This window comes from Pseudonocardia oroxyli, assembly GCF_900102195.1.
GTDB classification, from domain to species: Bacteria; Actinomycetota; Actinomycetes; order Mycobacteriales; family Pseudonocardiaceae; genus Pseudonocardia; species Pseudonocardia oroxyli.
On record NZ_FNBE01000001.1, the window covers coordinates 168,936 to 225,168 of the forward strand.

At 74.3% G+C, this 56,233-nt stretch carries 55 protein-coding genes (2 of these 55 only partly in view); 26 read left to right on the top strand and 29 right to left on the bottom strand.

The window, feature by feature from the left end; genetic code table 11:
* From BLS43_RS00815 to BLS43_RS00835, 5 genes are all read left to right on the top strand, one after another.
* Window positions 1–359: the 3' end of an MBL fold metallo-hydrolase gene (locus BLS43_RS00815; protein WP_245707226.1), read on the top strand. 748 nt of this gene lie to the left of the window's left edge; the window shows 359 of its 1,107 coding nt (coding positions 749–1,107); its start codon lies beyond the left edge, outside the window; its stop codon occupies window positions 357–359.
* 219 nt (window positions 360–578) lie between these two features.
* On the top strand, window positions 579–917 hold the full coding sequence (locus BLS43_RS00820; RefSeq protein WP_093074992.1) for a histone-like nucleoid-structuring protein Lsr2: 339 nt from the start codon (window positions 579–581) through the stop codon (window positions 915–917).
* Between the two features lie 237 nt (window positions 918–1,154).
* Window positions 1,155–2,696 (top strand): acyl-CoA synthetase, encoded by a 1,542-nt coding sequence (locus BLS43_RS00825; protein ID WP_093074995.1) that lies wholly within the window; start codon window positions 1,155–1,157, stop codon window positions 2,694–2,696.
* A 72-nt stretch (window positions 2,697–2,768) separates the two neighbouring features.
* Complete coding sequence (locus BLS43_RS00830; protein WP_093074998.1) at window positions 2,769–4,307, top strand: long-chain-fatty-acid--CoA ligase; 1,539 nt, start codon at window positions 2,769–2,771, stop codon at window positions 4,305–4,307.
* 65 nt (window positions 4,308–4,372) lie between these two features.
* A complete protein-coding gene (locus BLS43_RS00835; protein ID WP_218129683.1) occupies window positions 4,373–5,743 on the top strand; it encodes a pyridoxal phosphate-dependent decarboxylase family protein in 1,371 nt (456 codons plus the stop codon).
* Between the two features lie 101 nt (window positions 5,744–5,844).
* On the opposite strand, the gene BLS43_RS00840 is transcribed toward BLS43_RS00835, so the two are convergent.
* The 5 genes from BLS43_RS00840 to BLS43_RS00860 form a co-directional block, all read right to left on the bottom strand.
* Window positions 5,845–6,261: a hypothetical protein gene (locus BLS43_RS00840; protein WP_143029906.1), complete on the bottom strand. Its 417-nt coding sequence runs from the start codon at window positions 6,259–6,261 to the stop codon at window positions 5,845–5,847.
* A 350-nt stretch (window positions 6,262–6,611) separates the two neighbouring features.
* Window positions 6,612–7,763, bottom strand: a complete 1,152-nt coding sequence (locus tag BLS43_RS00845; RefSeq protein WP_093075007.1) for an acyl-CoA dehydrogenase family protein — start codon at window positions 7,761–7,763, stop codon at window positions 6,612–6,614.
* 19 nt (window positions 7,764–7,782) lie between these two features.
* Window positions 7,783–8,544, bottom strand: a complete 762-nt coding sequence (locus BLS43_RS00850; RefSeq protein WP_093075011.1) for a 3-hydroxyacyl-CoA dehydrogenase — start codon at window positions 8,542–8,544, stop codon at window positions 7,783–7,785.
* Window positions 8,541–9,671, bottom strand: coding sequence for a thiolase family protein (locus tag BLS43_RS00855; protein ID WP_093075014.1), 1,131 nt, complete (start codon window positions 9,669–9,671; stop codon window positions 8,541–8,543). Before BLS43_RS00855 ends, BLS43_RS00850 begins: the two co-directional genes overlap by 4 nt.
* Before the next feature lie 137 nt (window positions 9,672–9,808).
* Window positions 9,809–10,387 carry a TetR/AcrR family transcriptional regulator gene (locus tag BLS43_RS00860; RefSeq protein ID WP_176921115.1) on the bottom strand — a complete coding sequence of 193 codons (579 nt, stop codon included), beginning with the start codon at window positions 10,385–10,387 and terminating at the stop codon, window positions 9,809–9,811.
* 81 nt (window positions 10,388–10,468) lie between these two features.
* Here BLS43_RS00860 and BLS43_RS00865 point away from each other — a divergent pair, with 81 nt between their 5' ends.
* Window positions 10,469–10,924: a hypothetical protein gene (locus BLS43_RS00865; protein ID WP_342741077.1), complete on the top strand. Its 456-nt coding sequence runs from the start codon at window positions 10,469–10,471 to the stop codon at window positions 10,922–10,924.
* 16 nt (window positions 10,925–10,940) lie between these two features.
* Here BLS43_RS00865 and BLS43_RS00870 read toward each other — a convergent pair whose 3' ends face one another.
* The 3 genes from BLS43_RS00870 to BLS43_RS00880 all read right to left on the bottom strand — a co-directional run bounded on the left by BLS43_RS00870 (window position 10,941) and on the right by BLS43_RS00880 (window position 13,886).
* Window positions 10,941–11,429: a DUF1059 domain-containing protein gene (locus tag BLS43_RS00870; protein ID WP_093075017.1), complete on the bottom strand. Its 489-nt coding sequence runs from the start codon at window positions 11,427–11,429 to the stop codon at window positions 10,941–10,943.
* A 113-nt stretch (window positions 11,430–11,542) separates the two neighbouring features.
* Window positions 11,543–12,700 (bottom strand): acyl-CoA dehydrogenase family protein, encoded by a 1,158-nt coding sequence (locus BLS43_RS00875; RefSeq protein WP_093075020.1) that lies wholly within the window; start codon window positions 12,698–12,700, stop codon window positions 11,543–11,545.
* Window positions 12,693–13,886 carry an acyl-CoA dehydrogenase family protein gene (locus tag BLS43_RS00880; protein WP_093075023.1) on the bottom strand — a complete coding sequence of 398 codons (1,194 nt, stop codon included), beginning with the start codon at window positions 13,884–13,886 and terminating at the stop codon, window positions 12,693–12,695. The genes BLS43_RS00875 and BLS43_RS00880 overlap by 8 nt, the downstream gene beginning before the upstream one ends.
* Before the next feature lie 138 nt (window positions 13,887–14,024).
* On the opposite strand from BLS43_RS00880, the gene BLS43_RS00885 reads away from it, so the two are divergent.
* Complete coding sequence (locus tag BLS43_RS00885) at window positions 14,025–14,390, top strand: DUF3040 domain-containing protein (RefSeq protein WP_176921116.1); 366 nt, start codon at window positions 14,025–14,027, stop codon at window positions 14,388–14,390.
* A 55-nt stretch (window positions 14,391–14,445) separates the two neighbouring features.
* Window positions 14,446–17,064, top strand: coding sequence for an ATP-dependent RNA helicase (locus BLS43_RS00890; protein WP_093075029.1), 2,619 nt, complete (start codon window positions 14,446–14,448; stop codon window positions 17,062–17,064).
* A gap of 4 nt (window positions 17,065–17,068) precedes the next feature.
* Here BLS43_RS00890 and BLS43_RS00895 read toward each other — a convergent pair whose 3' ends face one another.
* The gene (locus BLS43_RS00895; RefSeq protein ID WP_093076037.1) at window positions 17,069–17,314 is read right to left on the bottom strand and encodes a DUF3039 domain-containing protein; all 246 of its coding nucleotides are present in this window, start codon (window positions 17,312–17,314) and stop codon (window positions 17,069–17,071) included.
* A 10-nt stretch (window positions 17,315–17,324) separates the two neighbouring features.
* Here BLS43_RS00895 and BLS43_RS00900 point away from each other — a divergent pair, with 10 nt between their 5' ends.
* Window positions 17,325–18,251 (top strand): pseudouridine-5'-phosphate glycosidase, encoded by a 927-nt coding sequence (locus BLS43_RS00900; RefSeq protein WP_245707253.1) that lies wholly within the window; start codon window positions 17,325–17,327, stop codon window positions 18,249–18,251.
* Here BLS43_RS00900 and BLS43_RS00905 read toward each other — a convergent pair.
* Genes BLS43_RS00905 through BLS43_RS00915 form a run of 3 tightly spaced genes read right to left on the bottom strand, consistent with a single transcriptional unit; the run spans window position 18,229 to window position 19,615 of the window.
* Window positions 18,229–18,555 (bottom strand): DUF3099 domain-containing protein, encoded by a 327-nt coding sequence (locus BLS43_RS00905; protein ID WP_093076039.1) that lies wholly within the window; start codon window positions 18,553–18,555, stop codon window positions 18,229–18,231. The genes BLS43_RS00900 and BLS43_RS00905 overlap by 23 nt on opposite strands.
* A 46-nt stretch (window positions 18,556–18,601) precedes the next feature.
* Window positions 18,602–19,012 carry an ArsR/SmtB family transcription factor gene (locus BLS43_RS00910; RefSeq protein ID WP_093075035.1) on the bottom strand — a complete coding sequence of 137 codons (411 nt, stop codon included), beginning with the start codon at window positions 19,010–19,012 and terminating at the stop codon, window positions 18,602–18,604.
* 18 nt (window positions 19,013–19,030) lie between these two features.
* The gene (locus tag BLS43_RS00915; RefSeq protein WP_093075038.1) at window positions 19,031–19,615 is read right to left on the bottom strand and encodes an HhH-GPD-type base excision DNA repair protein; all 585 of its coding nucleotides are present in this window, start codon (window positions 19,613–19,615) and stop codon (window positions 19,031–19,033) included.
* A gap of 23 nt (window positions 19,616–19,638) precedes the next feature.
* On the opposite strand from BLS43_RS00915, the gene BLS43_RS00920 reads away from it, so the two are divergent.
* Together BLS43_RS00920 and dtd are read left to right on the top strand one after the other, a co-directional pair.
* Complete coding sequence (locus BLS43_RS00920; RefSeq protein WP_093075041.1) at window positions 19,639–21,099, top strand: DUF7782 domain-containing protein; 1,461 nt, start codon at window positions 19,639–19,641, stop codon at window positions 21,097–21,099.
* Window positions 21,096–21,521 (top strand): D-aminoacyl-tRNA deacylase, encoded by a 426-nt coding sequence (dtd, locus tag BLS43_RS00925; RefSeq protein ID WP_093075044.1) that lies wholly within the window; start codon window positions 21,096–21,098, stop codon window positions 21,519–21,521. Before BLS43_RS00920 ends, dtd begins: the two co-directional genes overlap by 4 nt.
* Here dtd and BLS43_RS00930 read toward each other — a convergent pair whose 3' ends face one another.
* From BLS43_RS00930 to BLS43_RS00940, 3 genes are all read right to left on the bottom strand, one after another.
* Window positions 21,522–21,749 (bottom strand): hypothetical protein, encoded by a 228-nt coding sequence (locus BLS43_RS00930; RefSeq protein ID WP_093075047.1) that lies wholly within the window; start codon window positions 21,747–21,749, stop codon window positions 21,522–21,524.
* A gap of 73 nt (window positions 21,750–21,822) precedes the next feature.
* Complete coding sequence (locus BLS43_RS00935; RefSeq protein WP_093075049.1) at window positions 21,823–22,221, bottom strand: helix-turn-helix domain-containing protein; 399 nt, start codon at window positions 22,219–22,221, stop codon at window positions 21,823–21,825.
* Window positions 22,222–22,233: 12 nt separating this feature from the next.
* Window positions 22,234–23,985, bottom strand: coding sequence for a PHA/PHB synthase family protein (locus BLS43_RS00940; protein ID WP_093075054.1), 1,752 nt, complete (start codon window positions 23,983–23,985; stop codon window positions 22,234–22,236).
* Window positions 23,986–24,266: 281 nt separating this feature from the next.
* On the opposite strand from BLS43_RS00940, the gene BLS43_RS00945 reads away from it, so the two are divergent.
* The 3 genes from BLS43_RS00945 (at window position 24,267) to BLS43_RS00955 (ending at window position 27,624) form a co-directional block, all read left to right on the top strand.
* Window positions 24,267–25,529, top strand: a complete 1,263-nt coding sequence (locus tag BLS43_RS00945) for an alpha/beta fold hydrolase (RefSeq protein ID WP_093075057.1) — start codon at window positions 24,267–24,269, stop codon at window positions 25,527–25,529.
* 143 nt (window positions 25,530–25,672) lie between these two features.
* A complete protein-coding gene (locus BLS43_RS00950) occupies window positions 25,673–26,854 on the top strand; it encodes a sigma-70 family RNA polymerase sigma factor (protein ID WP_218129664.1) in 1,182 nt (393 codons plus the stop codon).
* A 239-nt stretch (window positions 26,855–27,093) separates the two neighbouring features.
* Window positions 27,094–27,624 carry a flavin reductase family protein gene (locus BLS43_RS00955; RefSeq protein WP_218129665.1) on the top strand — a complete coding sequence of 177 codons (531 nt, stop codon included), beginning with the start codon at window positions 27,094–27,096 and terminating at the stop codon, window positions 27,622–27,624.
* On the opposite strand, the gene BLS43_RS00960 is transcribed toward BLS43_RS00955, so the two are convergent.
* The 4 genes from BLS43_RS00960 to BLS43_RS00975 all read right to left on the bottom strand — a co-directional run bounded on the left by BLS43_RS00960 (window position 27,576) and on the right by BLS43_RS00975 (window position 31,139).
* The gene (locus tag BLS43_RS00960) at window positions 27,576–28,304 is read right to left on the bottom strand and encodes an HAD family hydrolase (protein WP_093075063.1); all 729 of its coding nucleotides are present in this window, start codon (window positions 28,302–28,304) and stop codon (window positions 27,576–27,578) included. The two genes, BLS43_RS00955 and BLS43_RS00960, sit on opposite strands and share 49 nt — an antisense overlap.
* 79 nt (window positions 28,305–28,383) lie before the next feature.
* On the bottom strand, window positions 28,384–29,109 hold the full coding sequence (locus BLS43_RS00965) for a DUF3152 domain-containing protein (RefSeq protein WP_176921117.1): 726 nt from the start codon (window positions 29,107–29,109) through the stop codon (window positions 28,384–28,386).
* Window positions 29,110–29,174: 65 nt separating this feature from the next.
* Window positions 29,175–29,870: a GntR family transcriptional regulator gene (locus BLS43_RS00970; RefSeq protein WP_218129666.1), complete on the bottom strand. Its 696-nt coding sequence runs from the start codon at window positions 29,868–29,870 to the stop codon at window positions 29,175–29,177.
* A 249-nt stretch (window positions 29,871–30,119) separates the two neighbouring features.
* Complete coding sequence (locus tag BLS43_RS00975) at window positions 30,120–31,139, bottom strand: LacI family DNA-binding transcriptional regulator (RefSeq protein ID WP_093075072.1); 1,020 nt, start codon at window positions 31,137–31,139, stop codon at window positions 30,120–30,122.
* A 108-nt stretch (window positions 31,140–31,247) separates the two neighbouring features.
* Between BLS43_RS00975 and BLS43_RS00980 the strand changes: the two genes are divergently transcribed.
* Window positions 31,248–34,676, top strand: coding sequence for an ATP-binding protein (locus tag BLS43_RS00980; protein WP_093075075.1), 3,429 nt, complete (start codon window positions 31,248–31,250; stop codon window positions 34,674–34,676).
* Between the two features lie 52 nt (window positions 34,677–34,728).
* Entirely contained in the window at window positions 34,729–35,391 is a 663-nt protein-coding gene (locus BLS43_RS00985; protein WP_093075078.1) for a hypothetical protein, read from the top strand.
* Between the two features lie 42 nt (window positions 35,392–35,433).
* Here BLS43_RS00985 and BLS43_RS00990 read toward each other — a convergent pair whose 3' ends face one another.
* On the bottom strand, window positions 35,434–36,456 hold the full coding sequence (locus tag BLS43_RS00990) for a class I SAM-dependent methyltransferase (protein ID WP_176921118.1): 1,023 nt from the start codon (window positions 36,454–36,456) through the stop codon (window positions 35,434–35,436).
* Between the two features lie 166 nt (window positions 36,457–36,622).
* Here BLS43_RS00990 and BLS43_RS00995 point away from each other — a divergent pair, with 166 nt between their 5' ends.
* Entirely contained in the window at window positions 36,623–38,452 is a 1,830-nt protein-coding gene (locus BLS43_RS00995) for an acyltransferase family protein (RefSeq protein WP_176921119.1), read from the top strand.
* A gap of 114 nt (window positions 38,453–38,566) precedes the next feature.
* On the opposite strand, the gene BLS43_RS01000 is transcribed toward BLS43_RS00995, so the two are convergent.
* Window positions 38,567–39,097: a DUF6069 family protein gene (locus BLS43_RS01000; protein ID WP_218129667.1), complete on the bottom strand. Its 531-nt coding sequence runs from the start codon at window positions 39,095–39,097 to the stop codon at window positions 38,567–38,569.
* Between the two features lie 113 nt (window positions 39,098–39,210).
* Between BLS43_RS01000 and BLS43_RS01005 the strand changes: the two genes are divergently transcribed.
* Window positions 39,211–39,588 (top strand): hypothetical protein, encoded by a 378-nt coding sequence (locus BLS43_RS01005; protein WP_093075087.1) that lies wholly within the window; start codon window positions 39,211–39,213, stop codon window positions 39,586–39,588.
* A 1-nt stretch (window position 39,589) separates the two neighbouring features.
* A complete protein-coding gene (locus tag BLS43_RS01010; protein ID WP_093075090.1) occupies window positions 39,590–40,564 on the top strand; it encodes a zinc-dependent alcohol dehydrogenase family protein in 975 nt (324 codons plus the stop codon).
* A 72-nt stretch (window positions 40,565–40,636) separates the two neighbouring features.
* On the opposite strand, the gene BLS43_RS01015 is transcribed toward BLS43_RS01010, so the two are convergent.
* Window positions 40,637–41,593: an aldo/keto reductase gene (locus BLS43_RS01015; protein WP_308116880.1), complete on the bottom strand. Its 957-nt coding sequence runs from the start codon at window positions 41,591–41,593 to the stop codon at window positions 40,637–40,639.
* 115 nt (window positions 41,594–41,708) lie between these two features.
* On the opposite strand from BLS43_RS01015, the gene BLS43_RS01020 reads away from it, so the two are divergent.
* Window positions 41,709–43,526, top strand: coding sequence for a flavin-containing monooxygenase (locus tag BLS43_RS01020; protein ID WP_093075096.1), 1,818 nt, complete (start codon window positions 41,709–41,711; stop codon window positions 43,524–43,526).
* A 158-nt stretch (window positions 43,527–43,684) separates the two neighbouring features.
* Entirely contained in the window at window positions 43,685–44,071 is a 387-nt protein-coding gene (locus tag BLS43_RS01025; RefSeq protein WP_143029907.1) for a hypothetical protein, read from the top strand.
* Here BLS43_RS01025 and zwf read toward each other — a convergent pair whose 3' ends face one another.
* The 3 genes from zwf to BLS43_RS01040 form a co-directional block, all read right to left on the bottom strand.
* Window positions 44,072–45,568, bottom strand: a complete 1,497-nt coding sequence (gene zwf / locus BLS43_RS01030) for a glucose-6-phosphate dehydrogenase (RefSeq protein ID WP_093075102.1) — start codon at window positions 45,566–45,568, stop codon at window positions 44,072–44,074.
* A 104-nt stretch (window positions 45,569–45,672) separates the two neighbouring features.
* The gene (locus tag BLS43_RS01035; protein WP_093075106.1) at window positions 45,673–46,017 is read right to left on the bottom strand and encodes a hypothetical protein; all 345 of its coding nucleotides are present in this window, start codon (window positions 46,015–46,017) and stop codon (window positions 45,673–45,675) included.
* The gene (locus tag BLS43_RS01040; RefSeq protein WP_143029908.1) at window positions 46,014–46,649 is read right to left on the bottom strand and encodes a hypothetical protein; all 636 of its coding nucleotides are present in this window, start codon (window positions 46,647–46,649) and stop codon (window positions 46,014–46,016) included. Before BLS43_RS01040 ends, BLS43_RS01035 begins: the two co-directional genes overlap by 4 nt.
* A gap of 132 nt (window positions 46,650–46,781) precedes the next feature.
* Between BLS43_RS01040 and BLS43_RS01045 the strand changes: the two genes are divergently transcribed.
* Both BLS43_RS01045 and BLS43_RS01050 read left to right on the top strand, forming a co-directional pair.
* Window positions 46,782–48,761 carry a sensor histidine kinase gene (locus tag BLS43_RS01045; RefSeq protein WP_093075112.1) on the top strand — a complete coding sequence of 660 codons (1,980 nt, stop codon included), beginning with the start codon at window positions 46,782–46,784 and terminating at the stop codon, window positions 48,759–48,761.
* Window positions 48,758–49,381, top strand: coding sequence for a response regulator transcription factor (locus BLS43_RS01050; protein ID WP_218129668.1), 624 nt, complete (start codon window positions 48,758–48,760; stop codon window positions 49,379–49,381). Before BLS43_RS01045 ends, BLS43_RS01050 begins: the two co-directional genes overlap by 4 nt.
* 36 nt (window positions 49,382–49,417) lie before the next feature.
* Here the strand turns inward: BLS43_RS01050 and BLS43_RS01055 are convergent, their stop codons facing one another.
* Window positions 49,418–50,536: an LLM class flavin-dependent oxidoreductase gene (locus tag BLS43_RS01055; RefSeq protein WP_093075115.1), complete on the bottom strand. Its 1,119-nt coding sequence runs from the start codon at window positions 50,534–50,536 to the stop codon at window positions 49,418–49,420.
* Window positions 50,537–51,370 (bottom strand): alpha/beta fold hydrolase, encoded by an 834-nt coding sequence (locus BLS43_RS01060; RefSeq protein ID WP_093075119.1) that lies wholly within the window; start codon window positions 51,368–51,370, stop codon window positions 50,537–50,539.
* A gap of 189 nt (window positions 51,371–51,559) precedes the next feature.
* Here BLS43_RS01060 and BLS43_RS01065 point away from each other — a divergent pair, with 189 nt between their 5' ends.
* From BLS43_RS01065 to BLS43_RS01075, 3 genes are read left to right on the top strand one after another with little or no spacing between them, the layout of a single operon-like run.
* Window positions 51,560–52,699, top strand: a complete 1,140-nt coding sequence (locus BLS43_RS01065) for an LLM class flavin-dependent oxidoreductase (protein WP_093076045.1) — start codon at window positions 51,560–51,562, stop codon at window positions 52,697–52,699.
* A 12-nt stretch (window positions 52,700–52,711) separates the two neighbouring features.
* Entirely contained in the window at window positions 52,712–54,070 is a 1,359-nt protein-coding gene (locus BLS43_RS01070) for an NtaA/DmoA family FMN-dependent monooxygenase (RefSeq protein ID WP_093075122.1), read from the top strand.
* 18 nt (window positions 54,071–54,088) lie between these two features.
* A complete protein-coding gene (locus BLS43_RS01075; protein ID WP_093075126.1) occupies window positions 54,089–54,907 on the top strand; it encodes a CBS domain-containing protein in 819 nt (272 codons plus the stop codon).
* Here BLS43_RS01075 and BLS43_RS01080 read toward each other — a convergent pair.
* Together BLS43_RS01080 and deoC are read right to left on the bottom strand one after the other, a co-directional pair.
* Window positions 54,904–55,476, bottom strand: coding sequence for an SDR family oxidoreductase (locus tag BLS43_RS01080; RefSeq protein WP_093075129.1), 573 nt, complete (start codon window positions 55,474–55,476; stop codon window positions 54,904–54,906). The genes BLS43_RS01075 and BLS43_RS01080 overlap by 4 nt on opposite strands.
* 73 nt (window positions 55,477–55,549) lie before the next feature.
* Window positions 55,550–56,233 carry the 3' portion of a deoxyribose-phosphate aldolase gene (gene deoC, locus BLS43_RS01085; RefSeq protein WP_093075132.1) on the bottom strand. The gene runs 6 nt beyond the window's last position, so the window shows 684 of its 690 coding nt (coding positions 7–690); its start codon lies beyond the right edge, outside the window; the stop codon is at window positions 55,550–55,552.

Sequence of the window (56,233 nt, forward strand, 5' to 3'; positions counted from 1 at the left end):
TCTACGTCGGCGGCGACACCGGGTACACCGCCGCATTCGCCCGCGCCGGCGAGCGGCACGGACCCTTCGACCTCACCGTCCTGCCGATCGGCGCCTACGCGGATCTGTGGCCGGACATCCACATGAATCCCGAGGAAAGCGTGCGCGCCCACGGTGATCTGCGCGGCGGTGCGCTCCTGCCCGTGCACTGGGCGACGTTCAATCTGGGCTTCCACCCCTGGTCGGAGCCGATCTCCCGGTTGCGGGCCGCCGCGGAAACCGCCGGAATCCCACTCCTGCTGCCCGTTCCGGGCGGACGAATCGACGTCCTCGACCCGCCCGGCGCGGACGACTGGTGGTCCGCACCGGCCGGGAACTGATTCCTCCGGAAGGGTGACCGCACGCTGCAGCGCGCGTCACACCCGACCCCCTATTCGACATTCTCGACCCCTTCCCCTTATTGTGTCGGTAACGCTTTATCCCGTTCTCGCATCCCTTCCCGGCGACACCCCGCGCGCGGCCGCTCCGCAGGCCGCGCGGCTCGCCGCACGCGGATGCCGGGCGGGCGGCCGACTTTCAGACAAGAGGGGCGAGAGCACGTGGCGAAGCAGACGACGGTCACCCTGATCGACGATCTCGACGGTGGCGAGGCCGCCGAGCAGGTGGAGTTCTCGGTCGACGGGAAGTCCTACGAGATCGACCTGTCGGCGAAGAATTCCGAGAAGCTGCGTGAGGCCCTGGCCCCGTACATCGCGGCCGCCCGGCGCACCGGTGGGCGCCGTTCCTCGGCGGCGGCCGCCACCCCCGCGGCGCGCCCCGTTTCCGACCGCCAGCAGAACCAGGCGATTCGGGAATGGGCCGTCGCCCAGGGCATGAAGATCTCCGAGCGCGGGCGTATCCCGTCCAATGTCCTCGAGGCCTACCACGCCGCGCACTGACCCGCGCCGGCGCCGGCGCAACGGCCGAGGGACCCGCTCCCGGTAACCGTGCGGAAGCGGGTCCCCCACCATTCGTGACCGGTGGGTCCCATTCCGGGTGTCCGTTTCGCTCGGCCTTTCGGTGGAACCCGCCGTCGTCCGCCCCTGGGACCCTCCTCACCCGACCGGACACCGCGAGCCCGATCTCTGCCAGGATCGGGAGCCGGCCACGTCGATCGAGGAAGAGGACGGACGACCATGTACCCCGGCACCCATGCCGCCACCACGCCTGACAAGCCCGCGGTGGTGATGGCCGGCAGCGGGGACGCACTCACCTTCCGCGAGCTCGACGAGGGCTCGGCGCGGCTGGCCCGCTACCTGCACGAGCAGGGACTCCGCCGCGGCGACGTGGTGGCGCTGGTCAGCGAGAACACTCCGCGGGTGTTCGAGGTCTACTGGGCGGCCCGGCGCTCCGGGCTCTACATCACCCTGGTCAACCACCACCTCTCGGCGCCCGAGGCCGCGTACATCGTGACCGACTGCGGGGCGAAGGCGCTGATCGTGTCGGCGGGCGTCGCCGGGCTGGCCGCCGCGATCGGCGACCAGGTGCAGGTCCCGATCACGATCGCCTTCGGCGGGGAGATCCCCGGGTCCACGGCGTACACGGACTACGACACCGAGCTGGCGGGCGTCTCGGCGGAGCCGCTGCCCGAGCAGCCCCGCGGCGCCGACATGCTCTACTCCTCCGGCACCACCGGCCGTCCCAAGGGCATCAAGCCGACCCTGCCGGACTCCGCCGTGGACGAGCCCGGGGACACCTACATCGACATCTTCGGTCCGATGTACGGGTTCGACGCCGACACCGTGTACCTCTCCCCCGCCCCGCTCTACCACGCCGCGCCGCTGCGCTTCTCCGCCACGGTGCAGGCGCTCGGCGGCACCGCGGTGATCCTGGAGCGGTTCGACCCGGAGGGCGCGCTCGCGGCGATCGAGCGGTTCGCCGTCACGCACAGCCAGTGGGTCCCCACCATGTTCGTGCGGATGCTCAAGCTCCCCGACGAGGTCCGGCTCCGCTACGACCACTCATCGCTGCGCGTCGCCATCCACGCGGCGGCCCCGTGCCCGCCCGAGGTCAAGCAGGCGATGATCGACTGGTGGGGCCCGGTGCTCTACGAGTACTACGCCGCCACCGAGGCCAACGGGATCACGTTCGTGAACTCGGCGGAGTGGCTGGAGCGGCGGGGCACGGTCGGCCGGGCCGGGCTGGGCGTGGTGCGGATCGTCGGCGAGGGCGGCGAGGTCCTCGCACCCTTCGAGGTCGGCACCATCTACTTCGAGCGGGACGAGCGACCCTTCGAGTACCACAACGACCCGGAGAAGACCGCGGCGGCGACGCACCCGGACCACCCGACCTGGACCACCACCGGGGACCTCGGCTTCCTCGACGACGACGGCTACCTGTTCCTCACCGACCGCAAGGCCTTCATGATCATCTCGGGTGGGGTGAACATCTACCCCCGCGAGATCGAGGACGTGCTGGTCACCCACCCCGCGGTGCTCGACGTCGCGGTCATCGGCGTGCCGGACGAGGAGATGGGCGAGTCGGTCAAGGCGGTCGTGCAGCCCGCCCCGGGGGTGACGGGGGACGCGGCGCTGGAGAAGGACCTCATCGCGTTCGTCCGTGAGCGGATCGCGCACTACAAGGCGCCGCGCACGATCGACTTCACCGACTTCCTCCCCCGCACGCCCACCGGGAAGCTCGTCAAGCAGGAGCTGCGGGACCGCTACCCGCACCACTAGCCGGCCCGTCCGGTCCGGGCCCGGCCCCCGCGGGACTTGCTGAACGGGCGATCAGTTCGGCAGGCTGGCGGCATGACATCGCAGTCGGGCGCCATCGTGGGCCGAGGGATGAGCTTCAGCGACATCGTGGCCCGCTGGGCGCGGGTCACCCCCGAGGTCTCGTTCCTGGTGGACGCGGGCGCCGGGCTCCGCCGCACCTATGCGGAGTCCGACGCCCGGATCACCCGGCTGGCCAACGCGCTGGAGATCGAGCCGGGTGACCGCGTCGCCGTCCTCGGCCTGAACAGTGCGGATCTGTTGGAGACCCACCTCGCCCCGCTGCGGGCGGGCGGGATCTGCGTCCCGATCAACTTCCGGCTGGTGGCGGACGAGATCGCCTACGCGCTCACCGACTCCGGAGCGGTGTCCGTGATCGTCGACGCCGGGCTGCGGCCCACCCTGGACAAGGCCCTCGCGCAGGTGCCCGGGGTGCGGCAGGTGATCACGATCGGCGGCGACCTGGAGGAGGTGCTCGCGGCGGCGTCCGCGGAGTACGTCGAGCTGCCGAACTCCGACGACGACACCGCGTTCGTCATGTACACCTCGGGCACGACCGGCCGCCCCAAGGGCGCCATGCTCAGCCACCGCAACCTCTACCTGCACTCGTTCTCCAACATCGCCCACCTCGGTGGCACCGGAGAGCACGTCGTGTCGATGTCCGGCGCTCCCCTGTTCCACATCGCCGGGGTCGCCGGGTCGCACATCGCGATCACCGCGGGCGGCACGGTCGTCATCCCGAGGTCGGGCAGCTTCGACCCGGTCGAGACGCTGGACATCCTGGAGCGCGAGCGGGTCACGACCTGCTTCTGCGTGCCTGCGCAGTGGGCGGCGATCTGCGCGGTGCCCGGCATCGCGGACCGCGACCTGTCCGCGCTCACGCGGATCTCGTGGGGAGCCGCCCCCGCCACGACCTCCCTGCTGCAGACCATGATCGACACGTTCCCGCAGGCCGAGGTCACGACGTCGTTCGGGCAGACCGAGTGCAGCCCGGTCACCACCCTGCTGCGCGGCCAGGACTCGATCCGCAAGATCGGGTCGGTGGGCACGCCGATGGCGAACGTCGAGGTCCGGGTCGTGGACGACGAGATGCACGACGTCGCCCGGGGCGAGGTCGGCGAGATCGTCTACCGCGGCCCGCTGGTCATGAGCGGGTACTGGAACAAGCCGGAGGAGACGGCGGAGGCCTTCCGCGGCGGATGGTTCCACTCCGGCGACATGGTGCGCCAGGACGAGGACGGCTACTACTACGTCGTCGACCGCAAGAAGGACATGATCATTTCCGGTGGCGAGAACATCTACTGCGCCGAGGTGGAGAACGTCCTCGCGGCGCACCCCGGGATCGGGGACGTGGCGCTGATCGGGGTGCCGGACCCGAAGTGGGGCGAGACGCCGCTGGCCGTCGTCGTGCCCGCGGACCCGGCCGACCCGCCCACGTTGGAGTCCATCGAGGCCTACTGCAAGGAGCACCTCGCGGGCTACAAGCGCCCGCGCCTGATCCAGATCGTGGAGGCGCTGCCGCGCAACCCCTCCGGCAAGGTCCTCAAGACAGCGCTGCGCGCCCGTGCGTGGTAAGTGGTGCTCTGGCACCACTTACCACGCACGACCTCATCGGGGGTTAGGTTTCCGCGGTGAGTGATCTGGATCCGGAGGAGTTCCGGCGGCTGGGGTATCAGCTGGTCGACTGGGTGGCCGGCTATCGGGCGGGGCTGCGCGAGCTGCCCGTCCGGCCGGCGGTCGAGCCCGGCCAGATCCGGGCGGCGCTGCCGCTGGACCTCCCCGAAGACCCCGCACCCGACCTGGGGGCCGCCCTCACCGGCCTGCTCGACGACGTCGTCGTGCCGGGGTCGCTGCACTGGCAGCACCCGCGGTACTTCGGCTACTTCCCCGCCCAGGCCTCGCTGTTCTCGCTGCTCGGCGACCTCGCGTCCGGCGGGCTCGGCGCGCAGGGGATGCTCTGGTCCACCGGCCCCGCGGCCACGGAGGTGGAGCAGGTCGTCGTGGACGGCGTCGCCCGCGCGCTGGGGCTGGACGCGGCGTTCACCTTCGACGGGGGCGGGGGCGGGTCGCTGCAGGACTCGGCCTCCTCCGCCGCCCTCGTGGCCCTGCTCGCCGCGCTGCACCGGGCCGACCCGCGCTGGCGGGAGGACGGGGTCCGCGGCGACGAACGGGTCTACGTCACCGCCGAGACCCACTCGTCGCTGGCCAAGGCCGTGCGGATCGCCGGGCTGGGCGCCGGGGCGCTGCGGATCGTCCCGTCCTGGGCGGTGTTCGCGGACATGGTGGCCGCGGACCGGGCCGCCGGCCTGCGGCCGATCCTGGTGTGCCCCACCGTCGGGACCACCGGCACGGGCACGGTCGATCCCGTGGCCGCGGTGTGTGCCGCCGCGGACGGGATGTGGGTGCACGTCGACGCGGCCTGGGCGGGCGTCGCGGCGGTGTGCCCGGAGTTCCGGGACGTCCTCGAGGGGGTCGAGCGGGCGGACTCCCTCTGCACCGACGCGCACAAGTGGTTCGGCACCGCGTTCGACGCCTCGTTCCTCTGGGTCCGGGACGGCGCCGCACTGCCCGCGGCCCTCTCGATCACCCCGGAGTACCTGCGCAACAGCGCGTCGGAGTCCGGCGAGGTCGTGGACTACCGGGACTGGCAGGTCCCGCTCGGCCGCCGCTTCCGCGCGCTCAAGGTGTGGGCCGTGCTCCACGGGATGGGGCTCGCCGGGTTGCGGGCGATGATCCGGGAGCACGTCCGGCTGGCGCAGGACCTGGCCGCGCGCGTTCAGGCGGACCCCCGCTTCGTCCTCGCCGCCCCGCCGTCCCTGGCGCTGGTGTGTCTCCGGGACGCGTCCGGCGACGCCGCGACGAAGGCCCTGCTGGAGCGGGTCAACGCCACCGGCCGCGCCTTCCTGACCCACACCGTGGTGGACGGCCACTACGCGATCCGCGTGGCCGTGGGCTCCCTGACCACCACGCAGGACGATCTGGACGCCCTCTGGCAGATCCTGTCGCGCTGAGAGGTCGTGCGTGGTAAGTGGTGCTCTGGCACCACTTACCACGCACGGGCGCCGTAGGCGCGAGGCCGAGAACCCACCGCCTGAGTCCTCGGACGTCTGCCTCAGCTCTGGACGATCCCGGAGTTCGACGAGTCGAGCGTCGACACCGACTGCTGGGTCGCTCCGCCGAGGAGGCCACCCAGGTTGATCGTCGGGCTGACGTCCAGGGCCACCCCGATCAGGTCGGCCGCCTGGAACGCGGACCCGCAGTCCCCGGACTGCAGGATCCCCGAGTTGGACCGGTCGGCCTTGACGACCTGCTGGCTGGTCGGGCCGCCGAGGATCGAGCCGACGTTCAGCGTCGGGTCGATCGCGGCATCGAGGTCGGCGAGCCCGCCGTCCTGGCTCGCGACCGGTCCGACGCAGTAGCCGCCCCCGTGCCCGCCCTCGCTCGCGGACGCCATTCCGCTCGCCGCGAGCGCGAGCGGCGCCGCCACCAGACCGACCGTCGCCACCCGCGCCATCGTGCGCACCTGCATGGTCACTCCCTGCTCTCAGGTTTCTCATGGACACCCGACCACTTCGCGCCAGAGGCAACTGTGCGTGACTGATCGGGATGGAGAGAACCTAGCGAGGGACAGGGTCGTTGGTCACCGAGGGGTGGGCACTCGGTCACGGAGAAGAACCATAACGGCGTCATACACGAGTTGAACCGTGAAGCACCTCAACACTCGGTGATCAAGTGAGCGCCTGCTGACTACCTTGCGTCATCCTCAGGCGTGTTACGGGTCCCTCACAAAGAGTCGGATTGCCCACGAAAGAGCAACCCGCCCGGGTGACGAGACGTCGTCTCCCGGGCGGGTTGCAGTCGGCACCGAATCTGTGCTGGTCACAGGCCGAGCGAGCGGCCGATGACCTCCTTCATGATCTCGGTCGTGCCGCCGTAGATCCGGGTGATCCGGGCGTCCGCGTACGCCCGGGCGATCGGGTACTCGTTCATGTACCCGTAGCCGCCGTGCAGCTGCAGGCAGCGGTCCACGACCCGGCCCTGCAGCTCCGTGCACCAGTACTTCGCCTTGCTCGCATCGACCGCGTCGAGCTCGCCCGCGTTGAGCGCGCGGATGCAGTCGTCCACGTAGTGCTGGGCGATGTCCACCTCGGTGGAGATCTCGGCGAGGACGAACCTGGAGTTCTGGAACGAGCCGATCGGCTGCCCGAAGGCCTTGCGCTTCTTCACGTACTCCAGGGTCCAGTCCAGTGCTGCCCGCGCGGCCGCCACGCCGGCGACCGCGATGGACAGCCGCTCCTGCGGCAGCTTGGTGACGAGCTGGGTGAACCCATGCCCCTCCGCGGTGCCGAGCAGGTTCGCCACCGGCACCCGAACGTCGGTGAAGCTCAGCTCGGCCGTGTCCTGCGCGTGCTGGCCGAGCTTGTCGAGGTTGCGGCCGCGCTCGAAACCCGCCATCCCACGCTCGAGCACCAGCAGGGACATGCCCTTGTGCTTCTGCGTGGGATCGGTCTTCACCGCCGTGATCACCAGGTCGGAGTTGATCCCGTTGGTGATGAAGGTCTTCGCGCCGTTGACGACGTAGTGGTCACCGTCGCGGCGGGCCGTGGTCGACATCGACGCCAGGTCCGACCCGATGCCCGGCTCGGTCATGGCGATGGCGGTGATCAGCTCGCCCGACACGATGCCCGGCAGCCACCGCGCCTGCTGCTCCTCGTTCGCGAACGAGAGGTAGTAGGGCATGCAGATGTCGTTGTGCAGCGTGATCCCGAGCCCCGCGCCCCCGTTGCCGGTGCGCATCAGCTCTTCGATGATCACCGCGTTGAAGCGGAAGTCCCGCACCCCGCCGCCGCCGAACTCCTCGGGCACGTCCATCCCGAGGAAACCGTTGGCACCGGCCTTGGCGAAGACCTCCCGCGGCACGATGCCCTCCCGGGCCCACGCCTCGTCGTTCGGCGCGATCTCGGTCGCGACGAACTTCCGGAACGACTCCCGGAAGGCCTCGTGGTCGTCGTCGTAGAGCGTGCGCTTCACGGTGTCTCCTCGGGTCTGCTCAGCGGGGCGCCATGCGGATGGCGCCGTCGAGCCGGATGACCTCGCCGTTGAGCATCGGGTTGGCGATGATGTGGGCCGCCAGCGCGCCGTACTCGCTCGGCCTGCCGAGCCGCGCCGGGTGCGGGACCTGCTTGCCCAGCGACTCCTTGGCCTCCTCCGGGAGCCCGCCGAGCAGCGGGGTCTCGAACAGACCGGGCGCGATCGTGACGACCCGGATCTGGGCGCTCGCCAGGTCGCGGGCGATCGGCAGCGTCATGCCCACGACGCCACCCTTCGACGCCGAGTAGGCCGCCTGGCCGATCTGCCCGTCGAACGCCGCCACGGACGCCGTGTTCACGATGACGCCGCGCTCGCCCTCGACCGGGTCGGTGGCCACCATGCGCTCGGCCGCCAGCCGGATCACGTTGAACGTGCCCACGAGGTTGATGTCGATGATCCGCGAGAAGTCGGCCAGCGGGAACGCGCCCTTCTTGCCCACGGTCTTGATCGCGTTGCCGGTGCCCGCGCAGTTGATCGCCGCGCGCAGGGTGCCCAGCTCGGCCGCCTGGTCCAGCGCGGCGGCGACCTCCGCCTCGTTGCGCACGTCCCCCGCCGCGAAGGCGACCTTGTCGCCCAGCTTCTCGGCGATCGCCGCGCCCTGCGAGGTGGGCAGGTCGAGGATCACGACCGACGCACCGGCGTCGAGCAGGGCCTCGGTGGTGGCCAGGCCGAGACCCGACGCCCCGCCGGTGACGAGGGCCACCTGTCCGTCGATGTTCACAGCAGCTCCAGGATGGTCGCGTTGGCCTGCCCGCCGCCCTCGCACATGCTCTGCAGGCCGTAGCGGATGCCGTTGTCCTTCATGTGGTGGATCAGGGTGGTCATGATCCGGGCGCCGGAGCCGCCGAGCGGGTGCCCCAGGGCGATGGCGCCGCCGTTCGGGTTGAGCGCCTCGGCGTCCGCGCCGATGTCCTTCAGCCACGCCATCGGGACGGGGGCGAAGGCCTCGTTGATCTCGAAGGCGCCGATCTCGTCGATCTTCAGGCCGGACTTCGCCAGGGCCTTCTGGGTGGCCGGGATCGGGGCGGTGAGCATGATGATCGGGTCCGCGCCCGCGAGGACGGCGGTGTGCACCCGGGCGATCGGGGTCAGGCCCAGCGCCTTCGCCTTCTCCGAGGTCATCATCAGCAGGGCCGCGGAGCCGTCCGAGATCTGCGAGGCGTTGCCCGCGTGGATGACCCCGTCCTCCTTGAACACGGTCTTGAGCTTCGCGAGGCCCTCCACCGTGCCGCCGGGGCGGATGCCCTCGTCCTGGGCGACGTCACCGACCGGGGTGATCTGGCCGTCGAAGCGGCCCTCGGCGCGGGCGGCGGCGGCCTTCTCGTGCGAGCCGATCGCGAACTCGTCGAGCTCGGTGCGCGAGAAGCCCCACTGCTCGGCGATCATCTCGGCGCCGATCCCCTGGTTGGGGAACACGCCGTCGTAGCGGGCGAGGAACTTCTCGCCGAACGGGTTCTGCCCGTTGCTCGAGGAACCCATGGGGACCCGGCTCATGGACTCGACGCCGCCCGCGACGACCACGTCGTACTGGCCCGCGACCAGGCCTGCGGCGGCGAAGTGCACGGACTGCTGGGAGGACCCGCACTGCCGGTCGATCGTCACGCCGGTGACGGTCTCCGGGAAGCCTGCGGCCAGTGCCGCGGTGCGGCCGATGTCCATCGTCTGCTCGCCGACCTGGGACACACAGCCCCAGATGACGTCCTCGATCTCGGCCGGGTCGACACCCGCCCGCTCGACCAGCGAGGTCAGCACGTGCGCGGAGAGATCGGCCGGGTGCACGCCCGACAGCCCGCCGTTGCGCTTGCCGACCGGTGTCCGGACGGCCTCGACGATCACAGCATCTCGCACGGTGGAGCTCCTTCGGTTCACGGCGGACGGCCTGCCCGAAACGCTAGCAGCGAAACAGTCAGATGTGACCGCGTTGACCCTGTGGCCTACAGAACAATCGTTAAGATCCCCTGGTCGGGAGAGCCGGTGGACGGCGCTCAGCCGACGCCGCTCTCCCGCCGGGCGGGTGCGAGGCCCAGCGCGGGGACGAGTCTGCGGTGCAGGTAGCCACGCAGGGCCTCCTCGTCCGCTCCCGCCGCGCCGTCGAACCAGACCAGGGACAGCAGGAAGCGGATGACGGTCTCGGCGATCTCGTCCATCTCGTCCGCCAGCTCCGGTCGGTGGTCCAGCAGCGGGGCGAGGAAACGCTTGGTCATCGCGATCGCCTCGGTGGACATGCTGGCCCTGGCCAGGGCGAACGTGCTGCGCTCCGGGAACGCGACGGGCGCGAGCGCGGGCTGGGTGCGGAACTCGTAGCGGGCCCGCAGGGTCGCCTCGACGACCACCTCGGCGGGCGAGCCCGCGGCGTTCGCCGTGGCCCAGATCCGTTCCACGACCTCGCCGGAGAGGCGCAGCAGCGCCGCCGAGACCAACTGCTCGCGGGTGCCGAAATGCCGGTAGACGGTCGGCCGGGACACCCCGGCGCGGGCCGCGACCTCGCTCAGCGAGGCCGCCTCGAACCCGGCGGCGGCCAAGACCTCGACCGCCGCGTCGAGGATCCGTCTCCGCACGTCCACGGCGCCACCTTCACAGGTGGGCGGCGCGGCCCACCAGCACGACGGCCGATGCCGTCGGTCCCGCCCGCTAGCGTCTCGGCCATGACCGACACGGCCGACCCGGTGATGGACCGCATCACCGCCCTGATCGCGCTGTCGCACAGCGGCTCCCGGGCCGAGGCGGCCGCCGGGTTCGCCGCGCTGTGGCCCGACCTGTCCGACCCGTTCCATCGGTGCGTCCTGGCGCACTACGCGGCGGACGTCCAGGAGGACCCGGCGGCCGAGCTGGAGTGGGACCGCCGGGCGCTGGCCGCGGCGGACGAGGTGGCGCCGGGCCGGGCGGAGTCGCACCACCCGGCCCTGCGCCTGTCCGGCTTCTACCCGTCCCTGCACCTCAACCTGGCCGAGTCCTACCGCCGGGTCGGCGCGCTCGCCGAGGCCCACGAGCACCTCGCCGCCGCACGGGAGCGGCTCGGTGCGCTGGAGGGTGCGGACGAGGGGTACGCCGCCACGATCCGCGGCGGGCTCGAGCGGCTCGCCGAGCGGCTCGGGGCCTGAGCCGGGGCCGGGCCGCTCAGTACATCCGCACCCGCTGGACGTCGAGGTTGCGGAAGGTGGGCTGCGAGGCGATCTCGGTCATCCGTTCCGCGATGCGGTCGGTGGCCGGGTGCTTGGAGTTGCGCATGGCCGAGTCGTAGTCCGGGAACAGGACGAACTCGGCGAAGCGTCCCGGGTCGTCCCGGTCCGCGGCGACCACGGACCACACGGCCGTCCGGGCGTCCCCGATCGCGGCCAACCACTCCTCCTCGGCCGCCTCGAACTCGGCCATGCGGTCCGTGCGGAACTCGATGACCTGCAGGAACTCCCCCGGGCCGAGGTCGATGGAGGCCGGCTGCATCGCGCCACGCAGCCCGTCCCGCAGCTCCGGGCCGTCGACGTGCCCGTGGGAGGCCACCGCGTGGGCCGCCGCGGCCTCGACGAGGTCGTCCGGCTCGCCGGTCAGGGTCATCGAACAGTTCGCGTCGCTCGGCATGGTGCGACAGTCGATCGTCATCCTGGGCATGGCGGCCTCCTGGAGGTGGGGACCACAGCGCACTCCGCCTGCGCGGAGACCGCCATACGCAGTTCAGGACAGGTCCGTTCGGAGGCCACGCTGCTTCCGAACGGACCTGTGGCTCACTCGGTGCCGGTGGCCACCCAGGGCGCCCCGTCCGCCGAGGCGGTGTCCAGGACCAGCCGCGCGATCCGCCCGCGGTGCTGCTCGGCGCTGCCCAGGAGGGCGGCGTCGGTGACGGCCCGCTTGTAGTACAGCTGCGCCTGGTACTCCCAGGTGAAGCCGATGCCGCCGTGCACCTGGATGGTGTCGGTGGCCACCCCGGCGAAGGCGCGCGAGGCCGTGGCCTGCGCGATGCTCGCCGCGAGGGCCGGGTCGTCCGAGCCGTCGCCCAGCGCCCAGGCCGCGTGGTACGCCGCGGACCGGGCGTGCTCCACCTCGACCAGCATGTCGGCGAGGGTGTGCTTCACGGCCTGGAACGACCCGATGGGGCGGCCGAACTGCAGGCGGCCCTTGGCGTACTCGACGGACAGGTCCAACAGGTGCTGCGCCCCGCCGACCTGCTCGGCGGCGAGCAGCGCCGCCCCGACCTGCAGCGCGTGGGTGATCACGCGCTGCGCGGAGTCCGGTCCCGCGACGGGCCTGCCCACCGCGCCGTCGAGGGCCACGGTGGCCTGTCGGCGGGTGGAGTCCAGTGTGGTCAGTTGGGTGCGCCGGGCCTGCGTGGCGGCGGCCGCCGCGTCCACCGCGTAGAGCCCGACGCCGTCCGGTCCGGTGGCGGCGACGAGCAGGTCGTCCGCCGCCGCGGCGTCGACCACCCGCTCGACGGTGCCCGACAGCACCCCGTCCGCCGTGGCCCGCACGCTGACGTCCGCCGGGTCGAACGCGCCACCCCGGTCCCCCACCGCGAACGCCGCCGTGCGCGTGCCCTCGACGAGGGCGGGCAGCAGCTGCTCGTCGCCCGCCGCGACCAGCGCGGGGATCGCCAGCATGACGGTCCCGAACAGCGGGCCGCAGAACAGCGCCGCGCCGAGCTCCTCGACGGCCACGGCCTGGTCGACCAGCGTGCCGCCGACCCCGCCGAGCTCCTCGGGCACCGAGAGCCCCAGCACGCCGAGCTCGCCGCCGAGGCGGGCCCACGCCTTAGGGTCGAAGCCCGGGTCGGACTCCATCAGCCTGCGGACGACCTGCTCGTCGGACTGGTCGGCCGCGAACCGACGCACCGCCGCGCGCAGCTCGCGCTGCTCGTCGGAGAACACGAACTCCGCAGAGTCAGCCACGGGGGATGTCCTTCCACGCCTTGCCGGAGTCGGCTCGCAGGTCACCGGGCAGACCCAGCACCCGCTCACCCAGGATGTTGCGCAGGACCTCCGAGGTCCCGCCCTCGATGGTGTTCGCCCGCGAGCGCAGGAAGCGCTGCTGCAGCGGGCCGCGGTAGTCCTCGCCGCGCTGGAGGTCTCGCATCGTGTAGTCGTGGTACGTCAGGGCCTCGGGCCCCAGCAGGTCCATGCAGAACTCGTAGACGTGCTGGTTGAGCTCGGCACCGACCAGCTTGCCCACCGAGCCCTCGGGGCCGGGGCCGCCGACGGTGGCCAGGGCGCGCGAGCGCTCCGAGGTCAGCCGCTGCGCCTCGCTGCGCAGCCACAGCCGCGTGAGACGGTCCTCCAGGACGGGGGTGTGCAGCTCCGGGCGGGAGGCCCAGAGCGCGACCGCGTCCGCGATCGTGCCGCTGCCCCGGCGCGAGCCCGACGAGCCGATCGAGCTCCGCTCGTTCATGAGCGTGGTCATCGCGACCCGCCAGCCGTCTCCGACGGCGCCGAGCCGGTGGGCGTCCGGGATCCGGGCGTTCTCCAGGTAGACCTCGTTGAACTCCGCCTGCCCGGTCATCTGGCGCAGCGGGCGCGTCTCGACGCCCGGGCCCGTCATGTCGACGACGAAGTAGGTCAGCCCCTTGTGCTTGGGGGCGTCCGGGTCGGTGCGGGCGAGCAGCAGCGCCCAGCGGGCGCGGTGGGCGAGGCTCGTCCACACCTTCTGCCCGTTGACCACCCACTCGTCGCCGTCCCGGACCGCACTCGTGGCGAGACCCGCGAGATCGGATCCCGCGCCCGGCTCGGAGAACAACTGACACCAGATGTGCTCGGTCGACGCCAGCGGGCGCAGCCACTCCCGCTTGAGCTCGTCGGTCCCGGCGTGCTCGCGCAGCGTCGGCGCGGCCATGCCGTAGCCGATCGGGTTCAGCGAGAACGGCACCGGCCCGCCCGCGTCCTGGATGATCGTGTCCGAGACGGCCTGCAGGCCGCGCGGGACGCCCAGGCCGCCGAGGCCCTCGGGGAAGTGGACCCAGGCGAGTCCCGCGTCGAAGGTGGCGGCGAGGAACTCGTGGACCGGGACCTCGGTCGGGTCGTGGTCCCGGACGACCTGGTGGGCGGCGTCCGCCACCCGCGTCGAGTCGGCAACGGTGCTCATGCGCGGGACAGTACTTGATGAACGATCGTTCAGATAGGGGCGTCCGCTCGTCCCGTGACGCCGGCTGTTCACCGACCGAGCGTCGCCCGGGAGGGCCATCATGTGTCGAGACCCCACGATCGGGGGTATGACGGAGGGGTGAGCGTCCCGGAGTCCCGTCCCCCGCGTCTGACCGATGCCGAGCGCCGTCAGCTCGATGATCTCGAGCAGCGCCTCCTCGGCCAGTTCCCCGACCTCGGCGGGCGCTTCGCCCGCACGGAGGCCGCGGAACCCACCCCGCGCGAAGTCCGCCTGGCCCGCCTGGTGTTCGCCGTCCTCGGCGCCCTGCTCGTGGTGTTCGCGGGCGTGGTCGGCGGGCTCGGCGCCGCCGCCGCGGTCCTCGTCGCCGTCGCGGGCACGTTCGGGCTGCTCGCCGTCGTCGGCCGCAACCTCGCCCGGGCCCGGGCCGCCGTCGAGGCGACCACGGCCCGCCGCACGAGCCCCACCGGGCCCGCCGAAGCCTGACCGACTCGCACCCCGAGTCGTCCACACCCGTTCGCGAGACGTCGATACTGCAGGCGTGCTCGCCGAACGGCTTCCCGACCTCCCCGTCCGCGGGGTGCTCTCGACCGTCACCCACACGCTCACCACTGCGGGTGCCGCGGTCCTCGTCGCACCGCCCGGGACCGGGAAGACCACGCTCGTGCCGCTCGCGCTCGCGGACGCCGTCGAGGGGACCGTGCTGGTCGCCGAACCGCGGCGGGTGGCCGCGCGCGCCGCGGCCGCGCGGATGGCGAGTCTGGTGGGCGAGCGGGTCGGGGAGCGCATCGGTTACGCCGTCCGCGGAGACGCCCGCCCCGGCAGCCGGGTCGAGGTCGTCACCGCCGGGTTGCTGCTGCGCAGGCTGATCGCCGATCCCGACCTCCCGGGCGTCGGCGCCGTGATGCTCGACGAGTGCCACGAACGCCACCTCGACGCCGACCTGCTGCTCAGCCTCCTGCTCGACGCGCGCGCGGGCCTGCGACCCGATCTCCCGGTGCTCGCCGCGTCGGCGACCGTGGCCGCCGAGCGGCTCGCCGAGCTCCTCGGCGGGGCTCCGGTGGTCGAGGTCGAGGCCCGCACCCACCCTGTCGAGGTCCGGTACGCACCCCCACAGCGCGGTGAGCGGATCGAGGCCTGCGTGGCGCGCGGGATGCGGGGCGTGCTGGGCGCCGGGTCGGTCCTCGCCTTCCTGCCGGGAGTCCCGGAGATCCGGCGCACGGCGGCGGCGCTCGGCGGGGTGGGAGTGCCGGTGCTGCCGTTGCACGGGCGGCTGTCCGCCGCCGAGCAGGACGCCGCACTGCGGGACTCGGGGCCGCGCGTCGTGCTGGCGACCGCTGTGGCCGAGTCGAGCCTGACCGTGCCCGGGGTGCGCGCCGTCGTGGACGCCGGGTTGGCGCGCGTGCCGCGCGTCGATCACCGTCGCGGGATGTCCGGGCTGGTCACGGTGCCGGTCTCCGGGGCGGTCGCCGACCAGCGGGCCGGCCGCGCCGGGCGCGAGGCACCGGGGACCGTGGTGCGGTGCTGGCCCGAGGGGCAGCGGTTGGCGCCCTATCCCGAACCGGAGATCCGCACCGCCGACCTCACCCGCCTGGCCCTCGACCTGGCCGTGTGGGGCACCCCGGACGGGGCCGCCCTGAGCTGGTGGGACGCGCCGCCCCCCGGGCCGCTGACCGCCGCCCGCGAGGTGCTGCGCGCGTTGGGCGCCGTGGCCGCGGACGGCGCGATCACGCCCCGCGGCCGCAGGCTCGCCACCCTCGGGCTGCACCCCCGCCTCGCCCGCGCCCTGCTGGACGGCGCGGACGCCCTCGGCGCCCGCACGGCCGCGGAAATCGTCGCGGTGCTCGACGACGACACCCTCACCCAGGGCGCCGACCTCACCGCGGAGCTCGGCCGCCTCCGCGCAGGCGCCCACCCCGCCACGCACCGCTGGCGGGCCGAGGTCGGCCGGCTCGCCGGCCTGGTCGGCCGAGGAGCGGCGGGGGCTCGGGACGACCTCCGCTCCGCCCGCGTGGGGGCGGACGGAGCGCGTGCCGGGCACGCACCCGCTGGCAGCGCATCCGCGGGCAGAGCATCCACGAGTAGCGGATCCGCGGGCAGAGCGTCCATGAGTAGCGCATCCGCAGGCAGAGCAGCGGGCCGAGCAGCTGGTAGCGCAGAGGTGCGCGGACCCGGGCGGGGTGCGGGCGCGGCGACCGCGCTGGTGGTCGGGTTGGCGCAGCCGGAGCGGGTGGCCCGGCGGCGCGCCGGGGCTGCGCCGGTGTTCCTCCTGGCGGGCGGCACCGCGGTGGAGGTCGTCGGGGATCCGGCGCTGGGCGCGCAGGAGTGGCTCGCGGTGGCCGTGGCCGACCGCGTCCCCGGCGCGGTGCACGGGCGGGTCCGGCTCGCGGCCGCGGCGGACCGGGAGACCGCCGAACGCGCCGCCGCCGCGCTGCTCACCGAGACCGACGAGGTGACCTGGACCGACGGGGACGTGCGGGCCGTGCGGCTGCGCAGGCTGGGCGCGATCGTCCTCGACGAGTCCCCGCTGCGCGATCCCGATCCGGAGCTCGTCCGGGCCGCGCTGCGCGCGGGTCTGCACGCCGAGGGCCCGGAGCTGCTGCGCTGGTCACGGGCCGACCGGGCGCTGCGGGAGCGGCTGGACTTCCTGCACCGCGCCGTGGGCGACCCGTGGCCGGACGTCTCCGACGACGCCCTGGTCGCCGCGGCCGAGGACCCCGCGGGCCCGTTGGCCGGCGCCCTCGCCAGCGCCCGCCGACGCGCGGACCTCGCCGCGGTCGATGCGGGCGACGCGTTGCGCGCGCTCGTCGGCTGGCCGCTCGCCGGGCGGATCGACGAGCTCGCCCCGCCGCGGCTGACTGTCCCGACGGGCTCGGCGATCGCCGTCGACTACTCGGGCGAGCGCCCCACGCTCCCGGTCAGGGTCCAGGAGATGTTCGGCGCCACGGCGTCGCCGCGGATCGGCGGGGTGCCGGTGCTGCTGCACCTGCTCTCCCCCGCCGGACGGCCCGCCGCGGTGACCGACGACCTGGAGTCCTTCTGGGACACCGGCTACCCGCAGGTCCGCGCCGAGCTGCGCGGGCGCTACCCCAAGCACCACTGGCCGGAGGACCCGCGCGCCGCCACGCCGACCCGGCGGACCGGGCGCAACCGGCCCTAGCTCCTCAGTCGTCTCCCTTGGGCAGGCCCTCGTAGATCTTCTTGCAGTCCGGGCAGACCGGCGAACCGGGCTTGGGCGACTTGGTGACCGGGAACCGCTCGCCGCAGAGCGCCTCCACCATGTTCCCCAGCACCGCGCTCTCGGCGATCTTCGCCTTCTTCACGTAGTGGAACATCTTCGGCTCGTCGGAGCCGGTGGAGTCGGTCGTCTCCGGCCGAGTCTCGGTGTCGGGCAGAACCTGGGTGGCCATGTGCTCCATGATGCCCCACGTGGCCCCTGTCGACAGCAGCCCCGTGTGTTCCCCCGCCGTGGCCGAGGCGCTCGCGGCGGGCACGGCCGTCGTCGCGTTGGAGAGCACGATCCTCGCGCACGGCCTGCCCGCGCCCCGCAACCGCGCCACCGCGGACGAGCTGGAGGCCGAGGTGCGGGCGCTCGGGGCGGTGCCCGCCACGATCGCGGTGCTCGACGGCCGGGCCCACGTCGGGCTGGACGCGCGTGGACTCGACCGGGTCTGCACCGAGGAAATCGCCAAGCTGTCGGTCCGCGACCTCGGGGTCGCGGCGGGGTTGGGACTCTCCGGTGCCACGACCGTCGCGGCGACCGCGCACCTGGCCGCGGCCGTCGGGATCGCGGTGTTCGCGACGGGCGGGCTCGGCGGGGTGCACCGCGGCGCCCGCGAGACCTGGGATGTCTCGGCCGACCTGGCCGCGCTGGCGACCACACCGGTGCTGACGGTCTGCTCGGGGGTGAAGTCGATCCTGGACGTCGGCGCCACCCTGGAGGTCCTCGAGACGAGCTCGGTGCCGGTGCTCGGCTACCGCACCGACCGGTTCCCCGGCTTCTACCGGCGGGACTCCGGGTTCGCCGTGCCCTGGCGCGTCGAGAGCCCGGACGAGGCCGCCCGCGTGTGGGCGGCGCACACGACCGGATCGGGCATGGTGCTCGCCCGGCCCGTTCCCGACGCCGACGAGCTGGACGCCGCCCTGCACGACCGGCTGCTCGCCGAGGGGCTCGCGCTGGTCGAGGAACGCGGCGTCACGGGCAAGGACGTCACGCCCGCGCTGCTGGAGCACTTCCACACCGCCAGCGGCGGGGCGAGCCTCGCCACGAACGTCTCGCTCGTGCGGGCCAACGCCCGCCTCGCCGCCCGGGTGGCGGTGGCCCTCACCTGTTCGGACCCTCGATGACCGGGTGCTCCCGCGACTCGAGAGCGGGCCGCTCCGGCTGGTAGCGGTTCGGCTTCGACGCCTTGTTCGGCAGCCGGTCGTTCGCGATCAGCACCGCGATCCAGGGCAGTGGGATCGAGATGACCAGCAGCGTCACCGCCAGCCACGGGATCTGGTAGAAGACCGCCGCCAGGATCATGCACGGGATGCGCATGCCCATCGTGATCTTGTAGCGGCGCTTGCGGATCGCCAGCTCCTCCTCGTAGGAGAGCTGCGCGTCCGTGATGAGCACCGGCTCAGCCGGTCGCTCGGGTTGTTCGCTCACGGTCACCTCCGTCTCCTCGTGTGACCGCTGGCAACGGTACGCCGGTTCACCGATCCCGCGACTCGTCGTGCTCCCCGTGGGCGTGCAGCCGGACCGGGCCGACCGCCTCCTCCGACACGACCTCCAGCAACCGCCGCGCCAGCCCGCCCGCGATGCGGTAGCGGACCAGCCTGCCCTCCCGGTGCGCCGTGACCATGCCGTGCGCGCGCAGCAGCCGCAGGGCGTGCGACACCGCGGAGTCGCTCATCCCGACCGCGACGGCCAGGTCCGACACGCACAGGTCCCCCGCGTGCTGCAGCGCCAGCAGGATGGAGAGGCGGTTCACCTCGCCCAGCGCGTCGAGCACGGTGGCGGCCTGCTGGACGCGTTCGCCGTCGGCCAGCACGGCCGTCGCGTCGCACACCTGATCGGGATCGATGACCCGCAGGTCGCGGCGGTCGGTGGGGACCTTGTGCACGGGGTCAGCCTACGCCGATCACCCGGCCGCGTTCGTGCCCGCCTTCGCCGCCGCCTTGGCCGCCTGCTTGAACGCCCGCACCTTCTGCAGCGAGTCCGGGTCCACGACGTCCGCCACGGACCGGAACGCCCCCTCGTCGCCGTAGGCGCCCGCGGCCTCCCGCCAGCCCGCCGGCGTGACGCCGCGCTGCTTGCCCAGCAGCGCCACGAAGATCTGCGCCTTCTGCGTGCCGAACCCGGGCAGCGCCGAGAGCCGCCGCAGCAGCTCCCCGCCGTCCGCCGCGTCCGCCCAGAGGCCGGTGACGTCCCCGTCGTACTGCTCGACGACCGCCCGGTGCAGCGCCTGCACCCGGCCCGCCATGGAGCGCGGGAACCGGTGCACGGCCGGGCGCTCGGCGAACAGGGCGAGGAAGGCCTCGGGGTCGTACTCGGCGATCTGCCGCGCGTCGAGCCGGTCGGTGCCCAACCGCTCGGCGAGCACGGCGGGGCCCGCGAAGGCCTTCTCCATCGGGATCTGCTGGTCGAGCAGCATGCCGGTGAGCAGGGCGAGGGGGTCGCGGTCGAGCAGCGCGTCCGCCGCCGCGTCCTGGGAGAGGCTCAGCACGGGTGCAACGGTAGCGTCCTCCCGTGCTCTCCCCCGCCCTGTGTGCCCGGCTCCGCGACGCCCTCCTGGACCACGGCTTCACGACGACCGGGGTGCGGGACCTGCTCGGCCACGGCGCCCACGCCGCGCTGACCCGCGGTGAGCTGGAGGCACCCGCCCGCGCCACCCGCGAGGCGGGCGAGCTCGGCGCCCTGGTCCGGCTGTTCCTGCTGGGCGCCGCCGAGGAGAAGCCCCCGCTCCCGGCGCTCGACGAGCTCGTCTCCGGCGGTCTGCTCACCGCGGGCCCGGCGGGGTACCGCGCCGCGATGGACCTGCGGCCCTACGGGGAGGAGGAGACGGACTGGTACGTCCTCTCCGACCTCGACACCCCGGCCGCGCGGCAGGACCGCGACCACGTCACCGGGGTCGGCGGCGCGTCCCTCACCCTGGCGTCGTCGCTGGTCCGGACGCCGGTCGTCGACACCCTGGACCTCGGCACCGGCTGCGGGGTCCAGGCCCTGCACGCGAGCCGGTTCTCGGCGCGGGTCGTCGCGTCGGACGTCGCGCCCCGGGCCCTCGCGGTCGCCCGCGCCACGCTCGCGCTGTCCGGCGTCTCCGGCGTCGAGCTCGTCGAGGGGCCGTGGCTCGCGCCGGTGGCCGACCGGGAGTTCGACGCGATCGTCTCCAACCCGCCGTTCGTCCCCGGCCCCGGCCGGGTCGAGTACGTCTACCGCGACTCCGGCCGGGCGGGCGACGCGGCCCTCGCCGGGCTGCTCGCCGACCTGCCCGCCCGGCTGCGTGCGGGCGGTCGCGCCCAGCTGCTCGGTTCCTGGCTGCACGTGCGCGGCGAGGACTGGCCGGACCGGGTGCGGTCCTGGATCCCCGCGGGCTGCGACGCCTGGATCCTGCAGCGCGAGGTGACCGACCCGGCCCTGCACGTGGGCACCTGGCAGCGGGACGCCGGGCTGGACCTGTCCGCGCCCGCCACCCGCGCGGCGGCCTCGGCGTGGCTGGACTGGCTCGAGGCCGAGCGCGTCGAGGGCGTCGGGTTCGGGTTCCTGCTGGTGCGCAAGCGGTCCGACGGCGGCCCCGGCGAGATCGTGGTCGAGGACCTGCAGGGCGAGCTCGCCGACCCGCTGAACCTCGAGATGGCGCAGTGGCTGGACCGCATGGACTGGCTGCGCGCGCACCGCGCGGACGACGCCCTGCTCGGCGCCCGCCTGCGCCTGGCCCCCACCGCCACGCTGGAGACCTACGCGACGGCGAGCGAGGAGGGGTGGCGAGACGCCGGGTCCGCGGTCGTCCTCGCCGACGGGCCCCAGTGGCGCCACGAGGTGGACGCGCCCGCCGCCGCGCTGCTCGCCGGGTGCACCGGCGCCCTGGCGCTGGAGGAGCTGATCGCGCTGCTCGCCTTCGCCCACGACCGGCCGACGGACGCGCTGGTGGCGGCCACGCTGCCCGCCGTGCGCGAGTTCGTGCGCCACGGCGTGCTCGTCCCGGCATGAGGGCGGTCGCGAGCCGGGTCCGCGGCGCGTCGGTCGAGGTGGACGGCCGCACCGTCGGGGCGATCGAGGGCGAGGGGCTGCTGGTGTTGCTCGGCATCACCCACGGAGACGGCCCGGAGTCCGTCGAGCGCATGGCCCGCAAGCTGTGGGAGCTGCGGATCCTCGCCGACGAACGGTCCTGCGCGGACGCGGGCGCCCCGCTGCTGGTCGTCAGCCAGTTCACGCTCTACGGCGACACGCGCAAGGGCCGCCGCCCCAGCTGGACGGCGGCCGCGCGACCCGAGGTCGCCGCACCCCTGGTCGACGCCGTGGTGGCCGCGCTGCGCGAGCGCGGCGCCCACGTGGAGACCGGGGTGTTCGGCGCGGACATGAGGGTGGCGTCGGTGAACGACGGCCCCTTCACGGTCCTCGTCGAGACCTGACTACTTCGTCGTCTGCACCTTCTCGACGACCTGCACGCCGGCGTCGAGCACGCCCTTGGCGAAGTCCCGCTGGACGGCGAGGACCTTCTCGGCCGCGCTGAACCCGGTGTCGAGCAGACCCCGCGCGTCCTCCGAGGACGGCAGCGCGGGACGGAACGCGGACAGCGTGTCGGTCCAGGTGGCGAACGCGCCCTTGGCGAGATCGGTGAGGCGGTCGGTGGCTGCCATGGTGATTCCTCCGTGTGTGGCTGCGGCGCTACCGAAACTACGCACGGGCGTTAAGTATGTCAACCACACCTGGTCAGAGGTCCAGAAAGCTCCGGTAGACCCCGATGATCGCGGCCTTCTGCTCCTCGGTGAGGCGCGTCTCGGCCCGCACCGCCTCCTCGACGGAGCTCGGTGCCGACCGCGGCGGGGACTCGGGCTCGGCCGCCTCGCCGCCCCACCCGGCCTGCCGGAGCAGCTGCTCGGTGTTGAGGTGCAGCGCGTCCGCGATCGACTGCAGCACCTTCAGCGACGGCTGGTGCAGCCCGCGCTCGACCTGGCTGAGGTAGGCGTTGGAGACCCGGGTCATCGAGGCCATCTCGCGCAGCGAGAGCTTCGCCATCTGGCGCTGCGTGCGGATGAACCCGCCGAGCGCGTTGACCTGCTCTCCCCAACCCGTCCGGTCCTGCGTCGGACCGGCCTCACCCGTCGTCATGCGTCCAGTGTGTCAGCTTCCGCGCACGTACTCCCCGGGCGCGTCGCCCAGCACCGGCAGCTCGGCACAGCCGAACGCCGGCGGCGTGCGCTGCTCGCCCCCGCGCTCGGCGATCCACGGCGTCCAGTCCTCCCACCAGCTGGCGCGGCGCTCGGTCGCGTCGTCCCGCCAGTCCGCGGAGCTGCGCGGCAGCTCGGCGGTCTCGGAGAACCAGTGCCGGGACTTGGGCGAGGGCGGGTTCACCACACCCGCGATGTGCCCGGAGTTGGACAGCACGAAGCGGACCGTCCCCCCGAGCTTGCGCGCGCCGGTGTAGACCGACTCCCAGGGTGCGATGTGGTCCCGCTCCGCGGTGATCACGTAGGCGTCCTGGCTGACGTCGCCGAGGTCCAGCCGCTCCCCCGCCAGCTCGAGCTTGCCCTCGGCCAGCTCGTTGCGCAGGTAGTGGGTCCGCAGGTACTCGGTCTGCATCTCGGCGGGCATCCGGGTGGAGTCGCCGTTCCAGGTCAGCATGTCGAAGGGCCGCGGGTCGTCGCCCTGGAACCAGTTCGTGCCGACGTAGTTCCACACGAGGTCGGTGGCGCGCAGCAGGTCGAACGTGCGCTTCATGCTGGCGGCGGGCAGGTACCCGTCCTTGCGCATGGTGCGCTCCAGCCGGTCCACGGTCGGCTCGTCGACGAAGACGCCGAGCATGCCCGGCCGGGTGTAGTCGAGCATCGTGTTCATCAGGGTCAGCGAGTTGACCCGGTCCTCGCCGCGCGCGGACAGCCAGGCCACCATCGAGGTGGCGATCGCGCCGCCGAGGCAGAGTCCGGCCACGTTCACCTTGGGCGCGCCGGTGATCCGCTGCACCGCGTCGAGCGCCGCGACGGGACCCTCGCGCAGGTAGTCGCTCATCGAGAGCTCGCGCAGCGACGAGTCCGGGTTGCGGTAGCTGATCATGAAGACGGTGTGGCCGTGCTGCACCGCCCACTCCACGAGGCTGCGGCCCGGCGCCAGGTCCATGATGTAGTACTTGTTGATCCACGGCGGGCTCATCAGGAGCGGGACGGCGTGCACCTTGGGGGTCTGCGGGGCGTACTGGATCAGCTCGATGAGCCGGTTCCGGAACACGACCTTGCCCGGGGTGGCGCCCAGCTGCTCGCCGACCGTCAGCTCGCCCGGGGTGAACTGGCGCGGCATCCCGCCGTTCTGCACGAGGTCCCGCAGCGCGTTGCGCGCCCCGCGGACCAGGCTCTTCCCGCCCGTCTGGAAGGCCCGCTGCACCAGCGCCGGGCTCGAGATCGGCCAGTTCGGCGGCGCCGCGGCCTCGACGAGTTGCCCCACCAGGAAGTCGATCTTCCGGCGGGACACCGGGTCCACGGTCATCCCCGCCGTCAGCTCGCGCAGCCGGTCCGCGAGCAGCCCGTGCTGCTGACGGCAGAGCCAGTACCAGGCGTTCTCATCCCAGACCGGGTCCGAGTAGCGCGGGTCCCGCTCCGCCAGCACGGCCGGGCCGGAGGCGGTGCTCCCGACCGCCCGCAACGCGGAGACCACACCCGCGCGGCCCGCGTCGGCCCCCCAGCCGAGCCCGGTGCGCGCCGCCGCGACGGGGCGCGTCAGCACCGAGCGGGCCGCCCCGGCGAGCGCGGGCGCGAAACCCACCGGATCGAGCTTCGCCGCGACCGTCCGGGGGTCCAGCGCCTCGCGGACGGTCTCCACGACTCGCTGCGCCTGCTCGCGAACCTCGAGTGTCTCGTGCTCTCGACCCTGCATGGACGTCATCGGCCCTCCCCAGAACCTCACCGCCGACCTACCCCGGACACCCGCGCCGCGGGGCCCTGTCGTTCGGCCGCACCGCGAGCGGTCGCACCATGGTGGGGGGTACCAGCCGGTAGCGGGCGGTCACGGTTCCACGTCACCCTGTATGCCCCGTCACCAGCGCTGTCGCCGTGCTTGGGATAGCAAGCACTACTCGGGGGTAAGTCGGGTGTTGCTAGGGATCCCCACCACGACCTACTCTTCGGTAGTGATCGGTCGGACATCACCGGCGATGGGAGACGACCATGAGTAGCGCGATCAGTGCGGCCGGGGACCCCGGCTCCGTCGCGACGGAGGACACCGCGCCCGAGGCGACGCGGATCGGCGGCCCGGCCGCCGAGCACCCCTACCGCTTCCTGTTGCGGTACGGCGCCCACACGACCCGGCGCACGGTCGAGGCGGCGGCCCGCGCGACCGGGGCGGCCTGGTGGTCGACCGCGCGCAGGCCCTGGGCCGCGCCCGCACGCACCGCGCTCTGGGTGTCGACGATGCTCGACCGTGCGGAGCCGCGCTGGCACCTGCAGAACCGGGTGACCCTGGAGACGGACTTCGCCCGCCTGCGGGACTTCACCCTCGACGAGCACCGCGGCGACGACGTCGTGCCCACCCTGGTCCTGCCCCCGCAGGCGGGACACAGCTCCACCGTCGTGGACTTCGCGCCGGGGCAGAGCCAGCTCACCTCGATCCGTGAGACCGGGCTCACCCGCCTCTACGCGCTGGAGTGGCGCGCCGCCACGTCCGCGACCAAGCGGGTCACCATCACCGACTACCTCGAGGTCGTGGACCGCTCGATCCGCCGCATGGGCGGGCGGGCGAACCTCGTCGGGGACTGCCAGGGCGGCTGGCTCGCCGCGATCTACGCGACCCTGCACCCCGAGCGCGTCCACACCCTCACCCTCGCCGGGGCGCCGATCGACTTCCACGCGGGCGACTCGGTGATCGCCGCGTCCACCGCGGCGCTGTCCGGGCGGCTCGGCATGGCGCCGTACCGCGCGCTCGTGGCGGCCAACGGCGGCAACATGTCCGGCGCGGCGGTGCTGGGCAACTTCCTCATGATCCAGCCGCAGGCCGAGATCGCCCGCCAGCTGCAGCTGCTGGCGCACGTCGAGGACCCCGAGCACGTCCGGCGCTACCGGGTGTTCGAGGACTGGTTCAAGCACACGCAGGACGTGCCCGGCGCGTTCTACCTGTGGCTGGTGGACAACCTGTTCCGGCGCAACCGGCTGGTGCGCGGCGAGCTGGAGGTGGACGGGCGCCCCGCGCGCCTGTCGGCCATCGACTGCCCGGTGTTCCTGCTCGCGGGTGCCACGGATCACATCACGCCGCCGGAGCAGCTCTTCGCCATCGCCGACCACGTCTCCACACCGGCCGCGCAGATCACCCGGCGGACGGCGGCGGGCGGTCACCTGGGCCTGTTCACCGGGCACAAGGCGCTGCACGAGGACTGGCCCGCGCTCATGGCCCAGGTGTACCGACACTCCACCCGCGGGATCGTCGGCGTGGCCTGAGCGGACCCGGGGGGGGTTCACCCGCACGGCGGATGCGCTTTGGCCGGGAACGTTTATTCGACGCCCCGCGTTCAACCCTGTAGAACCCCGGCGGACCGCCGCTGCCACGGCGTCGCCCGGGTCGCGTTAGGGGAGGAACGTCCATGACACTGGCACCGAGCATGGAAGCCGCCATCGCGCCGGCGACGCGCGTTCCCGGACAGCGTACCGCCTCCGGGCGGCGACGTGCCGCCACGCGGGCGGCACAGGACACGGCACAGGCGACCACGCAGGACACGACCGAGAGCACGGCTGAGGACACCCGGGCCGCCGGATCCTCCGAGCAGTCGGACGACGGCGAGGACTCGGCGACCGAGGGCCGCACCCGGCCCGAGCTCACCGCCGAGGACCTCGACGCGCAGAGCCCGGCGGCGGACCTGGTCCGCGTGTACCTGAACGGGATCGGCAAGACCGCGCTGCTCACCGCGGCGCAGGAGGTCGACCTGGCCAAGCGGATCGAGGCGGGCGTCTTCGCCAAGCACGTGCTGGACACCGCTGCGGCGGAGGGCACGCAGCTGGACGTCGACTACGCGCGGGACCTGCGCGCCGTCGTCCGCGACGGGGAGCGGGCGCGCAACCACCTGCTGGAGGCCAACCTCCGGCTCGTGGTGAGCCTCGCGAAGCGCTACACCGGGCGCGGCATGCCGCTGCTCGACCTGATCCAGGAGGGGAACCTGGGCCTGATCCGCGCGGTCGAGAAGTTCGACTACGCGAAGGGCTTCAAGTTCTCGACCTACGCCACCTGGTGGATCCGGCAGGCGATCACCCGCGGGATGGCCGACCAGGCGCGCACGATCCGGCTGCCGGTCCACCTCGTGGAACAGGTCAACAAGCTGGCGCGGATCAAGCGTGACCTGCACCAGAAGCTCGGCCGCGAGGCCACCCACGAGGAGCTTGCGGCGGAGTCCGGCATCGCCGAGGAGAAGATCGCCGACCTGCTCGACCACGCGCGGGACCCGGTGAGCCTCGACATGCCCGTCGGGTCGGACGAGGAGGCCCCGCTCGGGGACTTCATCGAGGACGACCAGGCGGCGGACGCCGAGAACACGGTGATCTCCCACCTGCTGCACGACGATCTCCGGCGGGTTCTCGGAACCCTCGAGGAACGCGAGCAGCTGGTGATCCGGATGCGCTATGGCCTCGACGACGGCCAGCCCCGCACCCTGGACCAGATCGGCCGCCGGTTCGGGCTGTCCCGCGAGCGGGTCCGCCAGATCGAGCGCGAGGTCATGGCCAAGCTGCGGGTCGGCGAGCGCGCCGACCGGCTGCGGGCCTACGCAAGCTAGGGCGTCCGGACCCGAACGCGGGAGAGGCGCGACACCGTCGGTGCCGCGCCGCTCCCGTGGTGCGTGGAAGCCGACGCCGTCCACCGGGCTCCCCACGAGACGGGACGACGCCGACCACTGCACATTGTGTGGGCGGCCCCGGGGGAACGTCGCGCGACAGCCCGGCCCCGATCGGTGGACGGGGAGCGGGCCATGTCACAACCCGCGACAACGCGAGCCGCGTTGCCTAGGCTTCCCCCATGTCGTCGAGCGCCACGGAGACACCGCAGCCCGTGACCCCGCAAGCGATGCGCGAGGTGCTCGGGCACTTCGTGTCCGGGGTCGTCGTCATCACCTCCGTGGGGCCGGACGGCCCGGTCGGCTTCACCTGTCAGTCGTTCTCCTCGCTGTCGCTGGACCCGCCGCTGATCTCCTTCTCCCCGGCCCGCACGTCGAGCACGTGGCCGAAGATCCGGGAGATCGGCCGGTTCTGTGTGAACGTCCTCGCTTCCGACCACAGCCAGTACAGCAACGGGTTCGCCCGCTCCGGCACGGACAAGTTCGCGGGGGTCAGCTGGACCCCGGCGCCCAGCGGCGCCCCGATCCTCGACGGGGTCAGCGCCTGGATCGACTGCACGCTCTGGAACGAGTACGACGGCGGCGACCACACGATCGTCGTCGGGCGGGTCGCGGACCTCGGCGCGGACGCCGAGCGCCTCCCGCTGCTGTTCTACCGGGGCGGCTACGGGATCACCGCTCCCCTCCCCCCGAGCGGCGCCGAGGAGTCCTGAGCCGGGATCCGCGGCTGCGGCAGGCCGAGTCGGGCCGGTAGCTCGCCGACGGCCGTGAGGACGTCGTGTGCGCCCGCCGCCCGCAGTGTGGGTGCGGGGTGGGCGCCGCCGAGCACACCCAGCGCCAGGCCGGCGCCCGCCCGCGCGGCGGCCACCATGGCCGAGGTCGTGTCGGCGGCGACCACCACGTCGGCGGGGTCGACGTCCGCGCCCCGGGCGGCCGCCAGGACCAGATCGGGCTCGGGGAGCCCGCGGCCCGCCACGTCGTCCGGCCCGAGCAGGACGTCCACGGGCAGCCCCGCCGCGGTGACCAGCCGGTCGCAGGCGTCCGCGCTCAGGTTCCCGACCACCGCCACCGCCACGTCCGCCTCCCGCAGGGCGACGAGCGCCGCCGCCGCGCCCGGGGCGGCCCGCACCCGACCCGCGGCCGCCTCGGCGCAGAGCCACGCCTCGTAGACCTCCGCGGCCAGCCGCGCCCGCCGCTGGTCGCCGTCGAGCAGGTCGGCGAAGATCCGCGGGACCGGACGGTCCATCGCCGCGCGCGCCTGCCGTTCGAGCGCCGGGACGCGGGGGCCCGCCACCGGGACGCCCACGCTCACCAGGCCGCGCCGCACGGCGTCGAGGGCCAGGCCGCCGTCGGAGACGACGGTTCCCACCAGGTCGATCACCGCCAGCCGCACCGACCCACCCCAGCGGGTGCGGATGGCGGGCGGACCTACGGCGGGCGACCGCCGGGTGAACGGATGCCGACTCCGGATCTCAGGGATACGGCCAGCCGTTCGGGGCGCAGCCGTCGAGGCCCAGGGTCTGCTGCTGCATCACGGGCGCGGGCCGCCCCGCACCCGGACACCGCTGGTGGCCGTGGCCGAGCGCGTGCCCGACCTCGTGGTTGACCACGTACTGCCGGTAGGCCGTGGGATCGCTCGCGTACTCCTCGGTGGCGTTCACCCAGCGGTAGTGGGTGAGCACCACCCGGTCGCCCGTGCGGCACGAGAGCCGTCCGTAGGTCTCCAGCGGGCGACACATCCGCCGCGACGTGTCCGGGGTGGCCAGGATCAGCCGGATCTCGGCGTCCGCGGAGTCGGTGCGCGCGAACGACATCGTGTCGCCCGCGCCCCAGGAGCGGGGGTCGTTCAGGACGGCGAGCACGAAGCCCGCGAACCGTGCGCCGTCGACCGGCACGCCCTCCTCGACCTCCACCCGCACGGTCCGCACCCGTCCCGGTCCCGGCGCCGGGACCGCACCGGGCACCGGCACGAGCGCGCCGGTGCCGCCCTGCGGGACGTCCCGGCTCAGCAGACCGGCCTCGACGTCGGCCCGGGTGAGCCCCGACGGGAGCGTCGGGGTGGGGGTGGGGGTGGACACGGCGGGGGGCGGCGCGGTGAGCGAGCCCTCGCCCACCGGCGGCGCGGGCGGCGGCGCGCCCGCGCACCCCACGGCGAGCCCCGCCACCAGCAGGAACGCCCCCCACACCGACCCGCGCACAGGCGGAATCTGCCACCCCCGGCGGCACCGGTCACACGACCCGCGCCGCCGTCACGAGAACGTCATCACGAGGTCAGGTGGAGCTCGAAGGAGTAGCGGCCCGCGCGGTAGAGGTGCGACCCGTACGCGACGGCCCCGCCCGCGGCGTCCCAGGCGGTGCGGGTCATGGTGAGCAGCGGGGCACCCCGGGTCTCGTGGAGGATCCGGGCCTCCCCCGCCGTGGCCGCGCGGGCCCCGACGACCTGGTCGGCCGTGCGCGGCACGTGCCCCGCCGCCCGCAGCGCCGCGTAGAGCCCGCGGTGCTCCAGGTCCGCGCGGCGGATCCGCAGCAGGTCGACGGGCACCGCGTTGTGCATCAACGCGAGCGGCTCGTCGCCTGCGAAGCGCAGCCGCTCGATCCACAGCACGTCCGACCCGAGAGGCAGCCCCAGCGTCTGCGCCACCTGGTCCGGAGCGGGCCGCACCTCGAACTCCCGGACCTCCGAGCGCGGCGACCGCCCCTCCTTCGCCAGCTCGTCGTGCAGGCTCGCGAGCTCGACGGGCCTGCGGACCTTCGGGTGCACGACCTGCGTGCCCACCCCGCGCCGGCGGACGAGCATGCCGCGCTCGACGAGGTAGGAGATCGCGCGGCGCATCGTCGGCCGGGACACCCCCAGCCGGTCGGCGAGCTCGACCTCGTTCTCCAGCCTGCCCCCGACGGGGATGTCGCCCGCCTCGATCTGCTGCTGCAGCCGGGTCGCGACCTGGAAGTACAGGGGCACGGGGCTGGTCCGGTCCAACACGACGTCGGGGACGAGTACTCCACGACCGTTCCGGCCCACTCGCGCCCCCGTCGTTGTCAGGACGATCGTTGTCAGGACAAACTGTCAACCTGCCCGCAGGACGAACCTACCCGCCGGGCGGCCCGTGCAGACACCGGCTCTCAAGAGTGTGGGACGACTGCGCCTCCCACCACCGTGTACGCACGGTTTCGCCGATCATGCAGCGCCGAGTGCACGAAACGTGCACGATCACGCGCTCGCTCCACGCGGCGCCGCCGTGGTCCGACGGATCGCGAGGTAGGGGTCGAGCAGCACCTCCGGCCCCGGGGCCGCCCCGCGGTCGAGCCGGGCGACCACGGCGTCGAGGGCATGGGCGGACAGGGCCTCGATGTCCTGCCCGACCGTGGTCAGCTCGATGTGGGCCAGCCGGGCGAGGGGCAGGTCGTCGTAGCCCACCACCGACACGTCCCCCGGCACGTCGACGCCGCCGCGGGCCAGGGCGTCCATCAGGCCCACCGCGGTGCGGTCGTTGAACGCGACGACGGCGGTCGGGAGCTCCGCCAGCAGGATCGGCGCGGCCTCGATACCGGTCCGCTCCGTGCCCGTCCGGCCGTCCGAGGGGACCACCCGGGGCGCCAGCCCCCGGGCCCGCATGGCGCGCAGATAGCCGTTGCGCCGGTCCTCGGCGATCCGGCCCACTCCCCCGTCGACGTAGGCGATCGCGGTGTGCCCCAGGCCCCAGAGGTGCTCCACCGCCAGCGCGGTGCCCGCGTCGTCTGCGGTCCGCACGACGTCCGGGCCGCCCCCGACGTCCACCCGGCGGCACAGCACCACCAGCGGCACCGTGGCGGCGAGCGTCGCGAGCTCGGCGGGCGCGGCCTCCGGGCCGACGAGGACGAGCGCCTCGCACCGGGAGTCCAGCAGCGTCTCGACCGCCCGGTCCTGGCCGCGGCGGCGGGTGATCGTGGAGAGCAGGACGTCATAGCCCCGATCCTCCGCGGCGTCCTGCAGCTGCGCGGCCAGCTGGGCGTCGAAGGGATCGCCGACGTCGAGGAGCACACCCACCAGGCGGCTGCGCCGGGAGGCGAGCAGGGAGGCCGCGCGGTCGGGCCGGTAGCCCAGGCGCTGCGCCGCCTCCAACACCCGCGCCCGCGTGTCCGCGCTCGGGCCGGGGGCGCCCCGCAACACCAGCGACACCGACGCGGGCGACACCCCGACCGCCGCGGCCACGTCGTCCAGCCGCACACGCCTGCCCGCCGTCGGAGCCATCCGAGTCCCTTGTGTGGCCGTTCGTCCGCCCGCACCGTATCGCGCGGGAGACCGACGGCGGCGTCTCGCCCGCACGCGACGGTGATCGTCACGTCGTAGGCTGGCCGGGTGTCGACGGTCACGGTCCGGGCGTTCGGACCGCTCGGTGCCCGGGTGGCCGGTGGCGAGGCCGAGCTCGGCGGGCCGCGCCAGCGCGCCGTGCTGGGCATGCTCGTGGCCGCGTCGGGGAGGGTGGTGTCCGTCGACCGCTTCCTCGAGGACCTGTGGTCCGGCGAGCCGCCACCCAAGGCACTCGGCGCGCTGCAGGCCTACGTCTCCCACCTGCGTCGGCTCCTCGAGCCGGACCGGGCACCCCGCACGCCGGCGTCCGTGCTGGTCAGCGCCCCTCCCGGGTACGCGCTCGCCCTACCCGTGCCGCAGGTCGACACCTGGGCGTTCGACGCGCTCGTCCGGGCCGCCGAGCAGGCGGCCGTCCCCGCCGAGGTGTGGGCGGCCTGCACCCGGGCGCTGGCCCTGTGGACGGACGAGCCCTTCACCGGCTACCCCGACCAGGAGTGGGCGGTCGCGGAGGCCGGGCGGCTGCGCGAGCGCCGGGCCACCGCCGTCGAGCTGCGGGCGGGGGCGGCGCTGGCACTCGGCCGCCCGGAGGCCGTGCTGGGCGACCTCGCCGCCCTGCACGCGCGCGACCCGCTGCGCGAGCGGACCGCGGGCCTGCGCGCGCTGGCGCTGTACCGGGTCGGCAGGCAGGGCGAAGCGCTGACGGTGCTGCGGGAGACCCGCACCCGCCTGGTCGACGAGCTCGGTGTGGACCCCGGCCCCGAGCTGCGCGCGCTCGAGTCGGACATCCTGGCCCAGGCCCCGCACCTCCTCCCCGCCGCTGCACCCGCCGCTGCACCCGCCGGTGCACCCGCCGCTGCACCCGCCGGTGCGCATCCGCGGCCAGTGCAGGAGCCGACCGACCCACCGGCCCCCGGCTCCGCGCCACCCGGTCACCCCGGCTCCGCGCCCCCCGGTCGCCCCGGCTCCGCGCCGCCCGGTCGCCCCGGCTCCCAGCCGCCTGATGACCCCGGCTCCGCGTCCCCGGGTCGCCCCGGCTCCGCGCCCCCCGGTCGCCCCGGCTCCGTGCCCCCCGGTCACCCCGGCTCCGTGCTGCTCGGTCGCGCGGCCGAGCTCGCCGCCCTGCACCGCGCCGCCGCCGCGACCGGACCGCGGCCGAGCGTGGCCTGGGTCGAGGGCGAGCCGGGCGTCGGGAAGTCCGCGCTGGTCGAGCGGTTCGCCGCAGGCCTCGACGGCTGGACGGTCGCGCGCGGCCGCTGCCCCGAGGTCAGCGGCGCCCCGCCCGGCTGGGCCTGGTCCGAGATCCACACCGCGCTGACCGGGACCGCCGCCACCGGGCCCGCGTTCGACCTCGCCCGCGCCGTAGCGGGCGCGCTCACCGGGCCGGTCCTGCTGCTGCTGGAGGACCTGCACCGCGCGGACCAGGAGACCCTGCAGATCCTGCGGCAGCTCGCGACCGCCGACGGCCCGGCCGAGGTCCTCGTCGTCGGGACGTTCCGCGGCGACGAGGCGGGACCCGACCTGCGGGCCACGCTCGCGGCCACGGTGGACCGCACCGCGGGCCGGATCGCCCTCACCGGCCTGGACGACGACGCCGCCCGCACCCTGCTGCACGGCGTCGTCGGGCGGGACCTGCCCGAGAGCGCCTGGGGTGCCCTCCTCGCCCGCGCGTCCGGCAACGCCCTATTCCTGCGCCAGCTCGGCGGGCTCGTCGCGGCCGAGGGCGTCGGGGCCGCCGCCACCGGACTGCCCGTGGCGATCCGCGAGCTCATCGGCCGCCGCCTGGACCGGCTCCCGGCCCGGACGGCGACGACGTTGGCCCGCGCCGCCGTACTCGGCCGAGACGTCGACGTCGACCTGCTGCTCGCCGTCACGAACACCCCGGAGGACGACCTCGTCGACGACCTCGACGCGGGCGTCGTCGCAGGCCTGCTCACCGCGCCCGACCCGGCCTCGGTGCGGTTCGTGCACGCCCTGGTCCGGGACACCTGCTACGACCGGATCCCGCCCATCCGCCGCGGCAGGCTGCACCTCGCGGTCGTCGAGGCCCTGGAGGGCAGACCGGACCAGGTCTTCGCCCTGGCCCACCACTCCGCGCAGTCGCTCACCGCGGGATCCGCGGCCCGCGCCCTCCCCCACCTCGTCCGGGGCGCGGAACAGGCCCGCCGGGGCGGTGCGGCGGACGAGGCCGCGGGCTACTGGCGGGCCGCGCTCGCGGCCCACGACCTCGGGGCGGGCGACACCCCGGGACTGCTCCGCGCGCATCGCGGGCTCGTCGAGGCCGTGGCGGCCAGCGGCGACGCGCTGCGCGCCCGGGCCGAGCGCGAGGCCTCCCTCGCCGCGGCCGAGCGGCTCGGCGACACCGCGGACGTCGCCCGGGCGTGGATCATCGACTCGCCGACGCTGTGGACGGCACGACCCTTCGACCTCGCGGACAGCGACGCCGTCGCCGCGCGGATCACCGCCGTGCTCGACCGGCTGGATCCCGCCGACCGTGCGTTGCGGGCGGACCTGCTCGCCACCCGCTCGCAGGAGACGGAGGCCTGGCTGCTCGGGGTCTCGGCACCGAGCTCGGAGGAGGCCCTCGACCTCGCCCGCGAGCTGGACGACCCGCGGCTGCTCTGTCGCGCCCTCAACAGCCGGTTCGCCCACACCTTCGCCTCCGACGACGTCGACGAGCTCGCCGTCGTCGCCGACGCGCTCCTCGCCGCCGCGGACCGGGCCGGAAGGGTGGACTTCGAGGCGCTGGCCCACCTCCTGCACGCCTCGCACGCGATCGGGTGCGCCGACCTCCCCGCCGTCGACCGCCACCTGCACGCCGCCGTCCGGGCGGGCACCACGGGCCAGCTCGCGATGCTGCTGTTCGCGACCCAGGTGTACGGGGCGACGGAGCTGCTCCTCTCCGGCGACCTCGAGCAGGGGCGGGCCCGACACGCGGAGGTCCTCGCCCGCATCATCGAGGGCGGCGAACCCAACGCGGCCATCGTGCGGGTCTGGGCCACGGGGGTCGTCGAGTTCACCGTCGGCTCCCTCGCCGGGATGGTCGACGACATCCGCGCCGTCGCCGCGCGGCACCCCGGCGCCGTCGACGACGTCCTCACCGTGGCCCTGCTCGACGCAGGCCTGGTCGACGAGGCCCGCGCGGGCTGGGACCGGCCGCCGTGGCCGCGGGACGCGACCTGGCTGGTCGCGACCTCGCTGCGCGCCCACTGCGCCGCGCGGCTGGGCGACCTCGCGGAGTGCCGCCGCACCCACGACGCGCTGCTGCCCTGGTCCGGGCGGCTGGCCCGCACGCTGAACGGCCTGGTCGTGCTCGGCCCCGTCGACCTGTTCCTCGCCGAGACCGCCGCCGCGCTCGGCGACACCGACGCCGCAGCCCGGCACGCCGACCGCGCGCTCGCGCTGGGCACCCGGTTCGCCGGGGACCCGTGGCGCCCGCGTGCAACTCGGCTACAAGTCGGGCGCAACACCCCCGGGTGATCGTCACCGGCGACGGCGCACCGTGCGCCGCATCCGGTGAAAGGAACCTCCCGTGACCAGGACGCGCCTGCTGTCCCTCGGCGGGGCCGCGCTCGTCGGCTCCGCCGTGCTCAGCCTCGCCGGCGGACTCGCCCACCCCGTCGTCGACGGCCGGGCCCACTCCGTCGACGCCCTGTTGGCCCCCGGCTCGCCGTGGGGCCAGCTGTCGATCTACGCCGGGGCCCTGCTGCTCATGTTCGGCCTGCCCGCGGCCTACGCCTGGCTCGCCCCGCGCGTCGGTGTGCTCGGGTTCCTCGGGTTCAGCGGCTACTTCCTCGGCAACGCCGTCAGCGCCCAGGCCCACCTGGTCGTCGAGGCGCTCGTGGCGCCCGAGATCGCCCGCCGCGCGCCCGAGCTGATCCCCGACGACGAGGCCATCGTCGCGGCGGAGCCGTTCGCGCTGATCCAGGTCGTCGGCGGGTTGGTGCTGGTGATCGGCCTGATCGTGCTGGGCGTCGCGCTCGTGCGGCAGCCGGGGGCCCTGCGCTGGGCGGGGGTGTTCGCGATCCTCGGCGGGCTGGCGACCTTCGTCCCGCTCCCGCAGGCGCCGATCCTCACCGGCCTGCAGATCGAGCTGTTCCGCGGCCTCGCCGTCGCGGTGCTCGGCGTGGTGCTGATCCGGGCCGCGGCGCGCACCGCGGCGCCCTCGGACGACCGGGCTCCCGTGCACGTCTGAGACCTCGTGAGCGGCGATGGTCGCCCTGGCGACCATCGCCGCTCACGGGGTGCGGCGGCGGACCAGCTTGCGGACGCGGGTCGCCAGCGGGGTGCGGGGGTCGACCGGGTGCGCGGCGCGCAGCTCCGCGATCTCGTCCCACGCGGCGTCGAGCTCCTGCAGGCAGCGGGTCAGCCGGTTCTGCTGGTCGGCGGCCTCGCGGGCGGCGGTGGTGGCGCCGTGCTCGAGCTCCAGCAGCCGGGAGAGCAGGGCGATCCGGTTGCGTTCCAGGCCCGCGAGCAGCTCCGAGGTCGTCCAGGGCAGGAGGGTCTCCCACAGGTCCTCGGCGAACGGCGCGTCGTCGCGCGCGATCACCCCGACCCCGGACAGCACCGGGACCAGGCCCATGGTCCAGGACTCCGCGGCGGTGTTGAGGACGTCCTCGACGGCCGTCAGGACCCCGTTCTCCTCCCCGCCCGCCTCGTCGGCGGCGTCCACCGTGCCCGCGCCGACCCCGGCGGGGGTCAGCCCGTCCCGCCACACCGACGGACCGGTCCGCCCGACGCCGGGCAGCACGTCCCGCCGCCCGGCGGGCCAGAGCACGTTCCCGACCAGCACGATCGCGTCGGGCGCCTCGGTCAGCACGCGGTCCAGCTCGCGGCGCACCCCGTGGTAGCCGGTGTCGCCGACCAGCACGTACAGCTCCGCCTCCGGCGGGTCGCCGTCCGTGACCAGGTGCAGCGCCGGGTGGGCGGCGACCGCGGCCCGCAGCTCGCGGGTGGGCGACCCGGCGACGACGTGCACCGTGTGCGCGCCGAGCTCCGCCCAGAGCGCCGCGTGCACGTCGGTCCCGATCACGGTCACGGTGCGGACGCCGCGCTCGCGCAGGATGGGCTCGAAGACCTCGCGCAGCAGGGCGTGCGACGGCGCGTGCAACGGCTCCAGGCGCGCCCGCCGGGGCTGGACGTGCGGGTCCTCCCGGGTGCCGCCCCACCGCGCACCGACGACCTCGTTCCCGGTACCGAGAAAGCCCGGGTGGCCCGAATCCCCCGGACCGCCTCCTCGGCCGTCGACGAGTGCCGTCATGTGTCGCCCCCTCAGGCTCGCCCAGCTGCGGTCCGCACAGCCCACCACGCGACACCGCCCGCGCCCGGCGGCGACTCGGACACGACACCCGATTCCACCCGACCGTGGATGCTCGCCCCGGGCGATCTTTCGTGCCAGCATCACCCTTCCGAGCGAAAGGGGTCCGGTGGCCACACTGGAGGGTGCGCTGGAGGCGGCACGGCCGGTGCGGATCCGGCCCGTCCGCAACCCGTTCGCCGTCCCGCACGCGCCCGGTCTGGACGGGCTGCGGGCGATCGCGGTGCTCGCCGTCGTCGCCTACCACCTGGACCTCGGCTGGGCGGGCGGCGGCTTCCTGGGCGTCGAGGTGTTCTTCACCCTCTCCGGGTTCCTGATCACCCAGCTACTGGTCGCCGAGCTGCGCCGACACGGCCGGGTGGGCGTGCGCGCCTTCGCCTTGGCCCGAGCCCGCAGGCTGGTCCCGGCCCTGGTCGCCGCGGTGCTGGGCACCCTGCTGGTGTTCGCCCTCGTCCGGCCGGTCGCGGACCTGCGGGCGGACGCCCTGTTCTCGCTGCTGTACCTGCAGAACTGGCACCTGCTGATCGGCGGGGTGCCCTATGCCGAGTCGTTCAGCACGCCCTCGCCCTTCCTGCACATGTGGTCGCTCTCGGTCGAGGCGCAGCTCTACCTGCTGTGGCCGCTGCTGTTCTGCGGGGTGCTCGCGGTGCTCGGGCGCCGCCGGGTCGCGGCGGCCGCGCTGCTGCTGGCCGCGGTCTCGGCGGTGCTCTGCGCCTGGCAGTTCGACCCGGACACGACCGGCCCCGCCTACTACGCCACGGACTCCCGGGCGGCGGGCTTCCTGGTCGGCGCGGCCACGGCCCTGCTGTGGCTGCCCGGCGCGTGGCGGCGCGCCCGGCGGGGCGCCGTGGTGTTCGACGTCCTGGGGGTGGCCGCGCTCGTCGCGCTGCTGCTCGCGCTGGGGACCGCCTCGGAGTTCGCCGCGGACCTCTACCTGCACGGCGGGTTCCTCCGCACGGCCCTGGTCACGGCCGTGGTCCTGGTCGCGGCGACGGGTGCCGGTCCGGCGGTGAGCGGACTGCTGTCCGTGGCCCCGCTCGCCGCGCTCGGCCGGCGGTCGTACGGGATCTACCTCTACCACTGGCCGATCATCGTCCTGACCAGGGACCTCCCCGCCTCATCGTGGGTGGTGAACGCGGTGCGCGTGGCGGCCACCCTCGTCGTCACCGAGGCCTCCTACCGCTGGCTGGAGACCCCGATCCGGCGTGGGGCCCTGCGCCGGGCGCTGGCCCGGGCCCGGGTCGGCCGGGTCGGGGCGGGGGTCGTCGCGGTGGTGGGCGCCGCGCTCGTCGCGTCGGCGGTGCTCGCCCTGACCGCGCCCGCGGGCCCGCTGCGACCACCCGCCGCGCCCGTGGCGGCCGGGGAGCAGCAGCGGGACGAGCCGCCCGCCCCGACCCCCGCCCCCGCGCTGGACATCGGGGTCGCCTCGGGCGCCGCGGATGCCGCCGCGGCGGCGAGCCGGGTCGTCACGGCCGCCCCGCTGGGCCCCGCCTACGTCCTCGGCGACTCCATCTCCCTGGGCAGCGCGGACGCCCTCGTGGCCGCCCTCGGACCCGGCACCACGGTGGACGCGAAGGTGGGCAGGCAGTACGCCGGGGCACCCGCGGCGGTCCGGACCTGGGCGGCCGCGCACGACGGGCCGATCGTCGTCGCGCTGGGGGCGAACGGGACCGTCGAGCCCGAGGACGTCGAGTCCGTCGTCCGCTCCGCGGACGGCCGACCGCTCGTCCTCGTCGGGGTGTCGGTGCCGCGGCGCTGGCAGGACGGCAACAACGCGGTGCTGCGCGCGGCCGCCGCCCAGCACGGCCCCTCGGTGCGGTTCGTGGACTGGGCCGCGGTCGTGGCCGGCGATCCCGGGCTGCTCGGCCCGGACCACGTGCACCCCACGGCGCGGGGCCGCACCGCCCTCGCCGAGGCCGTCCGGGCTGCGCTGGGCTAGCCGGCCGGGGCGCGGGTCCGGCCGGGTCGCGACGACCGGACCCGAGAACCCGGCCCACAGGAGGGACGGCCCGACCGCACGTCGGGATGGCCGATCGTGCCTCGGATCACACCGTCAGCGGGGCCTGCGGGCCGCTCGTCCGGCGCCCGCGACGAGGCTCGTGATCACGAGCCCGATGATCAGGTGGATCACCGCGTTCGCCACCCGCTCCCCCAGCGGCGCGTTCCCGAGCAGCGGCAGCAGCGCGACGACGACCGTGACCAGCCCCGTGATCCACGACAGGTAGGTCATCGGCCGGGGCGTCGACAGCAGCAGCAGGTGCGCCAGCCCGGTGGCCGCCAGCGCGGCGACCGCCGAGAGCGTGCAGAGCAGGATCGTCCGCTCGTCCCCGAGCACACCGGAGGAGGCCGGGCCGTTGAAGGCGATCCGCAGGAACGCCCGCACCACCAGCGTGCCGACGACGGCCACGAGGGCCGCCACGATCGCCGTCGCGACGCCCGCGGCCCACAGCCGCCCCGCGTCCACCGTCGGCCCCGCGGGCCGCTGCGGTGCGGGCGGCTCGTACTCCTCGCGGGCGAACTGCCTGGTCTGCTCCTCGCGGTCCCAGGAGCCGTACCCGCCGCCCTGTCCGTAGCCGCTCGACATCGGTCCCCCTCGTGGATGGTGGCGACAGTGTCCTGCAGTCTGGTGCGCACACGCGCGCGGGGGAAGCCGCCACGGCGGCACGACCGGGTGGGCCGGGCGCCTATCCTCCAGACGTGGACCCGCAGCCGCTGAACCCGCCGAAACTCCTCCTCGGCCTGGTGGCCGCCGCAGCCGTCGCGCACGCGGGGCTCGCCGTCGTCGGCGGCGCGCTCTGGGCGCAGGTGATGTCGGGGCTGTTCGCCGTCGCGGGGATCGCGCTCGCAGGCCTGCTGACCACCCGCCCGGTGCCGGCCGTCGTCCTCGGCACCGCGGTGGCCGGGATGCTCGGGGTGGCGAGCTTCCTGCTGGTCCTGGGCGTGGGCCTGGCGAGCTCGGCGGGGCCGGTGGCCGGGTGGATCGGACCGTGGGGCATCGCGGGCGTGCTCCTGGACTCCTCGGTCGTCCGGATCTCCGCCGCGGTCCTGCGCCGCGCCGAGCGCGAGCGGGCCTGAGATGGTGCGGGCGGTCCGTTTCCACGAGCCGGGCGGGCCGGAGGTCCTGCGGATCGAGGACGTGCCCGTCCGTGAACCCGGCCCCGGTGAGGTCCGGATCCGCGTCGACGCGATCGGGCTCAACCGCGCCGAGGTCAACTTCCGCCGCGGCACGTACCTGGAGGTCCCGCGGCTGCCCGCCGGGCTCGGCACGGAGGCCGCCGGTGAGATCCTCGCCGTCGGCGCCGGGGTGGACTGGGCGCCCGGGACCGCGGTCAGCGTGATCCCGGCCTTCTCCCAGAACGACTACCCGGTCTACGCCGAGGAGGCCGTGGTGCCGGCGTCCGCGCTGGTCCGGCGCCCGGACGGGATGGACGCGGTGACCGGCGCCGCCGTCTGGATGCCCTACGTCACGGCCTACGGGATGGTCGCCGAGATCGTCCGGGTGCGGCCCGGGGACCGGGTGATCGTCACAGCGGCGGCCAACAGCATCGGCGTCGCGGCGCTGCAGGTCCTGCGGTCCCTGGGCGCCGTCCCGCTGGCCACGGTCCCCGCCCCCGGCCACGAGGCGGCCCTGCGCGCGGCCGGGGCGGCGGAGGTCCTGGTCACCGGCCCCTACGACGGCCCCGTCACGGCCGACCTGGGCCGGGCCGACCTGGTCCTCGACGCGGTCGGCGGCCCCCAGGTGGAGCAGCTGGTGCGGGCCTGCGCGCCCGGCGGCAGCGTGATCGTCCACGGCGGCCTGTCCGGGCTGCCCACCCCGCTGCCCGGCGGCGGGTACGCGGCGGTGTGGCTGCGCCGCTACCGGGTCTTCGAGATCACCGGCGACCCGGCGGCGCTGCGCCGCGCGATCGCCTTCGTGACCGCGGGCCTGCGCACGGGGGCGCTCCAGCCCGTGATCGACCGCGTCTTCGGCTTCGACGAGGTCCGCGCCGCCCACGAGTACCTCGACTCGCCGACCCGGGCCCCCGGCAAACCCGTCCTGCTCACCCGCTGACCCCGTGAGCGACTCCGCTCACCCACCCCGCCGCCTCCGTCGGCTGCCGACCCCCGGCCGGCGCTGACGGGGTCAGGACCAGGCGCGGGCGGAGCGGGCGGTCCAGTACTGCTCGGGGGGCTCGGCGAGGTCGAGCAGCTCGTCGGACACCTCGTCGGGGATCTTGACCTCGACGGCGGCGACGTTGCTCGCCACCTGCGCCGGGTCGACCGCGCCGGAGAGCACCGTGTGCGCCCACGGCTCCTCCAGCACGGCCGCGATGGCGAGCCGGTCCACCGACACGCCCATCCCGGCGGCCAGCGCGGCCACCCGCTCGTCCCCGGCGGTCACCGCACCCCCGGGGGCCAGCCGCCCGTTCGCCACCGGTTCCTTGACGATCACCCGGGCGCCCGCGTCCGCGGCCTCGGCCAGCGCGGGCCCGGCCGAGGGCTCGAGGACGTTCCAGGTCGTCTCGAACGAGGTGAACAGCGGCTCCCCGTCCACCGCGACCTCCAGGGCCCGGCGGATCGCCGTCGCCTGCCGCGGCCCGGAGGTCGAGATCCCGACCCGGATCCCGTGCTCGCGCAGGTCGGCCAGCGCCCGGTGCAGCTCGGCGTCGTCGAGGGCGCCGGTGTCCAGGGTGGCGGAGTGCACGTGGTAGATCGCCAGCCGGTCCCCGAGCAGCGCCAGGGACTCGGCGGACTGGGCGGCGAACGCCTCCGCCGAGTGGTCCTTGACCTCGTGGACGGCGGCATGCGGGTCCCAGTCGCCCACGTACCGGTAGCCCCACTTCGACCCGACCTCGACGTCCGTGTGCTCGGGACGGGCGGCCAACCAGCCGGCCAGGAACTCCTCGGCCCGGCCGTAGGAGCGGGCGACGTCCACGTAGCGCACCCCGGCGGCGTAGGCGGCGTCGAGCACCGCCCAGCTGCGGTGGCGCAGGGCGTCGACCGAGCGGTCCGCCGCGAGGTCCCGGTCCCGCCCGGCGTTGATGTAGGCGGGTCGGCCGACGGCAGCCAGCCCGATGCCGATGCGGCGCACGGAGGTCACGCGCCCGAGGCTAGTCCCAGGCTCGCCCTGCAACACCGCTGCAACCCTTGCGAGCCCGCTGGACGTCGGGTCGACTGTGTGGCAGGCACCACATCGGGACAGGGAGGTCCTCCGCATGACCCAGACCCTCGAGGCCACCACCGCGCAGCAGCGGGTCGACGCCTGGCTCGCGGACTTCGAGGCCGCGCTCGCCGCCCGGGACGCCGAGCGCGCCGCCGGGCTCTTCGCGACGACGTCGTTCTGGCGGGACCTGGTCGCCTTCACCTGGAACATCAAGACGGTCGAGAACCGGGACGGCGTCGCGGACCTGCTGCGCGCCACCATGGACACCACGGACGCCCGCGGCTTCCACACCACCGAGGAGCCCACCGAGGCGGGCGGGATCGTCGACGCCTGGATCGGCTTCGAGACGGCGGTGGGGCGCGGCCGCGGCCACCTCCGGCTCGCGGACGAGGGCGCGTGGACCCTGCTCACCACCCTCTACGAGCTCAAGGGCCACGAGGAACCGCAGGGTGAGAACCGGCCGATGGGCGCCGAGCACGGCGCGAACCGCGGCCGGGTGACCTGGGCCGAGGCCCGCCAGGCCGAGGCCGAGGAGCTGGGTCGGACCCGTCAGCCCTACGTCCTGGTGGTGGGCGGCGGGCAGGGCGGGATCGCGTTGGGCGCCCGGCTGCGCCAGCTCGGGGTGTCCCACGTCGTCGTGGACCGGTACGCCCGGCCCGGCGACCAGTGGCGCAGCCGCTACAAGTCGCTCTGCCTGCACGACCCGGTCTGGTACGACCACCTGCCCTACATCGACTTCCCGAAGAACTGGCCGGTGTTCGCGCCGAAGGACAAGATCGCGGACTGGCTCGAGATGTACACGAAGGTCATGGAGATCAACTACTGGTCCTCCACGACCTGCCGCAGCGCCTCCTTCGACGAGTCCACCAAGGAGTGGACGGTCGTGCTGGACCGGGACCTCGGAGACCACACCGAGGAGATCACCCTCCACCCGACGCAGCTCGTACTGGCCACGGGCATGTCCGGGAAGCCGAACGTCCCGGAGCTGCCCGGCCAGGACGTGTTCCGGGGCGAGCAGCACCACAGCTCGAAGCACCCCGGCCCGGACGCCTACAGGGACAAGAAGGTCGTGGTCGTCGGGTCCAACAACTCGGCGTTCGACATCTGCGGGGCGCTGTGGGAGGTGGGCGCGGACGTCACGATGGTGCAGCGGTCCAGCACCCACATCGTCAAGTCGGACTCGCTGATGGACCTCGGCCTGGGCGACCTCTACTCCGAGCGCGCCGTCGCCGCGGGGATGACCACGCAGAAGGCCGACATGACCTTCGCGTCCCTGCCGTACCGGATCATGCACACGTTCCAGCAGCCGGTGTACGCCGCGATCAGGGAGCGGGACCGGGACTTCTACGACCGGTTGGAGGCGAGCGGCTTCCGCCACGACTGGGGCGACGACGACTCCGGCCTGTTCATGAAGTACCTGCGCCGCGGCTCGGGCTACTACATCGACGTCGGCGCGGCGGACCTGATCGCCGACGGCGAGGTGACGCTCGTGCAGGGCCAGGTGGTGCGGCTGACCGAGCACACCGTCGTCCTGGAGGACGGGACGGAGCTGGAGGCGGACCTCGTCGTCTACGCGACGGGCTACGGCTCGATGAACGGCTGGGCCGCGGACCTGATCAGCCAGGAGGTCGCGGACAAGGTCGGGAAGGTGTGGGGCCTGGGCTCGGACACCACGAAGGACCCCGGCCCGTGGGAGGGCGAGCAGCGCAACATGTGGAAGCCCACCCAGCAGGAGGGGCTGTGGTTCCACGGCGGCAACCTGCATCAGAGCCGCCACTACTCCCTCTACCTCGCCCTGCAGCTCAAGGCCCGGCAGGAGGGCGTCCCGACCCCCGTCTACGCCCTGCAGGAGACCCACCACACCCGCTGACCCCCACCGACCCCGTGAGTGGCGGCCGGGGGACGGCAGCCGCCGAAGGCGGCGGGGTGGGTGAGCGGAGTCGCCAGGGCGACCATCGCCACTCACGAGGTGTCTCAGGATGGGCCATCCGGCCGTTCCCGAGGCCCTCGCGTGCTGTGATCGGGCGCATGCGAGCAGCAGAGTGGCTGATCGAGGCGGAGCGCGTCCTGGACGACGTGCTCGAGAGCCTGTCCCGGGAGGACCGGCGCAAGTCGGTGCCCGCCGTCGGAGACGTCCCCGCCGGGACGATCGACGTCCTGCTCAAGGCCCACGCCGAACGGGAACCCGACGGGACCTGGGCGGACGTGGCGCGCACCGCGCTGGTCGCCCACGAGGTCTCGATCCACCGCGGCTCGGTCAACCCGCTCACCGAGGACCTGGCCCGCGCCCTGTGCGACCACGCCGCACAGTGGCGCGAGCCCGGCCCGGAGCCGGAGCTGCCCGCCGACGTCAGCTGGCGGGACCGCTTCGTGCTGCTCGCGGGCCACGACCCCCACCCGCTGTGGGACCGCTGATCAGCGCTTCTCCCGCCAGGCCCGCTCGAACGGCAGCCGCCAGGCGTTGGGCGCGATCAGCTGGTGGATCGCGTTGGGGCCCCACGAGCCCGGCGGGTAGTTCCGGACCGGCGGCGGGTCCAGGAGCAGCGGCGCGGACCGCTCCCACAGCGACTCGATGCCCTCCGCGGTGGTGAACAGGGTGTGGTCGCCGCGCATGGCGTCGAGGATGAGCCGCTCGTAGGCCTCCAGGACGTCCGAGGCGGACTCGGTCTCCTGGGTGGAGAACTGCATCGACAGCTTCTCCAGCCGGAAGCCGGGCCCGGGCCGCTTGCCGTAGAACGACAGCGAGACCTTCGACGAGTCCGCGAGGTCGAACGTCAGGTGGTCCGGTCCCCCGGTGCCGACGCCGGACCCGGCCGGGAACATCGTCCGCGGCGCCTCCTTGAAGGCGATCGAGATGATGCGCTGCCCCTCGGCCATCCGCTTGCCGGTGCGCAGGTAGAACGGTGTGCCCGCCCACCGCCAGTTGTCCAGCCCGACCTTCAGGGCGATGAACGTCTCGGTGTCGGAGTCCCGCGCCACCCCCTCCTCGCCGCGGTAGCCGGTGTACTGCCCGCGCACGACGTCCGTCGGGTGCACCGGCAGCATCGAGCGGAAGACCTTGTTCTTCTCCTCAGAGATCGCCCGCGGCTCCAGCGCCGTGGGCGGCTCCATCGCCACGAACGCCATGACCTGCATCAGGTGCGTGACGACCATGTCCTTGAACGCGCCGGTCGACTCGTAGAAGTTGGCGCGCTGGTCCAGCCCCAGGGTCTCGGGGATGTCGATCTGGACGTGGTCGATGAAGTTGCGGTTCCAGATGGGCTCGAACAGCCCGTTGGCGAAGCGGAACGCGAGGATGTTCTGCGCCGCCTCCTTGCCCAGGAAGTGGTCGATCCGGAAGATCTGCGACTCGTCGAACACGGTGTGGACGTAGTCGTTGAGCTCGATGGAGCTCGGGAAGTCGTGCCCGAACGGCTTCTCCATGATCACGCGCGAGTCGGCGACGAGGTCGGCGTCTCGCAGCATCGAGATCACGGCCTTGGCGGCCTTGGGCGGGACGGAGAGGTAGTGCAGCCGCTTGACGCCGTCCCCGAGCAGCGTCTCGGCCTCCTTCACCGCGGCGGTGAGCGCCTCGGGCCCCGCGCCCTGCGGGACGTAGGTCAGCCGCTCGGAGAAGTCCCCCCAGTCCTCCTCGGCCAGGCGGTGGGTGCCGAAGTTCTGCACGGCGTTCTTGGCGATCTGGCGGAACTCGTCCGTGCCGAGGTCCTCCATCGCCGTCCCGACGATCCGGATCGACGGCGCGAGCTCGGACTCGGACAGGTAGGCCAGACCGGGCAGCAGCTTGCGCTTGGCCAGGTCGCCGGTGGCCCCGAACAGCACGATGACGTGCGGGGCGAGGGGCTCGAGATCGCGGCGGAAGGGCCGCGAGCCGGGTCCGGGGTAGGCGATGTTCTCGGGGTTTCTCTCGGCCACGGCTGAAGGCTCCTCGTCAGGACTGACCGCGCACGCTCGACGGGAGGTGACCCTAGCGCCTCCCGACGGGCCCGGCCCCTCCTCCGGGCCCGTTCGGGAGGTGATCAGGACCGCAGTGCGGACCCGCGCAGGGCCGAGAGGACCAGCCCCGCTCCGACGAGTGTCAGCACCACGATCGCGGCGGCGACGACGACGGCCGGGGTCGGGACGTCCGGCACGAGGAAGGCGGGGACCGCGGTCGCCGCCGAGACGACCCGCAGCACCAGGAGCCCGACCACCGTCGCGGGCCGCGGCGTGCGCCAGGCGAGCACGACCAGGACCAGGGAGGCGAGCCCCAGCACGGTGCCGACGGCGGCGATCCAGAGCGGCGGGTGCTCGCCGTCGGTCAGCAGCAGACCGAGCGCGTCCACCACGGACAGCAGGCCCAGGAGCACCAGCCCCGCCTTCATCGCCGCACCCCCGCGGCCACGGCGAACCCGGCGGCGGTCAGGGCCCAGGCGCAGGCGTCGAGCAGGTGGTTCGGGACCACGACCGCGAAGACGAGATGCAGCGGCTGGGACGCGATCAGGGCCACCGCGGCCCAGCGCGGCACCGCCCGCCACAAGGCCACGCCGAGCAGCACGGTACCGACGATGTGGCCGATCACGAAGGCGCCGGCGGCGACGGACTGGGTCGGGTGGGCCCCGATCCCCTCCGCGGCGGCCGCCACCTCCGTCGGGGGCAGGCCCGCGGCGGCGAGCTGGTCGGGCGCCGCGAGCCAGAACAGGCTGGCGTACCCCACCCACGTCAGCCCGGCCGCGATCCCGCCGAGCACCCGGTGCGCCCGCACCGCGGCCCGCCCGACGATCACGACTCCCAGAGGCAACGTCAGCAGCGCCAGATACGACAACCACAGCACGGCCGACTGCGCGCCGGGGTGCGCGGCGGCCGACGTCGCCGCGGTGAGGGGGTCGTCGTTCGTGGAGTACGGCAGCACGCCGCGGAGCACGGCGACGGCGGTCGGGCCCGCCGCGGCGAGCACGACGACCGGTACGAGCGACCGGCGGCGGACCGCGGTCGGGGGTGCGAGTGTCGAGGTCATGGGGAGCAGCGTGCGGGCCACGCACTCCCGCGGAGCAGGGCCGGCCTCCCCGGGTGACCCGGGAACCCGCCCGGCCGGACCCGGGAGTCCGCCCGGGCCGGCCGCGTCCCCCGCACCCCAGACTCGACGACCATGACCCCCCGCGCCGCGTTCGTCCTCTTCTCGGTCGTGCTCGCCGAGGTCTCGGCCGCGCTCGCGCTCGCCCCCGCCGCGGGGCTGACCCTCGCGGACCTGGTCGACGCGTTCGTGGTCACCAACCTGGTGATCGGGCTGTCCTGCGGGGTCGCCGGGTTCCTGATCGCCTGGCAACGGCCCGCCAACCCGGTCGGCAGGCTGCTGCTCGGGGCGGCGGTGTGCCAGTCGACGTCGGGCGTCGGGGTGCCGTTGAGTGTGGCCGGCGCAGCGGCGGGCTGGCCCGAACCCGTGCTGCGGACGACCGCCACGCTCGTCGCGTACGCCTGGCCGTTCTCGATCGCGGTGTTCCTGCCGCTGGCCCTGCTGGCCTTCCCGGACGGGCTGCTGCCGGGCCGCATCTGGCGGGCACCGGTGGTCCTCGCCCTGGTCAACGCGCCGCTGTTCGCGCTGGACTCCGGCGCCGAGCCGGGCGGGACGCCGATCGACCCCTGGCTGGTGCTGCCCGGGTACGCGGCGCTGGCTCCGCTGTGGACCCTCGCCGAGATCGCGAACCTCGTGGTGTTCGTGTCCGCGGTGGTGGGGCTCGTGATCCGCTACCGCCGCGGTGACGAGCAGCGCAGGCGGCAGCTGCTGTGGCTGGTCTGGGCGTTGGTCGGCGTCGTGGTGATGATGGTGCCCTGGGGGCTGTTCGGCCTCGGCCCCGTCCTGCAGCTGCTCGCGATCGCGCTCGTCCCGACCGCCATCGCCATCGCCGTGCTCCGCCACCAGCTGCTCGACATCCGGCTCGTGCTGTCCCGCACCGTGGTCTACGTGCTGCTCAGCGCGGCGGTCGTCGGGATCCTCGCCGGACTGGTCGCCGCCGCGGGAGGCGCCGTCGGCGGCGCGGACCGGGAGACGTCCGTGCTGGTCACGGTGCTCGTGGCCGTCGCGTTCGAGCCGGTGCGGCGCCGGTTGCAACGGCGGGTGGACCGGGCGCTGTACGGCGATCGCGACGACCCCGTCCGGGCGCTGGGCCACATGGGCGGGGCGCTGCGCTCCGCGGACGATCTCGCCGGGGTGTGCGCGGCGGTCTGCGCGGCCCTGCGGCTCCCCGCGGCGGCGGTCGTCCGCGGCGGGGTCGAGCTCGCCGGGTCCGGCACGTGGCCGGACGGCACGGGCGAGTCGGTCGCGCTCGTCTCCCGCGGCGAGGCCGTCGGCGAGCTGCGGGTGGGCGTGCGGCGCGGGGAGGGCGGGCTGTCCCGGGCCGACCGCGCCGCCCTGGAGGTCCTGGCCGCCCCGATCGCCGTCGCCGTGCACGCCACCGCGCTGTCCGAGGCGGTCCAGCGGTCCCGCACGGAGATCGTCGCCGCCCGCGAGGAGGAGCGCAGGCGCCTGCGCCACGACCTGCACGACGGGCTCGGCCCAGCCCTCACCGGCATCTCGTTCCAGGCCGACGCCGCGGGCAACCTCGTCGCCGCCGACCCGGCGGCCGCGTCCCGGGTGCTCGCCGCGCTGCGGGCCGCCGCCACGGACGCGATCGCGGACGTCCGTCGGATCGTCTACGGCCTCCGCCCGCCCGCGCTCGACGAGCTCGGCCTGGTCGAGGCGCTGCGCAGGCACGCGGCCCAGCTGCCCGCGGTCACGGTCGTCGCGCCGGAGCTCCCGCCCCTGCCCGCGGCCGTCGAGTCGATCGCGTACCGGATCGCGGTGGAGGCCCTGACCAACGCGGTGCGCCACGGCGCGGGCCCGGTCGAGGTGCGCCTCGACCTCACCGACCATCTGCAGCTCACCGTCTCCGATGCCGGCCCGCCCGGTCCCGTCTGGCGCCCCGGCGTGGGCCTGACCTCGATGCGGGAGCGGGCTGCGGAGCTGGGCGGCACGCTCGACGCGGGCCCGACGCCGACGGGTGGCCGGGTGGTCGCCCACCTCCCCCGCGCGGTGGGGCCGGTCGACCTCGACACCGAAGAGCGGATCGACAGGTCGGAGATGATCCGGTGACGGTGCGCGTGGTGATCGCGGACGACCATCCCGTGGTGCGCGACGGGCTGTCCGCCCTGCTCGGGTCCCGGGCCGGGATCACCGTCGTCGGCACGGCGTCCGGCGGCCGGGAGGCGGTCCGCGCCGCAGTGGTCGAGAAGCCGGACGTGCTGGTCCTGGACCTGCAGATGCCCGACCTCGACGGCGTCTCCGCCGCCCGCGAGATCACCAGGGCCGCGCCGGACGTCGCGGTCCTCGTCCTCACGATGTTCGACGACGACGACTCGGTCTTCGCCGCCGTGCGCGCGGGGGCGCGCGGCTACGTGCTCAAGGGCGCGGGCCAGGACGAGATCGTGCGGGCGATCGAGGCCGTCGCCGCGGGCGAGGCGATCTTCGGCCCCGGCGTCGCGCGGCGGGTCCTCGGCCTGGCGGCGGGCCCCTCCGTCCCGCTGCCCGAGCTGACCCCCCGGGAGCGGGACGTGCTGCAGGCGCTGACCGAGGGCCTGACCACGACGGCGATCGGCACCCGGCTCGGGCTGGCGCCCAAGACCGTCACCAACCACCTGTCCGCCGTCTTCGCGAAGCTGCAGGTCCAGAGCCGGGCCGAGGCGGTCGACCGCGCCCGGCGAGCGGGGCTCTAGTGTCCCGACTCGGGACACCGGGAGCCTGGGCGAGGCTCAGTGCCAGGCCTCGGCGAGGAGCTCGTGGCTGCGGACGCGGTCGGCGTGCTCGGTGGTGATCGTGGTGACCAGCAGCTCGTCCGCCCCGACGACCCTGACCAGGGTCTCCAGGCCGCCGCGCACGGTCATCGGCGACCCGACGAACTGGCTGTCCACCCGGTCTGCGACGCCGGCGCGTTCCTCGGGGGTCCACGGGCGGGCGAGCGCCTCCTCCGGCGTCACGTACGGGCGCGCGCCGCGGCCGGAGCGGATGTCGAGCACCCACTGGCCGTAGGGGGCCGCCAGCTCGCGTGCCCGGTCGTCGGACTCGGCGACCACGACGTCCGCGGACACGATCACGTACGGCTCGGCCACCCGGCCGGGCCGGAAGGACGCGCGGTAGGCCTCGACGGCGTCGAGCACGAGGTGCGGGACGAGGTGGTAGCTCACCGCGAACGGCAGCCCACGCTGCCCGGCGACGCGCGCGCTGTCCCCCGGCGTGGACCCGAGCACGACGACCTCGACGTCCGCCCCGAGCGCGGGCGTGACCGTCAGCCGCTCGCCGCGCGGCCCGGGTGCCGTGCCCGCGAAGTAGGACAGCACCTCGTCGACCTCCGCCCCGTAGTCCGGCGGGGTCTGCTCGGCGTCGAAGCCCAGCAGGGCGGCGAGGCAGCCGTAGAGCGCGAGATCGGACTCGACCCGGCCGGGCTCGGGGAGCAGCAGGCCGTCCACCACCCGCGTCCGCACCGGCGTGCCGCCGCGCCGCCCCGACGAGCCCTTCTTCAGCAGCGTGAGGATCCGGTGCAGGTCGAACCGCCCCAGCCCCACGTCCACCCGCCCCGGGTGCACCGCGGCGACGGTGCCGAACTGCTCGGCCACCTGCAGCGGCCGGGTGTTCGGCAGCTGCACCGCGCCCGAGCCGACCCGGATCGTGGAGGTCGCGGACGCGATCAGCGCGACGAGCACCGGCGTGGACGCCGAGGCGACGCCCTCGTTCAGATGGTGCTCGGCCACCCAGTACCGGTGGTAGCCGGCCCGTTCGGCCACCTGCGCGAGGTCGATCGAGTTGCGCAGGGCGTCCCCCGCCGTGCCGTCCCGCGGCACCGGCGAGAGGTCGAGGATCGACAGCGGGACCATCTACAGCACCTCCGTGAGCGCCTCGGCCCAGGCGGCGGGCGCCTCGACCGGGGAGAAGTGGCCGACCCCGTCCAGCGGGCGCACGGTCGCGGCGCTGAACCACTCCCCCACCCGGTCCGCCCAGGCCCGCGGGAAGAGCGGGTCGAACTCGGGCCAGAGCACCACGGTCCAGGTGCCGATCCGACGGGCGGGCGGCTGCTCGGACAGCGCCCGGCGCACCGTCCCCGACCCCGCCCGGTACCAGCCGATCGACGCGGTGAAGGCCCCCGGGCGGCCGTAGTGCGCCGCGAGCCGGTCGAGGTGCTCCCCGGGCACCGTGAAGTCCGGGCCGGACCAGTGCTCCCAGAAGTGCCGCAGGTAGGTGCGGGCGGCCGGGACGCTGCCGTCGACCAGCTCCTCGGCGAGCCGCAGCTGGTGGAAGGACTGGTACCAGAACTCCTCGACCGACGTGGGCTCCAGGACCCGCCTGCCGGCGCCGGGCAGCGGCGGGGCGAGCACCATCGCGGACACCCGGTCGGGATGGGTGGTGGCCAGCTGCTGGGCGACCCGGCTGCCGACGTCGTACCCGCCGACGACGACGCGGTCGAGGTCCAGCTCGTCGAGCAGGTGCACCAGCGAGGTCACCTGCCCGGTCGCGCCCGGGTCCCCCCGCAGATCGGACTCGCCGAAACCGCGCAGGTCGGGCCGCAGGACGTCCGCGTGCAGCCGGTCCGCGACCGCCGCAAAGTCCTGCCGGTCCCCCGGCCAGCCGTGCAACAGCAGCACCGCTGGCCCGTCGCCCGCGCGGTCGTAGGTGAGGCGGACGCCGTCCGCGTCCGGTGTCGTGCTCGCCACAGTCTCGAACCTTACGGCGTCGATCCGGCCCCGGTGCGCGGTTAGGGTTCATGACGTGCTTCCCGGGGTGCTGACGCAGCGGCGGTGGATCGACTGCTGCCGCGTCACCACCACGGGTTGTCCCGTCGGCCGTCCCTGACCATCGAGTCGCACCGCAGCGAGCACCGCACCGAGCAGAGAGCCGCCGACATGACACTGCACCTGGCCGTCGCCCTCGAAGGGACGGGTTGGCACCCGGCATCCTGGCGCGAACCCGAGGCGCGGCCCACCGCGCTGTTCTCCGCCGACTACTGGGCCGGTCTGGTCCAGGAGGCGGAGCGCGGGCTGGTGGACCTCGTGACGTTCGAGGACACCTTCGCGGTCCAGTCCTCGCGCCCGTTCGAGCCGGACGACCGCACCGACCAGGTCCGCGGCAGGCTGGACGCCACGCTGGTCGCCGCCCGGGTCGCCCCGCTGACCCGCCACATCGGGCTCGTGCCCACCGCGGTCGCCACGCACACCGAGCCCTTCCACTTCTCCAAGGCCGTCGCCACGCTGGACTACGCGAGCCGGGGCCGGGCCGGGGTGCGGGTGCGGGTCTCCTCGCGCGCGGACGAGTTCGCGCTGGTCGGCCCGCACCGCCCGAGCCCGGACCTGGGGACGGACGACACGCGCGCGGAGCTGTTCGCCGAGGCCGCGGACTGGGTCGAGGTGATCCGGCGGCTCTGGGACTCCTGGGAGGACGACGCCGAGATCCGGGACGCCGCGACCGGGCGGTTCGTGGACCGGGACAAGCTGCACTACATCGACTTCGCGGGCCCGCGGTTCTCCGTCCGCGGCCCGTCGATCACCCCGCGCCCGCCGCAGGGGCAGCCGCTGGTGGCCGCGCTCGCGCACCGCGAGGTGGCCTTCGAGCTCGTCGGGTCCTCGTGCGACCTCGGGTTCGTCACCCCCGGGTCCGCCGCGGACGTCGCCGGGATCCGGGCGCAGATCCCGGGCTCGCCGCTGGTGTTCGGAGACGTCGTGGTGTTCCTGGCCGACACGGCGTCCGAGGCCCGGGAGCGCAAGGCGCGCATGGACGCGCACCTGGGTCGCGAGCTGGTGAGCGACGCCCACGTGTTCGTCGGAACGCCCGTGGAGCTCGCGGACCTGGTGCAGGAGTGGCACGCCGCGGGGCTCGCGGGTGTCCGGCTGCGCCCCGGATCGGTCGACCACGACCTGCCGCAGGTCACCCGCGGGCTGGTCCCGGAGCTGCAGCGGCGCGGCGCCTTCCGCACCGCCTACGAGGCGGACACCCTGCGCGGGCTGCTCGGACTGCCCCGGCCCACCAACCGCTACGCCGCCGTCTGAGAGGGAGAGACCATGCCGCGCAAGCAGATCCATCTCGCCGCGCACTTCCCCGGCGTCAACAACACCACCGTGTGGAGCGACCCGGCCTCCGGCAGCCACATCGACTTCTCCTCCTTCCAGCACTTCGCCGAGACGGCGGAGCGCGCCCGGTTCGACTTCCTGTTCCTCGCCGAGGGCCTGCGGCTGCGCGAGCAGGGCGGCGAGATCTACGACCTCGACGTCATGGGGCGCCCGGACACGTTCACGATCCTGGCCGCGCTCGCCGCCGTCACGGATCGGCTCGGGCTCGCCGGGACGATCAACTCGACCTTCAACGAGCCCTACGAGGTGGCCCGCCAGTTCGCCTCGCTGGACCACCTGTCCGCGGGGCGCGCCGCCTGGAACGTGGTGACCAGCTGGGACGCGTTCACCGGCGAGAACTTCCGCCGCGGCGGCTTCCTCCCGCAGGAGAAGCGGTACTCCCGCGCCAAGGAGTTCCTCGCCGCCGCCTTCACCCTGTTCGACTCGTGGGCGCCGGACGCGGGCATCGTGGCGGACAAGGAGACCGGCGAGTTCTGGCGGCCCACCGGCGAGTTCTCGATCCACACCGACCAGTTCGCGATCGACGGCCGCTTCCCGGTGCCGCGCAGCCCCCAGGGCCGCCCGGTGATCCTGCAGGCCGGGGACTCCGAGGAGGGCCGCGAGTTCGCCGCCTCCGGCGCGGACGCGATCTTCACCCGGCACGGCACCCTGGAGGCGGGCCAGGCCTTCTACGCCGACGTCAAGGGGCGCCTAGCGAAGTACGGTCGGGACCCCGAGGACCTCAAGATCCTCCCCGCCGCGACCTTCGTGCTCGGCGACACCGACGCCGAGGCCCAGGAGCGGGCCCGCCACGTCCGCTACCAGCAGGTCAGCCCGGCCACGGCGATCAAGTTCCTCGAGCAGCTGTGGAACCGCGACCTCTCCGACCACGACCCCGACGGCCCGCTGCCGACGGTCGACCCGGTCGTCGGCGAGAACACGATCTCCCGCGGACGGGCCAGCGTGCGGATGTACAAGGACCCGATCGCCACGGCGAACGAGTGGCGCGCGCTCGCCGAGGCGAAGCAGCTGTCCACCCGCGAAGTGATCATCGAGGTGACCGGGCGGCAGAACTTCATCGGCACGCCCCAGCGCATCGCCGAGGCCCTCGACGAGTTCGTCCAGGCGGACGCGAGCGACGGGTTCGTGCTGGTCCCGCACGTCACGCCCGGCGGGTTGGACGAGTTCGCCGACACCGTGGTGCCGCTGCTGCAGGAGCGCGGTGTCTTCCGGACGGAGTACGAGGGCACCACCCTGCGGGAGCACCTCGGCCTCAAGCCCGCCCCGACGACCTCGGGCGCGGACTTCTGATCCTCTAACCTGGCGACGATGGCCGTACGTGCGCGTGACGTCATGACCCGGCGGGTGCTCACCGTGGATGCGGAGGACCCGATCGAGCGGGCCGAGAAACGCATGCTCACGACGGGCTTCTCGGCGCTGCCGGTGGTGCGGGACATCGACCGGCTCGTCGGGATCGTCAGCCTGGTGGACGTGCTGCGGGCGCGGGAGCAGGACTCGGACGGGACCGTCGGCGGGATCATGACCACCGAGGTCCTGGCCCTGTCCCCCACCACCAGCGCGGCCGTCGTCGCGCACCGGATGCGGACCTACGGCGAGCTGCGGGTGATGCCGATCGTCGAGCGTGGCCGCCTGGTCGGCATCGTGACCCGCAGCGACCTGCTCCGCGGGCCGCGCAGGGCACAGGGCAGGCTCGGGCGGCTCTTCCGGCCGACGCTGCCGGACCCCACCCCCGTCCGGCCGCCGAGGCCCGCGGTGGCGGGGGCGACGACCGTCGGCGAGGTCATGACCCGCACCGGGCTCGTGACCGTGGACCCGACCACGCCGTGCTCGCGCGCCGTGGAGCTGTTGCTGGCCCACCGGTTCAGCGCGCTGCCGGTGACCGAACCGGACGGCGCCGTCGTCGGGATCGTCAGCGAGGCGGACCTCATGCGGGACCCGCTCGACGGCACCCGCGGCGTCCTGCCCCGCACCGTGGGCGCGGCGATGACACGCGACCCGACGGTCGTGCACCCGGGCACCCCGCTGGACCAGGCCCGTGCCTTGGTCGTCGACCGCGGGTTCCGGGTCCTCCCGGTGGTGGAGGAGGGTGGGCTCGTGGGCGTGCTCAGCCGCAGCGACCTGATCTAGCGGCCGTGCTGGCCGTCGTCGATCTTGACGATCGTGCCGGTGACCGCGTCGGAGGCCGGGGACACCAGGTAGCGCAGCGTGGAGTCCATCAGCTCCGGGCTCGGGAACCGCCCGCGCGGCCAGCGCTCGGCCAGCTCCTGCTCGCTGGTCCCCAGGCGCCCGATCATGCCCTCCATCATCTCGGTGAGGAACGCGCCGGGGGCGATGGCGTTGACGTTGATCCGGTACCGGGCCCACTCCACGGCGTGGACCTCGGTCATCCGTTCGATCGCGGCCTTGGACACCGAGTAGAGCCCGGCGGCGCCGTCGTGGCGGTAGTCGTGCGCGGCCATCGACGAGATGTTCACGTCCACCGCGCCCGCCAGCGCGGCCGCGTCCGCCATGTCGAGCCGGACCGGCAGGGCGCGTCCGCCTGCGGCCTCGATCTCGGCCACCAGCTCGGTCAGCCGGTCCAGCCTGCGGCCCGCGACGGCGACCGCGGCACCCGCCCCGGCCAGCACCGTGGCGAAGCGGCGACCGAGCCCCGAGCTCGCGCCGGTGACCAGGGCGATCTGACCTTCGAGCTCCATCGAGCGATCCTCACGACGTCGGGACGGACGATCCGACCCTACGGCTTGAACGATCGTTCGGTAAGAGCGGGCGTCAGTACGAGGACGCCTCGGACCGGACGTCGAGCCCCGCGGCCGCGTCGAGCAGTGCCGCCGACCCGCTCGTGCCGAACCGGGTGGCCCCCAGGTCGTAGAGCCCCTGGAGTGTGGCCAGGTCCCGCACCCCACCCGAGGCCTTGACCTGCACCGCCGGGCCGACCGAGGCGCGCATGAGGGCGATGTGCGCCGCCGTGGCCCCACCGCCCGCGAACCCCGTGGACGTCTTCACGAAGGACGCGCCGGCCCGCTCGGCCGCGCCGCAGGCGGCCACGATCTCGGCGTCGGACAGGAACACGGTCTCCAGGATGACCTTGACCACGAGCCCGCCCGCGGCCGCGACGACGGCCGCGATGTCGGCCTCGACCTCGGCGATCATCCCGCTGCGGAGCCACCCGATGTGCAGCACCATGTCCAGCTCCACCGCGCCGTCCGCGATCGCCTGCCGCGCCTCGGCGACCTTCGCCGCGGTCGACGTGGTGCCGTGGGGGAACCCGATCACCGTGCAGACCGCGACGCGGTCGAGGACCTGGGCGGCGTGCGCCACGTCCGAGGGCCGCACGCAGGCGCTGAACACGCCGTACCGCTCCGCCGTCGCCAGCTCGGCGTCCACCTCGGCGCGGGTCAGCTCCGGCTTGAGCACGGCGTGGTCGATCATCGCGGCGATCTCGGGCCCGGTCAG

Coding starts and splice junctions, on each gene's coding strand:
- BLS43_RS00825 (WP_093074995.1), top strand. CDS start 1,155: ATGTACCCCGGCACCCATGCCGCCACCACGCCTGACAAGCCCGCGGTG.
- BLS43_RS00830 (WP_093074998.1), top strand. CDS start 2,769: ATGACATCGCAGTCGGGCGCCATCGTGGGCCGAGGGATGAGCTTCAGC.
- BLS43_RS00840 (WP_143029906.1), bottom strand. CDS start 6,261: ATGCAGGTGCGCACGATGGCGCGGGTGGCGACGGTCGGTCTGGTGGCG.
- BLS43_RS00865 (WP_342741077.1), top strand. CDS start 10,469: ATGACCGACACGGCCGACCCGGTGATGGACCGCATCACCGCCCTGATC.
- BLS43_RS00870 (WP_093075017.1), bottom strand. CDS start 11,429: ATGCCCAGGATGACGATCGACTGTCGCACCATGCCGAGCGACGCGAAC.
- BLS43_RS00880 (WP_093075023.1), bottom strand. CDS start 13,886: ATGAGCACCGTTGCCGACTCGACGCGGGTGGCGGACGCCGCCCACCAG.
- BLS43_RS00895 (WP_093076037.1), bottom strand. CDS start 17,314: ATGGCCACCCAGGTTCTGCCCGACACCGAGACTCGGCCGGAGACGACC.
- BLS43_RS00900 (WP_245707253.1), top strand. CDS start 17,325: ATGCCCCACGTGGCCCCTGTCGACAGCAGCCCCGTGTGTTCCCCCGCC.
- dtd (WP_093075044.1), top strand. CDS start 21,096: ATGAGGGCGGTCGCGAGCCGGGTCCGCGGCGCGTCGGTCGAGGTGGAC.
- BLS43_RS00930 (WP_093075047.1), bottom strand. CDS start 21,749: ATGGCAGCCACCGACCGCCTCACCGATCTCGCCAAGGGCGCGTTCGCC.
- BLS43_RS00935 (WP_093075049.1), bottom strand. CDS start 22,221: ATGACGACGGGTGAGGCCGGTCCGACGCAGGACCGGACGGGTTGGGGA.
- BLS43_RS00940 (WP_093075054.1), bottom strand. CDS start 23,985: ATGACGTCCATGCAGGGTCGAGAGCACGAGACACTCGAGGTTCGCGAG.
- BLS43_RS00945 (WP_093075057.1), top strand. CDS start 24,267: ATGAGTAGCGCGATCAGTGCGGCCGGGGACCCCGGCTCCGTCGCGACG.
- BLS43_RS00950 (WP_218129664.1), top strand. CDS start 25,673: ATGACACTGGCACCGAGCATGGAAGCCGCCATCGCGCCGGCGACGCGC.
- BLS43_RS00955 (WP_218129665.1), top strand. CDS start 27,094: ATGTCGTCGAGCGCCACGGAGACACCGCAGCCCGTGACCCCGCAAGCG.
- BLS43_RS00975 (WP_093075072.1), bottom strand. CDS start 31,139: ATGGCTCCGACGGCGGGCAGGCGTGTGCGGCTGGACGACGTGGCCGCG.
- BLS43_RS00990 (WP_176921118.1), bottom strand. CDS start 36,456: ATGACGGCACTCGTCGACGGCCGAGGAGGCGGTCCGGGGGATTCGGGC.
- BLS43_RS01000 (WP_218129667.1), bottom strand. CDS start 39,097: ATGTCGAGCGGCTACGGACAGGGCGGCGGGTACGGCTCCTGGGACCGC.
- BLS43_RS01010 (WP_093075090.1), top strand. CDS start 39,590: ATGGTGCGGGCGGTCCGTTTCCACGAGCCGGGCGGGCCGGAGGTCCTG.
- BLS43_RS01020 (WP_093075096.1), top strand. CDS start 41,709: ATGACCCAGACCCTCGAGGCCACCACCGCGCAGCAGCGGGTCGACGCC.
- BLS43_RS01025 (WP_143029907.1), top strand. CDS start 43,685: ATGCGAGCAGCAGAGTGGCTGATCGAGGCGGAGCGCGTCCTGGACGAC.
- BLS43_RS01035 (WP_093075106.1), bottom strand. CDS start 46,017: ATGAAGGCGGGGCTGGTGCTCCTGGGCCTGCTGTCCGTGGTGGACGCG.
- BLS43_RS01040 (WP_143029908.1), bottom strand. CDS start 46,649: ATGACCTCGACACTCGCACCCCCGACCGCGGTCCGCCGCCGGTCGCTC.
- BLS43_RS01045 (WP_093075112.1), top strand. CDS start 46,782: ATGACCCCCCGCGCCGCGTTCGTCCTCTTCTCGGTCGTGCTCGCCGAG.
- BLS43_RS01055 (WP_093075115.1), bottom strand. CDS start 50,536: ATGGTCCCGCTGTCGATCCTCGACCTCTCGCCGGTGCCGCGGGACGGC.
- BLS43_RS01065 (WP_093076045.1), top strand. CDS start 51,560: ATGACACTGCACCTGGCCGTCGCCCTCGAAGGGACGGGTTGGCACCCG.
- BLS43_RS01070 (WP_093075122.1), top strand. CDS start 52,712: ATGCCGCGCAAGCAGATCCATCTCGCCGCGCACTTCCCCGGCGTCAAC.
- BLS43_RS01075 (WP_093075126.1), top strand. CDS start 54,089: ATGGCCGTACGTGCGCGTGACGTCATGACCCGGCGGGTGCTCACCGTG.
- BLS43_RS01080 (WP_093075129.1), bottom strand. CDS start 55,476: ATGGAGCTCGAAGGTCAGATCGCCCTGGTCACCGGCGCGAGCTCGGGG.